Source organism: Vibrio sp. 10N.222.49.C12 (assembly GCF_041475025.1).
GTDB lineage: Bacteria > Pseudomonadota > Gammaproteobacteria > Enterobacterales > Vibrionaceae > Vibrio > Vibrio crassostreae_C.
The window spans coordinates 115,344-173,014 of record NZ_JBFRVF010000003.1; the positions used below are offsets into that span (position 1 = coordinate 115,344).

49 protein-coding genes and 1 other RNA gene (2 of these 50 cut by a window edge) are annotated in these 57,671 nt (G+C 45.6%); 37 read left to right on the plus strand and 13 right to left on the minus strand.

Going from position 1 to position 57,671, the window contains the following annotated elements:
• Positions 1-259, minus strand: the start of a protein-coding gene (locus AB4583_RS01800; RefSeq protein WP_372116160.1) for a multifunctional CCA addition/repair protein. The gene continues 1,058 nt to the left of window position 1, outside the view; 259 of the gene's 1,317 nt are visible here — the first part of the coding sequence; its start codon is at positions 257-259; its stop codon lies off the left edge, out of view.
• Positions 260-295: 36 nt separating this feature from the next.
• Between AB4583_RS01800 and AB4583_RS01805 the strand changes: the two genes are divergently transcribed.
• Together AB4583_RS01805 and AB4583_RS01810 are read left to right on the plus strand one after the other, a co-directional pair.
• Positions 296-1,966 (plus strand): AAA family ATPase, encoded by a 1,671-nt coding sequence (locus AB4583_RS01805; RefSeq protein ID WP_372116163.1) that lies wholly within the window; start codon positions 296-298, stop codon positions 1,964-1,966.
• Positions 1,966-2,958: a general secretion pathway protein GspB gene (locus AB4583_RS01810; RefSeq protein ID WP_372116166.1), complete on the plus strand. Its 993-nt coding sequence runs from the start codon at positions 1,966-1,968 to the stop codon at positions 2,956-2,958. Before AB4583_RS01805 ends, AB4583_RS01810 begins: the two co-directional genes overlap by 1 nt.
• Positions 2,959-3,063: 105 nt before the next feature.
• Here AB4583_RS01810 and AB4583_RS01815 read toward each other — a convergent pair whose 3' ends face one another.
• The 3 genes from AB4583_RS01815 to AB4583_RS01825 form a co-directional block, all read right to left on the minus strand.
• Positions 3,064-3,675: a TIGR04211 family SH3 domain-containing protein gene (locus tag AB4583_RS01815; RefSeq protein WP_017061417.1), complete on the minus strand. Its 612-nt coding sequence runs from the start codon at positions 3,673-3,675 to the stop codon at positions 3,064-3,066.
• A gap of 205 nt (positions 3,676-3,880) precedes the next feature.
• Complete coding sequence (locus tag AB4583_RS01820) at positions 3,881-5,143, minus strand: inorganic phosphate transporter (RefSeq protein WP_017069480.1); 1,263 nt, start codon at positions 5,141-5,143, stop codon at positions 3,881-3,883.
• A 128-nt stretch (positions 5,144-5,271) separates the two neighbouring features.
• Positions 5,272-5,952, minus strand: coding sequence for a TIGR00153 family protein (locus AB4583_RS01825; RefSeq protein ID WP_010434644.1), 681 nt, complete (start codon positions 5,950-5,952; stop codon positions 5,272-5,274).
• Positions 5,953-6,159: 207 nt separating this feature from the next.
• On the opposite strand from AB4583_RS01825, the gene AB4583_RS01830 reads away from it, so the two are divergent.
• Entirely contained in the window at positions 6,160-7,677 is a 1,518-nt protein-coding gene (locus AB4583_RS01830; RefSeq protein ID WP_372073187.1) for a CYTH domain-containing protein, read from the plus strand.
• A gap of 51 nt (positions 7,678-7,728) precedes the next feature.
• Here the strand turns inward: AB4583_RS01830 and AB4583_RS01835 are convergent, their stop codons facing one another.
• Positions 7,729-8,478: a potassium channel family protein gene (locus AB4583_RS01835; protein WP_017069483.1), complete on the minus strand. Its 750-nt coding sequence runs from the start codon at positions 8,476-8,478 to the stop codon at positions 7,729-7,731.
• A gap of 97 nt (positions 8,479-8,575) precedes the next feature.
• Here AB4583_RS01835 and AB4583_RS01840 point away from each other — a divergent pair, with 97 nt between their 5' ends.
• The 3 genes from AB4583_RS01840 to hldE all read left to right on the plus strand — a co-directional run bounded on the left by AB4583_RS01840 (position 8,576) and on the right by hldE (position 14,459).
• Positions 8,576-9,832 (plus strand): methyl-accepting chemotaxis protein, encoded by a 1,257-nt coding sequence (locus AB4583_RS01840; RefSeq protein WP_048658011.1) that lies wholly within the window; start codon positions 8,576-8,578, stop codon positions 9,830-9,832.
• A gap of 225 nt (positions 9,833-10,057) precedes the next feature.
• A complete protein-coding gene (glnE, locus tag AB4583_RS01845; RefSeq protein ID WP_372116169.1) occupies positions 10,058-12,907 on the plus strand; it encodes a bifunctional [glutamate--ammonia ligase]-adenylyl-L-tyrosine phosphorylase/[glutamate--ammonia-ligase] adenylyltransferase in 2,850 nt (949 codons plus the stop codon).
• 121 nt (positions 12,908-13,028) lie between these two features.
• Positions 13,029-14,459, plus strand: coding sequence for a bifunctional D-glycero-beta-D-manno-heptose-7-phosphate kinase/D-glycero-beta-D-manno-heptose 1-phosphate adenylyltransferase HldE (gene hldE / locus AB4583_RS01850; protein ID WP_017069485.1), 1,431 nt, complete (start codon positions 13,029-13,031; stop codon positions 14,457-14,459).
• A gap of 114 nt (positions 14,460-14,573) precedes the next feature.
• Here hldE and tolC read toward each other — a convergent pair whose 3' ends face one another.
• Positions 14,574-15,899, minus strand: a complete 1,326-nt coding sequence (gene tolC, locus AB4583_RS01855; protein ID WP_017061424.1) for an outer membrane channel protein TolC — start codon at positions 15,897-15,899, stop codon at positions 14,574-14,576.
• A 227-nt stretch (positions 15,900-16,126) separates the two neighbouring features.
• On the opposite strand from tolC, the gene nudF reads away from it, so the two are divergent.
• The 6 genes from nudF (at position 16,127) to parC (ending at position 23,088) form a co-directional block, all read left to right on the plus strand.
• Positions 16,127-16,756, plus strand: coding sequence for an ADP-ribose diphosphatase (gene nudF / locus AB4583_RS01860; RefSeq protein WP_372116173.1), 630 nt, complete (start codon positions 16,127-16,129; stop codon positions 16,754-16,756).
• A 4-nt stretch (positions 16,757-16,760) separates the two neighbouring features.
• Complete coding sequence (locus AB4583_RS01865) at positions 16,761-17,201, plus strand: DUF1249 family protein (RefSeq protein WP_008222561.1); 441 nt, start codon at positions 16,761-16,763, stop codon at positions 17,199-17,201.
• Positions 17,202-17,260: 59 nt separating this feature from the next.
• The gene (gene cpdA / locus AB4583_RS01870; RefSeq protein ID WP_017061426.1) at positions 17,261-18,085 is read left to right on the plus strand and encodes a 3',5'-cyclic-AMP phosphodiesterase; all 825 of its coding nucleotides are present in this window, start codon (positions 17,261-17,263) and stop codon (positions 18,083-18,085) included.
• A 15-nt stretch (positions 18,086-18,100) separates the two neighbouring features.
• Complete coding sequence (gene yqiA, locus AB4583_RS01875; protein WP_372116176.1) at positions 18,101-18,706, plus strand: esterase YqiA; 606 nt, start codon at positions 18,101-18,103, stop codon at positions 18,704-18,706.
• Positions 18,707-18,945: 239 nt separating this feature from the next.
• A complete protein-coding gene (parE, locus tag AB4583_RS01880; protein ID WP_017061428.1) occupies positions 18,946-20,826 on the plus strand; it encodes a DNA topoisomerase IV subunit B in 1,881 nt (626 codons plus the stop codon).
• Between the two features lie 3 nt (positions 20,827-20,829).
• Positions 20,830-23,088, plus strand: a complete 2,259-nt coding sequence (parC, locus tag AB4583_RS01885) for a DNA topoisomerase IV subunit A (protein WP_372116178.1) — start codon at positions 20,830-20,832, stop codon at positions 23,086-23,088.
• Between the two features lie 102 nt (positions 23,089-23,190).
• On the opposite strand, the gene degS is transcribed toward parC, so the two are convergent.
• The 3 genes from degS to zapG all read right to left on the minus strand — a co-directional run bounded on the left by degS (position 23,191) and on the right by zapG (position 26,351).
• Entirely contained in the window at positions 23,191-24,255 is a 1,065-nt protein-coding gene (degS, locus tag AB4583_RS01890) for an outer membrane-stress sensor serine endopeptidase DegS (protein ID WP_017061430.1), read from the minus strand.
• Positions 24,256-24,413: 158 nt separating this feature from the next.
• The gene (locus AB4583_RS01895) at positions 24,414-25,769 is read right to left on the minus strand and encodes a Do family serine endopeptidase (protein WP_372116201.1); all 1,356 of its coding nucleotides are present in this window, start codon (positions 25,767-25,769) and stop codon (positions 24,414-24,416) included.
• Positions 25,770-25,895: 126 nt separating this feature from the next.
• Positions 25,896-26,351, minus strand: coding sequence for a Z-ring associated protein ZapG (zapG, locus tag AB4583_RS01900; protein WP_017061432.1), 456 nt, complete (start codon positions 26,349-26,351; stop codon positions 25,896-25,898).
• A gap of 219 nt (positions 26,352-26,570) precedes the next feature.
• Here zapG and zapE point away from each other — a divergent pair, with 219 nt between their 5' ends.
• The 8 genes from zapE to sspB all read left to right on the plus strand — a co-directional run bounded on the left by zapE (position 26,571) and on the right by sspB (position 32,910).
• A complete protein-coding gene (gene zapE / locus AB4583_RS01905; protein WP_017061433.1) occupies positions 26,571-27,674 on the plus strand; it encodes a cell division protein ZapE in 1,104 nt (367 codons plus the stop codon).
• 247 nt (positions 27,675-27,921) lie between these two features.
• A complete protein-coding gene (gene rplM, locus AB4583_RS01910) occupies positions 27,922-28,350 on the plus strand; it encodes a 50S ribosomal protein L13 (protein ID WP_010434689.1) in 429 nt (142 codons plus the stop codon).
• Positions 28,351-28,363: 13 nt separating this feature from the next.
• On the plus strand, positions 28,364-28,756 hold the full coding sequence (rpsI, locus tag AB4583_RS01915) for a 30S ribosomal protein S9 (RefSeq protein ID WP_004740758.1): 393 nt from the start codon (positions 28,364-28,366) through the stop codon (positions 28,754-28,756).
• A 330-nt stretch (positions 28,757-29,086) separates the two neighbouring features.
• Positions 29,087-29,677, plus strand: a complete 591-nt coding sequence (gene petA, locus AB4583_RS01920) for a ubiquinol-cytochrome c reductase iron-sulfur subunit (RefSeq protein ID WP_017061434.1) — start codon at positions 29,087-29,089, stop codon at positions 29,675-29,677.
• The gene (locus AB4583_RS01925) at positions 29,677-30,942 is read left to right on the plus strand and encodes a cytochrome bc complex cytochrome b subunit (protein WP_017061435.1); all 1,266 of its coding nucleotides are present in this window, start codon (positions 29,677-29,679) and stop codon (positions 30,940-30,942) included. The genes petA and AB4583_RS01925 overlap by 1 nt, the downstream gene beginning before the upstream one ends.
• On the plus strand, positions 30,939-31,676 hold the full coding sequence (locus tag AB4583_RS01930) for a cytochrome c1 (protein ID WP_372051239.1): 738 nt from the start codon (positions 30,939-30,941) through the stop codon (positions 31,674-31,676). Before AB4583_RS01925 ends, AB4583_RS01930 begins: the two co-directional genes overlap by 4 nt.
• A 97-nt stretch (positions 31,677-31,773) precedes the next feature.
• A complete protein-coding gene (sspA, locus tag AB4583_RS01935; protein ID WP_009848943.1) occupies positions 31,774-32,409 on the plus strand; it encodes a stringent starvation protein SspA in 636 nt (211 codons plus the stop codon).
• A 6-nt stretch (positions 32,410-32,415) separates the two neighbouring features.
• A complete protein-coding gene (gene sspB / locus AB4583_RS01940; RefSeq protein ID WP_017072808.1) occupies positions 32,416-32,910 on the plus strand; it encodes a ClpXP protease specificity-enhancing factor in 495 nt (164 codons plus the stop codon).
• Between the two features lie 254 nt (positions 32,911-33,164).
• Here the strand turns inward: sspB and AB4583_RS01945 are convergent, their stop codons facing one another.
• Genes AB4583_RS01945 through AB4583_RS01960 form a run of 4 tightly spaced genes read right to left on the minus strand, consistent with a single transcriptional unit; the run spans position 33,165 to position 36,582 of the window.
• Positions 33,165-33,770, minus strand: coding sequence for a BON domain-containing protein (locus AB4583_RS01945; RefSeq protein ID WP_017062905.1), 606 nt, complete (start codon positions 33,768-33,770; stop codon positions 33,165-33,167).
• 16 nt (positions 33,771-33,786) lie between these two features.
• A complete protein-coding gene (locus AB4583_RS01950) occupies positions 33,787-34,377 on the minus strand; it encodes a phosphoheptose isomerase (RefSeq protein ID WP_004729817.1) in 591 nt (196 codons plus the stop codon).
• Between the two features lie 2 nt (positions 34,378-34,379).
• Positions 34,380-34,778, minus strand: coding sequence for a YraN family protein (locus AB4583_RS01955; RefSeq protein ID WP_017059277.1), 399 nt, complete (start codon positions 34,776-34,778; stop codon positions 34,380-34,382).
• Complete coding sequence (locus tag AB4583_RS01960; protein WP_372116180.1) at positions 34,765-36,582, minus strand: penicillin-binding protein activator; 1,818 nt, start codon at positions 36,580-36,582, stop codon at positions 34,765-34,767. The genes AB4583_RS01955 and AB4583_RS01960 overlap by 14 nt, the downstream gene beginning before the upstream one ends.
• Positions 36,583-36,643: 61 nt before the next feature.
• Between AB4583_RS01960 and rsmI the strand changes: the two genes are divergently transcribed.
• The 17 genes from rsmI to secA all read left to right on the plus strand — a co-directional run.
• Positions 36,644-37,510: a 16S rRNA (cytidine(1402)-2'-O)-methyltransferase gene (rsmI, locus tag AB4583_RS01965; protein ID WP_019824587.1), complete on the plus strand. Its 867-nt coding sequence runs from the start codon at positions 36,644-36,646 to the stop codon at positions 37,508-37,510.
• A 176-nt stretch (positions 37,511-37,686) separates the two neighbouring features.
• Positions 37,687-38,126: RNase P RNA component class A (gene rnpB, locus AB4583_RS01970), an RNA gene on the plus strand.
• A 228-nt stretch (positions 38,127-38,354) separates the two neighbouring features.
• Positions 38,355-39,305 (plus strand): 16S rRNA (cytosine(1402)-N(4))-methyltransferase RsmH, encoded by a 951-nt coding sequence (gene rsmH, locus AB4583_RS01975; protein ID WP_017066240.1) that lies wholly within the window; start codon positions 38,355-38,357, stop codon positions 39,303-39,305.
• Between the two features lie 3 nt (positions 39,306-39,308).
• Entirely contained in the window at positions 39,309-39,626 is a 318-nt protein-coding gene (gene ftsL / locus AB4583_RS01980; RefSeq protein WP_017062901.1) for a cell division protein FtsL, read from the plus strand.
• Positions 39,623-41,380, plus strand: a complete 1,758-nt coding sequence (locus AB4583_RS01985; protein ID WP_372116183.1) for a penicillin-binding transpeptidase domain-containing protein — start codon at positions 39,623-39,625, stop codon at positions 41,378-41,380. Before ftsL ends, AB4583_RS01985 begins: the two co-directional genes overlap by 4 nt.
• An 18-nt stretch (positions 41,381-41,398) precedes the next feature.
• Positions 41,399-42,883 carry a UDP-N-acetylmuramoyl-L-alanyl-D-glutamate--2,6-diaminopimelate ligase gene (gene murE, locus AB4583_RS01990; protein ID WP_372116186.1) on the plus strand — a complete coding sequence of 495 codons (1,485 nt, stop codon included), beginning with the start codon at positions 41,399-41,401 and terminating at the stop codon, positions 42,881-42,883.
• Entirely contained in the window at positions 42,883-44,256 is a 1,374-nt protein-coding gene (murF, locus tag AB4583_RS01995) for a UDP-N-acetylmuramoyl-tripeptide--D-alanyl-D-alanine ligase (RefSeq protein ID WP_372116189.1), read from the plus strand. Before murE ends, murF begins: the two co-directional genes overlap by 1 nt.
• Positions 44,253-45,335 (plus strand): phospho-N-acetylmuramoyl-pentapeptide-transferase, encoded by a 1,083-nt coding sequence (gene mraY, locus AB4583_RS02000; RefSeq protein WP_017059284.1) that lies wholly within the window; start codon positions 44,253-44,255, stop codon positions 45,333-45,335. The genes murF and mraY overlap by 4 nt, the downstream gene beginning before the upstream one ends.
• A gap of 57 nt (positions 45,336-45,392) precedes the next feature.
• The gene (gene murD, locus AB4583_RS02005; protein ID WP_372116192.1) at positions 45,393-46,709 is read left to right on the plus strand and encodes a UDP-N-acetylmuramoyl-L-alanine--D-glutamate ligase; all 1,317 of its coding nucleotides are present in this window, start codon (positions 45,393-45,395) and stop codon (positions 46,707-46,709) included.
• 22 nt (positions 46,710-46,731) lie between these two features.
• Complete coding sequence (gene ftsW, locus AB4583_RS02010; RefSeq protein ID WP_372116195.1) at positions 46,732-47,928, plus strand: cell division protein FtsW; 1,197 nt, start codon at positions 46,732-46,734, stop codon at positions 47,926-47,928.
• Between the two features lie 12 nt (positions 47,929-47,940).
• On the plus strand, positions 47,941-49,002 hold the full coding sequence (gene murG / locus AB4583_RS02015) for an undecaprenyldiphospho-muramoylpentapeptide beta-N-acetylglucosaminyltransferase (RefSeq protein ID WP_017062898.1): 1,062 nt from the start codon (positions 47,941-47,943) through the stop codon (positions 49,000-49,002).
• 13 nt (positions 49,003-49,015) lie between these two features.
• A complete protein-coding gene (gene murC / locus AB4583_RS02020; RefSeq protein ID WP_372116198.1) occupies positions 49,016-50,476 on the plus strand; it encodes a UDP-N-acetylmuramate--L-alanine ligase in 1,461 nt (486 codons plus the stop codon).
• Between the two features lie 278 nt (positions 50,477-50,754).
• Positions 50,755-51,447 carry a cell division protein FtsQ/DivIB gene (locus AB4583_RS02025; RefSeq protein WP_017059290.1) on the plus strand — a complete coding sequence of 231 codons (693 nt, stop codon included), beginning with the start codon at positions 50,755-50,757 and terminating at the stop codon, positions 51,445-51,447.
• On the plus strand, positions 51,440-52,708 hold the full coding sequence (gene ftsA / locus AB4583_RS02030) for a cell division protein FtsA (RefSeq protein ID WP_010434747.1): 1,269 nt from the start codon (positions 51,440-51,442) through the stop codon (positions 52,706-52,708). Before AB4583_RS02025 ends, ftsA begins: the two co-directional genes overlap by 8 nt.
• 31 nt (positions 52,709-52,739) lie before the next feature.
• Entirely contained in the window at positions 52,740-53,969 is a 1,230-nt protein-coding gene (gene ftsZ / locus AB4583_RS02035) for a cell division protein FtsZ (protein ID WP_017059291.1), read from the plus strand.
• Positions 53,970-54,065: 96 nt separating this feature from the next.
• The gene (lpxC, locus tag AB4583_RS02040) at positions 54,066-54,983 is read left to right on the plus strand and encodes a UDP-3-O-acyl-N-acetylglucosamine deacetylase (RefSeq protein WP_010434751.1); all 918 of its coding nucleotides are present in this window, start codon (positions 54,066-54,068) and stop codon (positions 54,981-54,983) included.
• 390 nt (positions 54,984-55,373) lie between these two features.
• Positions 55,374-57,671, plus strand: partial view of a preprotein translocase subunit SecA gene (gene secA, locus AB4583_RS02045; protein WP_017059292.1) — the 5' portion only. It continues 429 nt past the right edge of the window; the window shows 2,298 of its 2,727 coding nt (coding positions 1-2,298); it begins with the start codon at positions 55,374-55,376; its stop codon lies beyond the right edge, outside the window.

Below are 57,671 nucleotides of genomic sequence, written 5' to 3' on the forward strand. Positions count from 1 at the left end.
CGTGCTCTTCTTTGGTTTTTGGGTGCAAGAATACCGGGAAATCTTTTCCCACAGCAGTAAAGCCAAGGTTTTCCATCTCTTGAGGGGTACTCCCTACCACGACCCAATCTCTATCATAACTATCAATATTGAGCAGCTTATCGCGCACTGCTCCACCGACTAGATAGCGTTGTAGCCCGTTGTCTTTTGGTAGGCTATCGTAAATTTGCAACTTATCACCTCGAAATGTTTTATCACTGCTGGACTTTACTGCAAGCAATGGTACTTTCCATTAATCGTAATTATAGGGCAGCACATGTATAAGGAATATTTTGGCTTCGTTGAGATGCCATTTTCGATTGTACCAAATTCTCGCTACTTGTTTTTGAGTCAGCGCCATCAAGAAGCGATGCAGAACCTACAAGCCGGTTTAGGCGAGGGTGGGGGCTTTGCGATGCTTACTGGTGAGGTTGGTACAGGGAAAACAACGGTCGCTAAGGCGATGTTGTCTTCATTGGATAGTCATACTCAGGCTGGCCTTATACTTAACCCTACGTTTTCAAATACGGATTTACTAGAAGCTATCTGCGATGAGTTTGAGGTCGAGTACCCAGAACAAGCATCGTTGAAACAGCTCAGTCAGGCTATTCATTATTTTCTACTTGATAGCCATGCCGAAGGCATTCAAACCCTATTGGTGATCGATGAAGCCCAACACCTCGCTGCCGATGTGTTGGAGCAGTTACGCCTTCTAACAAACTTGGAAACCGACAATCGTAAGCTGTTAAAAGTACTGTTGGTCGGCCAGCCGGAATTACAACAGCACTTACAAACCACGCAGCTACGTCAGCTAGCACAGCGCATTACTGGTCGTTATCACTTACTGCCTCTTAATACCGAAGAAACGGGCAAGTACATCGCGTTTCGTTTGGAGACGGCGGGTGGAGAGCAGATGTTGTTTTCGAACCGTTCTATCAAGCTGATTGCTCAATATACGCATGGTATTCCAAGGCTCATTAACTTGGTGTGTGATAAAGCACTGCAGTTGGCTTTTCATGACGGTGAGCAGCTACCGAGCAATGAAACGGTTAACCGAGCGTGTCAGCAGGTTATGTCCTTTCAGGCCGATGTGTATCACGTCGAGAAAGCTCTAACTTCTCGTGTCGCGCCTAAGTTATTCCAATACGCAGGGATTGCGACGTTAAGCGTTGGTCTTGCAATAGCGACCTTTAACTTCGCTCCAAGCTATATCAATGCTTGGTTGCCTACGGATGCATCAAATGAAGCAAAGACGGAAGTGTTAGCACGTACTCAGCATTCTTTGGTATCAGATGTTCCTAAGTTGGTTGCTGAGCCAAAACCTGCCAAGTTTGAATTGCCACAACACATTCAACAACATTTGATGCAGGGGACCAATCGTTCTCTCGCTATCAAAGACTTGTATACGCTGTGGGGATATCAATCTTCACTGCGTGATGGATTGTGCTTAAGTGAGCCACAAAGTGTTTTTGTGTGTGAGCAGCAGCAGGCCAGTTTGGATACCTTGTTAGAACTTGGTGTTCCTGTGGTACTTAATCTCGACATAGACCAAAACCCAGTGTTTGCTGTGCTGTATGGCGTGTCTAAGGATTCTGTCGAGTTGCTGGTTAATGAAAAGCTGTTGGTGATGCCGAAGCAATCCTTAGAGCAAATCTGGCAAGGCGATTACGTCGCTATTTGGAAGCAGCCGCTGCGAGAGACCCTTAAAGAGGGCTATCAAGGTGAAGCGGTTGCTTTGCTTGATCTACTGCTTTCTGAAGTATTAGGAGAGGTTGTTTCCGGTAGTGATGTATTTGATTATGAGTTAAAAATGAAAATCGAAGCATTTCAAACGTGGCAAGGTATGTCTGTTGATGGCATTGCAGGTAAGCGCACCTTAGCAAGATTGCAGAGATTAGCTCAACTCGATTCGCCTAAGCTGATGTCACTAGAAGGGGGCGAAAGCTAATGTCACGTATTATGCACGAACTTAAACAGCCGTCTCACAAGCCATCTTCTATTAATCAGCACTCTCTTAGCAAACCAAGCTTCAAAGGCTACCAGAATCATCATGTTCCTAATTCTGCAAAAGGGATGAGCAACAAGCGAGGTTCATCGTTAGCGATGGGGCTACTCTTAATCTTGGTTCCTTCTTTGTTGGTGGGTGGCGTCTTGGCTTATCAATCGTATATCCAACAACAAGAAGCCGTGAACCAAGCTGCCAATGTCGCTCTGCCAGAATTTAAAACTGAATCAGACATTGAGCCTGAAATTGCGGATGCTGATATAGCAAGCATGGATGCCGTGTCTGAGGAAGAAGATGCCTTGTTCACCGTTCGCCCTGCACCGGCGAGCCAACCGTTGAAAGCATTGCCACGCCAAGAGATGTATGCACAGATTGATTCTGGCGCTAATCGTGCAAACACCGCTGGTGGCTCAGCAGTGATCTTCGCTAATGCTGATAACAACACTCAAATGACAGCCAGTTCTGAATCGTCATCCGTTCAGTCAGGCGCGAGTGATGAAACGACTGCTCTGCAATCAAGCACTGATCAGCAATCAAATAGTGACTTACAATCGGACAGTGATCTGCTGCAAGGGCTAGACCTCAGTGAGTTGCCACCTGATTTGGCATTGAAGCTTGAATCCATTATGGGGGAGCAACAAAGCACTCCTGAGCCGATGGACTCTAGACCCGCAGGGCAAAGAGGCTCTCAGGTTATTGAGTTGGAAACGCACACCAATAGCTTATCAGGCGTCCTTCCTAAGTTAGACCTACAAACTCATATGTACTCGAGCAGCGAGACCAAACGTTGGGTAAAAGTGAACGGCCAAGAAGTGGCGCAAGGAGATTGGATTGGACAAGACATTCAATTACTAGAGATTAAGCCACAATCAGTGATCATAGAGTTCAATCAACAGAAGATAGAAATCCCGGCTCTGTACGAGTGGAAAGGTTAGCGAGCTCTAAAGGTATCTAGATAACAGACAAATAAAAAGGAGCACCTCGGTGCTCCTTTTTGATCTTCGATACTGAATTTACTGTACCTAATACAAGCGTTACGTCTACGCCCAACCGTTTGGTGATTTTCTGCGACGAGGCATGATGTGTGGCAGAACAAGGCCTAGAACTAGACCAATACCCGCAACACCACCACCGTACATGAAGTACTTCAATAGTAGGTCGTCTTTTTGAGTGTCTAGCTTAGCGCGCAGTTCACGGTTCTCTGTTTGAGAACTCGTTAGCTGTTGGCTAATTTCACTGTAGTTCTGTTCTAGTTCAGCAATCTGCTTGTTACGAGAATCTAGAGAGCTTGCTAGGCCAGCTTTTTCGCTGTCAGCACTCTGACGAGCATTCGCTAGCTTGCCTTTAACTTCCGTCAGCTCTTTCTCTAGCTTAGGCATACGCAGTGCCATGCTTTCTTGAGTGCTTACAAACTTGCTTTCAACCCAACCTTTACGGCCACGGTTGTCTTGAATTTGGGTGTAACCCGTACTCTTGTTAGTTTGTAGGAATGTAATCTTTTCACCAGCATCAACACTACCGATGATACGGAATGTGTTGTTTGGGCCAGAATGCATATAAGTAAATAGTTTGTCAGCAATATAACGGTCTTGTGCAAAGGCAGCTGGAGCCGCAAGCATTGCGAACAAAACTAAGCTAATCAGTTTTTTCACAGTAAATCCCTTAACGATTCAAATTGGGTAGGCGTATGAGTCAGCCTCAATCAGCAAATAATATTTAGTTTCTTTATGCGGTGCAACAAAGAAGGGAGGCAAAGCCTCCCTTTCTGTGCGTTTGAGTCAATAATGACATGGCATTTACATATCGTTACTGAAGCTCACACTGTTCTGACGCTAGTATTCACTAACGCAGTTGCGATTACATAGTAAACGCAGCTTGAATTCCGTAGAAGAACACAACAGCAAGTAGAGCACCTGCAGGTAGTGTCACAATCCAAGAAGCCACGATATTACGTACAACGCCTAAGTTTAGTGCTGCGATACCACGAGCAAAACCAACACCTAAAACAGCACCAACGAGTGTTTGTGTAGTAGAGATTGGAAGGCCAGTACCTGAAGCTAGTACAACCGTACATGCAGTTGCAAGTTGTGCAGCAAAGCCACGGCTTGGTGTTAGTTCTGTAATACCAGTACCAACGGTTGCCATTACTTTATGACCCATTGTTGCAAGACCAACAACGATACCGAATCCACCTAGAGGAAGAATCCACCATGCGATAGTACTCTTACCTGTGATTTCACCCATGTGCTCAACGGTTGATACAACAGCAGACAGTGGACCAATCGCGTTCGCAACGTCGTTTGAACCGTGTGCAAATGCCATCGCACAAGCTGTGATAACCATGAGTACAGAGAAGATGCCTTCAACACCTGCAAAGCCGTGGTCTTCTTCGCGGTTAGCGAATTTCTTCTGGATGTATAGGTAACCGCCGATCATTACAAGCGCAGAAACGCCAGCAGCCCAAACCCATGCTTCAGTGTTGCTTAGGTGAAGACCAACGTGCTTAAGGCCTTTCTTGATGGTTACAAGTGCAATTACCATTGTTGTAATGAACATGTATACCGGTACAAAGCGTTTCGCGTTAAATAGCGGGTTCTCTGTATCAAAAATCAGTCGTTGAGCACTTACAAATATGACGTAAGCGAAGAAACCGGAAATAACCGGTGTGACAATCCAACTGCCCACAATGCCTTGAACGCTGCTCCAGTCTACCGCTTCAGTACCTACAGACACACAAGCGAAGCCGATGATTGCACCGATGATTGAGTGAGTCGTAGAAACCGGCCAGCCCATGTAAGAAGCGAGAAGTAGCCATGTACCCGCAGCAAGAAGTGCTGACATCATGCCGTACACAAGTACATCTGGTTGATGAGCGAATAGAGACGTTTCGATAACACCTTTACGGATCGTGTCTGTTACTTCGCCGCCCGCAAGGTAAGCACCTGCGAATTCAAAGATCATTGCGATAATGATCGCTTGTTTAACGGTTAAAGCTTTAGAGCCTACTGAGGTGCCCATTGCGTTCGCAACGTCATTTGCACCAATACCAATAGCCATCAAGAAACCGAAAGCTGCTGCAACAATAATCAGGACAGTGCCGTAGTTAGCAAGGATATCCATCGTAATACCTAGTTGTTTGATAACAAGCGGAACAAATTTAGACGCAAAAAACCGCTCAGCGAGAGGAATACTCAGCGCATAAGTGGTTTGTTCAAAAAATGCTCTTCGTTATATGGTTAACGTATGATTTAAGATCGAGAAAGCATTACTTCAAGACGAGCGCCTACACGCTGTGCTTGATCTGCAATACCACCAACCCATTCAAGAATTTTGTATAAGAACATGATATCAACTGGATTCAGATCGCCTTCAATTGCCATTAGTTGTTGGCGTAGTTCGATCTGCATCGCATCCGTGTCATCTTCAATTACATCTAATTGATGAATCATTTCGGCAACGAGTGTTACTTCACGGCCTTTAAAGCCAGTCTCAAGTAATTCGTCTAATTCATTGATTACGTTTTGTGCTTGGTTCGCTGCATCTAGACAACGTTTAACGTAAGCGATGAAGTTTTCTTGCATAGGAGCAGGAATGACAAGTTGACGACCATATACACGGCCAGCAATGTCTTTCGCTAGGTTTGCGAGTTTGTCTTGTTGAGTTAATAGCTCCAACATATCGGTGCGATCAACTGGCATAAACAAACCACGAGGAAGTTTAAGGCGAATTTCACGTTTTAGTACGTCAGCTTCTTTCTCAAGGTGAGAAATTTGAGCTCGAATTTCTGATGCTTTTTCCCAGTCACCTTTTGAAGAAACTTCAAAGAAATTAACTAGGTGAGAACAACATTCGTTCACGCATACTACGTGACGCTGCAAAGGTTTAATTGGGGACTTTGCAAATAACCCCATAATTGTATTTACTGGCATGGTCATCCAACCTAATAAATAATAACCTTAAAACAACATACACCATATTCATGGTGAAATGTTAAGCGATGGCTACAAAGTCGCGCATGTTAACCTAATCAATCTCTCATTAAAACTGTTTTAGATCATCATAAGGGCGATATTTCTGACTTGCCGACTTTTCAAATTGGCAATATCCTGTCCCTATCTTCACAGAAAGGTATAACTATGGAAACCGAGATAGAACTGAAGTTTTTTGTTTCTCCTGAATTTTCAGAGACTTTACGCAATAAAATTGCTGAAACTAAAGTACTTCAGCACAGTTGTCGTGAGCTAGGTAACATCTACTTTGACACCGCTGACAACTGGCTACGTAAGCACGATACAGGCTTACGCATTCGACGCTTTGATGACGTATTTGTACAAACCGTAAAGACTGCTGGTCGTGTGGTTGCTGGCCTGCATCAAAGGCCTGAATACAATGCAGAACACGACAGCAACGAACCTAAGTTAGCCCTGCACCCAGAGGATATCTGGCCAGCAGGTAAAGACATCGAAACGTTGCAAGCTGAGCTGACTCCTCTGTTCTCTACCAACTTCACGCGTGAGCAGTGGTTGATTGGTATGCCTGATGGTAGCCAAGTCGAGGTCGCATTCGATCAAGGCTTTGTTGAATCAGGCGACCTGCAAGAACCGATTTGCGAAGTCGAATTGGAACTTAAATCCGGTCAAACGGATGCGCTATTTACATTGTCTCGCCAATTCTGCGAACAAGGTGGCATGCGTTTGGGTAACCTAAGTAAAGCAGCTAAGGGTTACCGCCTTGCTCAAGGTTATCAAGGAGATGAAGTCACTCCTTTGACCTTAGTTGATACTGACAAAAGTGATACCGTTGAATCGTGTTTCATTCAATCTTTAGAGCATGCTCTCGCTCATTGGCACTATCACGAGCAGATTTTCACTGAGCGTCAATCGATTGAAGCGCTACATGAGATCAGTCATTCACTGAGCTTTATCCGCCAGACTTTCACCATTTATGGTGGCATTGTCCCTAGACGTGCGAGTGCTATTTTACGTCAAGAGTTGAAGTGGCTTGAGCAAGAGCTCGACTGGCTGAAAAGCTATGATCACTTCGAAGACTTGCTGGAAGATAAAGGCCATGTACTACGTAAACTCGATGCGCGTAAGTTCTTAGTCGCTGAGCTTAAAGAGATGCAAGAGCAACTGCCAGATCGTGAAGATCTGCTTACCTTGCTGAGCTCTGCTCGTTACACCGGTTTATTGTTAGATTTGAGCCGTTGGATCTTGTCTCGTGGCTGGCAGCCTTTCTTAGATGAGAAAGCGCGTGAGCAAATGGGTCGTGGTATCGAATGGTTTTCCGTGCAGCAACTCGATCGCACATGGGCAGACTTGATGGAAGCTTTCCCGCCAGAGCGAGTGATGACCAGCCAAGCGTATATTGAGCAGCAATACCGTTTGATGCGAAACCTATATTCTGGTGTGGGTTTCGCGAGTTTGTATGATGACGCTGAGCGAAACAGTTTCCGTTTACCTTGGGCCGATATGGTGCAAGGCATTGATGACTTGCTGGCACTTAAAACATTAGAGCCTTTGACTGAGAAGCTGGAAGGCGATGAGAAGCTTCAGCTAGAGCGTTGGTTAGCTCGTCAAGAAGTGTCCATTCTGCATGCGATGGAACAGACACGCCAAATCAGTGTTGAGGTTGAGCCATACTGGCAAGACTAAACTCGATACCTGTATCAATAGAAGTATGAATTTGAAAATAGGGCTCCGGCCCTATTTTTTTGTTTGTTGCTCAAGTTTTTCGAGTCGCTCTAAGATTTTCTGTTGCTGCTCGATGATCTTCTCAAGGTGTTTCTCTTTGTTTTCCGCTCGTTGATTCTCATGATGAGTTGGGGAGGTGATCAAAGAAGTAATCAAGCCTGAAATCATACCAAACACACCGACACCACAGATGATCACCATTGAAGCCACTAACTGACCGGAAGTTGTCACTGGGTAATGGTCGCCATAACCCACAGTACTGATGGTCACAAACGCCCACCATAAAGCATCATTACCTGTAGTGATGTTGGCGTTCGGATCTTTGTGTTCCAATAGCAGGATCGTGCCAGCACCGATAGTCAGTAAGATCACCAAAAGCAGAATGATGGAAGCGAAAGTGGTCTCTTTCCTATTACGAAATAACTCTCTGAAAATACGTTTACTTGAACGCAGAACTAAGATGACTCGCAGAATTTGAAAAATACGGGCGAAACGAAGAGGCTCGATCATTGGGATACTTGCTAAGAAATCGATCCAGTGTACTTTTAGAAATTCTTTTTTGTTTTGTGATCTAAATAGATCAATTGTGAGCTGAAAAAGAAAAACACTACAGATTATAAAATCGAGGCCGATAAGGACTTGTTTCGATTCTTTATCGATCGGTACGAACAATAAGCCTGAGATCACAAATAACGCTAAGAAAGAGAGAATCAGTGACAATAAGCTCATCGGCTTGGTGGCGTCTTTGGTATTATTCAACATTCATACGAGGCTCAAAATAAATCGCGAACTTTGACTGACATAGCCACCTCGCGGATATAGAAGCCATCAATATATAAGAATTAATGGAGAACTGACAATGACTAAACTGTCATTCAAGCCGTGGGAAAGGATAATCTCTGACGTTCGTCTCGTTCCAAAAATGGTCATGTTGATGATATTCAGCACTATCTTGATCATTTCGAAGCAGCTATGGGACGCAAGTACGTTTTACGATTCATTGCTTGCTGTAACCAACAATGCGCAAGTCGCACAACAGCATTACGAGACTTACCTAGTTCAAGTGGCTTGGCAAACAGCCTTGATGATCATTGTGTTTGTGGTTCTTCTGTTAGCAGCGGCGCGCGTTATGCTGCGCCAGACTCAATACCTTAATGACGCCATTAAAACCATGGCAGATAAGAACTTATCAGTGCCGATTCAAATGGATTGTAAAGATGAATACGGCGATGTGGCACGCGAACTTGAAAAAACTCGCGTCCAACTGAACGACATGATCAAAACTCAGGTGGCCTCTTCTGATGAGCTGTTTGCTCTGACGGAAGTGATGACCATCAGCATGTCTGAAACCAAAGAGTCAGCTCAAGAAGAGTTCAACGAGATCGATCAACTGGCAACAGCAATGAGTGAGATGACGTCGACGGTGCAAACTGTCGCTGAGCATGCACAAAGCGCTTCGTCATTGACTGAACAGGCATCAGGCCAAGCTCTTACTGGTCAGAAGTTCGTTCAAGGATCAGTGTCTAAGATGAGTGAGCTATCTTCAGATATCGCAGCATCTGCAGCAGCGGTAAACCAAGTAGAAGAACGCGTTGACTCAATTGGCAGTGTGGTTGGTACTATCCAAGGCATTTCAGAACAGACAAACCTACTAGCATTGAACGCTGCAATTGAAGCGGCACGTGCCGGTGAAGCGGGTCGTGGTTTTGCGGTTGTTGCTGATGAGGTTCGTAACCTTGCACAGCGCACTCAGCAAGCGACGGTAGAGATTCAAGACATGATCAGTCATCTACAAAGCAGCGCTAACTCTGCGGTAGAACTGATGGAGAAGAGTGTTGTTGAAGCGGCTGAAGGTGTTGATCTGGTGACTAACGCGGGAAGTGAGCTTGACGGCATTGTAAGCCAAGTCAATCAAATCAATGATATGAACTTCCAGATCGCGACCGCTGCAGGCCAACAGAGCAGTGTTGCTGAAGAGATGAGCGTCAACCTGACCAATGTACGCGAGCTTGTTGAAGCTTCAGTTGTGGTAGTTGGTGAACTGCTCGAGACCTCTCAGCTTATGGAAAGTAACGCGCAAGAACTCGACGGTAAGATTAAGCAATTTAAGGTTTAGTCCTCAGCACCCAATCTTCATCCGTCAAAGGCTAATTCCCAGAGACTGTTTCTCGGTTGTAAGCTCAACCAGATAAGTTAATCGATAAAACGCCCACATTGCTAATGTGGGCGTTTTTTATTGGCGTAACTTTGGTATAACTTATCTTTAGTTATGAAAACTCGTTATTGAAGAACTGAATCGATAAACCGATTGTTCGGCGCGCAGCTTATACAAGGAAGAAACATGCCATTGCCTTCTCAACTCATCACTCACTCCCAGTCTGCTTTTGAGCAATTATTAGAGCATCAAAGTGAAGCCATCAATACTTGGTCTGAGCCACTGACTGAAGATCTTAAACGTGTACTCGGTTTAAGCTGTTTTATTGGTGATTGCCTGCAGCGTGATACGGTTTTATGTGGTGACTTACCTAATATGTTGGCATGCGAAGAACGCGCTGAAGGATACCGAGAACGCTTGGCTGAATTACTTTCTAGTTGCACCGATGAAATGAGCGGTCAGCGCGTGCTGCGTCAATTCCGAAATCGAGAAATGACCTACATTGCTTGGCGTGATTTTATGGGTTCGTGGGAGCTAGAGCAGAGCCTAAATCATCTATCGATGTTGGCTGAGGCGATGATCTTCGAAACCTACCAATGGCAGTACGATATTTGTTGTAAAGAGTGTGGCACACCTTGTAATGAACAAGGCGAAGCACAGCCGATGTTGATCATTGGTATGGGCAAGCTAGGGGGCGGTGAGCTTAACTTCTCTTCCGATATCGATCTGATCTTCACCTACCCAGAGAATGGTGAAACCCAAGGTGCAAGACGCAGCATTGCCAATGCGCAGTTCTTTACACGTCTCGGGCAACGTATTATTAAGGCGCTTGATCAGCAAACCTTCGATGGATTCTGTTATCGAGTAGACATGCGCCTGCGTCCATTCGGTGAGAGTGGTCCACTGGTCATGAGTTACGCTGCGCTAGAAGATTACTATCAAGAACAAGGTCGCGATTGGGAACGCTACGCTATGGTCAAAGCGCGTGTGATGGGCAGTGAGATGTACCCTGAGTATCAAGAGCTTCGCCAAATGCTACGCCCGTTTGTGTTCCGCCGTTATATTGATTTTAGTGCGATTCAATCTCTGCGCCGAATGAAGTCTATGATCAGCAGCGAAGTGCGTCGTCGTGGTCTCTCGAACAACATCAAGCTTGGCTCTGGTGGTATTCGTGAAGTTGAGTTTATCGCACAAGTCTTCCAATTGATTCGTGGTGGACGCGAGCCTAGCTTACGCGGTCGAGGGTTACTCGAAACCTTAAGTGCGATTGAATCCCTTCATCTGCTAGAGTCTGAAGAGGTGGGGCACCTACGTGAAGCTTATCTGTTTTTGCGTCGCCTTGAGAACCTGTTGCAAGCCATGGCTGATAAGCAAACTCAAACCTTACCTGACGGTGAATTCGAACAACTGCAGCTTGCGGTTGCCATGCAATTTTCCGATTGGGATAGCTTGATTGTGGCAACTCGCGCCCATATGGCGAATGTACATACCGTGTTCGAAGACCTAATTGGCGTTGATGAAGATGACGCTAATCCGATCGCGAGCCACTTTAGCGAGTTGTGGGATATGGCCCATAAACCCGATGTAATTGAGCACGTGTTGGAACACGACATTGCGGTCGCGAGCCCGCCTGATGCGGCGAAAACGATCATTCAGTTTAAAGCTGATTTGGCTAAAAAGACTCTTGGCCCTCGTGGGCGGGAAGTCCTCAATCGACTGATGCCGAAAGTGTTTCAAGCGCTGTACACCGCTAAGGATGCCGAGTTTGGTTTGTCGCGAGTACTGCATCTGCTGCATAAAATCGTTACGCGTACCACTTACCTTGAACTACTAGATGAACACCCTGCCGCGTTGACTCAGCTAGTTCGCCTGTGTACGGCAAGCCCGATGATTTCGGAGCAGTTGGGTCGTTATCCAATTCTGTTAGATGAACTTATCGACCCTCAGCAACTCTACAATCCCGTGCCTTTAGAGTCTTACAAGACCGAGTTGCGTGATTATCTAGCCCGTATCCCTGAAGATGATATGGAGCAACAGATGGAAGGTCTGCGTCAGTTTAAGCAGACCTGTATATTGAGAATTGCAGCCGCGGATATTGCGGGTGCTCTACCTGTCATGAAGGTCAGTGATCACCTGACCTACTTAGCAGAAGCCATTGTGGAGGCGGGGGTCAATCAAGCTTGGTTACAAGTATCCGCCAAGTTTGGTGAACCGACCCATGTTAAAGATCGCGAAGGTCGCGGTTTTGCTGTCGTTGGTTATGGCAAAGTCGGTGGTTGGGAGCTTGGTTATAACTCCGATCTTGATATCGTGTTCATGCACGACTGCCCGGTACACATCTATACTGATGGAAAGAAAGAGATCGATGGACGCCAATTCTACTTAAGATTAGCGCAGCGTATTATTCATATTTTCTCGACCAGAACTGCTTCTGGCATTTTGTACGAAGTCGATACTCGCCTACGCCCTTCTGGTGCATCTGGTCTATTGGTGAGTCCAACCGATGCCTTTGACGAGTATCAGCACAATGACGCGTGGACATGGGAGCACCAGGCCCTCACTCGTGCTCGTATGATTTACGGTGATGACTTATTGGTATCTGCGTTTAACAAAACTAGGCATGAGGTTTTGTGCTTGCCACGAGATGAGGCAACACTCAAAAAGTCAGTTGTGGATATGCGTGAAAAAATGCGTGGCCATTTAGGCGGTAAAAAAGCCGAACGATTCATGCTTAAACAAGATGCGGGCGGTATTACTGATATTGAGTTCTTGGCGCAATACTTAGTGCTGAGATACAGCAACGAGAAACCTAAGCTTACTCGTTGGTGTGACAATGTGAGAATCTTTGAAAGCTTGTTGTCGCAAGGGATAATGGACGAGCAACAAGGTATGGCATTGACCAATGCGTACACCACATTAAGGGATGAAATCCACCACCGTAATCTACTTAACCTTGATGCGGATGTGGCGATTGAAAAGTTCGAAATGGAAAGAGAACATGTTGTTCAGGCATGGAAGCAGTGGATGGAAGCATAATTCAGTCATAGCGTAGCGAGTGCTATGTTTATCTTGATAGGCTTTTACTCATTTATCTGTAGTTTAGCCACTGTAATCAGTGTGCTAGACTCTAGCCAGATTCGATTTTTGGAGCTCAACAATGAAACCAATTCTACCTGACTACAGCCAATCAGGTGTTCTTATTGTCGGTGACGTAATGCTTGACCGTTACTGGTATGGCCCAACTGGCCGTATTTCACCAGAAGCACCAGTCCCCGTTGTGAAAGTAGAAAATAACGAAGAGCGTCCTGGTGGTGCTGCCAACGTAGCAATGAACATTGCCTCTCTTGGTGGGCATGCTCATGTTGTTGGTTTGACTGGTAAAGATGAGCCTGCTGAGGTGTTGAAAAGCACTTTAGGTGCTCTGAAGGTTAAGTGTGATTTCGTTGAGTTAGAAGACTATCCAACCATCACCAAACTACGAGTGATGAGCCGTGGTCAGCAGTTGATTCGCTTGGATTTTGAAGACAAATTCGAAAACACCAACCCAGAGCTTATTCTGTCTCGCATGGAGCAAGCCCTACCAAATGTACGTTCGGTTATCTTGTCAGATTACGCGAAAGGTGCATTAGAGCATGTACAGAGCTTCATTCAAAAAGCACGCGCAGCCAATGTTCCTGTATTCATCGATCCCAAAGGCGCGGATTTAGAGCGCTACCGTGGTGCGACATTACTTACACCAAACATGGCAGAGTTTGAGCTGGTTGCAGGTAAAGTGAAATCAGAAGAAGATCTTATCGAGAAGGGTATTGCCTTGATCGAGAAGTATGACTTTGAAGCTCTATTGGTGACTCGCAGTGAAAATGGTATGACTTTATTACGTAAAGGTCAGGCACCATTCCACTTGCCAACCCAAGCGAAAGAAGTGTACGACGTAACTGGTGCTGGTGATACGGTTATCTCAGTACTGGCTGCGTCTGTTGCAGCTGGTAAGCCACTGGATGAGGCGTGTGCACTGGCGAACGCTGCTGCGGGTGTGGTAGTAGGTAAGCTTGGTACATCTACACTGTCTACGATTGAGTTAGCGGAAGCGATTCACGGTAGTCAAGACACAGACTACGGTGTTATCTCTGAAGCGGCACTGGTTGAAGCGGTGAAGCGTGCTCGTGCGAAAGGCGAGAAAGTGGTGATGACCAATGGCTGCTTTGATATTCTACATGCTGGTCATGTTTCTTACATGAATCACGCGGCTGAGTTGGGCGATCGTTTGATCGTTGCGGTGAATACTGACGAATCAGTGAAACGCTTGAAAGGCCCTGGTCGCCCTGTGAACCCAACTGATCGTCGTATGGCGGTATTGGCTGGCTTAGGTGCAGTTGATTGGGTTGTGCCATTCTCTGAAGATACCCCTCAACGTTTAATCTCTGAGGTACTGCCAAGCATTCTTGTGAAAGGTGGTGATTACAAGCCTGAAGAGATTGCTGGTGGTGCGGAAGTGATTGCTGCTGGTGGTGAAGTGAAAGTACTTAACTTTGAAGATGGTTGCTCTACCACTGAAATCATTAAAGCGATTAAAGGTGGTCGAGGCTAGTTTTTAGTTTTTGGCGTTAAGCTTTTAGTTAGGCAGTAAATCTCGCTTTAATCGATAATAAAAATGCCGCTCAATGAGCGGCATTTTTGTAACGGTAACTTGAGTAATTAAGAGTTACTTACTTGCTACTTTTAGACCTGCGTTTACATCAACAATGTCTTGTTCGCTTAGCGTACCAACTGCTTGACGAAGCTGAAGTACACTTAGGATGTAGTTGTAACGAGCATCTGAAAGGTTTTTGTTCGCATCATATAGACGACGAGTCGAATCTAGTACGTCAACGATAGTACGAGTACCTACATCAAAACCAGCTTCTGTTGCTTCTAGAGCAGACTGAGCAGAAACTACAGACTGTTCGTAAGCGCGTAGAGCACCGATCGAAGCGCTGATGTTGTTGTTGAATGCACGTACGTCTTTTACAACGCTACGGTAAGTTGCTTCTAGATCTTCACTTGCTGCAACGTAGTTGTATTCAGCCTGTTTAGTCAATGAAGTTGTGTTACCACCCGTGTATAGAGGTACAACTAAGTTCAAACCAATGTTTAGGTTGTCTTGGTCGTAATCTTGGGTGCTGTTTGATTGATCTGAAACAGCGTAGCTACCATCTAGGGTTAAGCTTGGTAGGTGACCAGAGCTTGCTAGAGAGATGTTGTCTTTTGCTACGTCTTGAGAGATACGTGCAGCCAATAAGCTAAGGTTCTTTTGTTCTGCTTGTTCAACAAGTGCAACTGCAGACTCAGAAGATTTGCTTGCTGAGAAACGATCAGTATCTAGGATGCTTAGGTTAGAGTGTTCCTGACCTGTAATCTCACGAAGACCTTCGTAGCTATTCGTTAGGTCGTTCTCTGCAAGAACTTCATCAGCCAAAACACCATCGTACTGAGCTTGCGCATCATGTACATCGGTGATTGCTGAAAGACCTACTTCAAAACGTTGCTTAGTTTGCTCTAGTTGACGAGCAACCGCTGCTTTCTCTGCACGAACAAATTCTAGGTTATCTTGAGCGCGAAGCACTTCGAAGTATGCTGTCGCAACACGAAGGATCAAGGCTTGTTGTTCTGCCGCGTAAGCTGAATCAGATTGACGAGCGGTTTTCTCTGCCGTATCTAGTGTGATCCATGAAGAACGCTGGTAAAGCTCTTGGCTGAAGCCGATAGCAGCTCCCCAAGTGTTGTTATCAATGCTTGAATTACCAACACCTGATGTATCTCGATCACCACGATTAATGTCGTAGTTCGCAGTCAAATTGATTTGCGGTAACAAAGAGCTACGGCTTGACGTTACTGCTTCAAAAGCGGCATCGCGCTGCGCTGCTGAACGAAGAAGTTGTGGATCGTTCTGTTTTGCTTGGTCGTAAACTTCAGCTAGCGTATCAGCAAAAGCTGACGAACTCAGGCTGCCAATTGCTGCACTGATAAATAGTGGAAGCAGTTTTTTCATTTTCCTATTCCTGCCTTTTATGGAATTTTCTTTAGAAGAGTTTAACCCAGTTTGGTGGTAATTTACTCGAAACTTTGCACTTTTTTACAGTTAACAGTCCACTTGTGCAATATTTATTTTTTAAAGCTTAACTTTAATTATAAATTTTATATAAAAAGTTGAACCTTATCCTTGGTAGTTAACTCGGACAATGAGTAAACTATAAAGATCACTTAGTGAGGTACCAAATGCAACAGTATGACAATCAACGACATGAGTTTACTCCGCAAGATGTGGAAATAGTCTCAAAAGAGACGCTGTTTCGTGGTTTTTTCAAAATGGTCAAGTACACATTTAAACATAGACTATTTGAGGGAGGCTGGAGCCAACCAATAGAGCGTGAGATGTTTGAGCGTGGACATGCTGCCGCTTTGCTACCTTATGATCCTGTGCGTGATGAAGTGGTGATCGTCGAACAGATCCGTGTCGGAGCCCTAGAGCATGAGAACCCATGGCAATACGAAATTGTTGCTGGGATCATTGATACGGACGAATCGCCACAAGACGTCGCTCGTCGTGAAGCAATGGAAGAAGCCGGAGTCGAAGTCGGATCTGTATTGCCTATTACTTCGTATTATCCTTCATCTGGTGGTTGCTCTGAAAAGCTCGACGTCTTTGTTGGCTGTGTTGATGCAATGACAGCCAAAGGGGTACACGGATTGGACTACGAAGGTGAAGACATTCGTGTACAAGTGATGAGTCGCGAAGCTGCTTATCAGTTGGTAAAAGATAGTGTATTTGAAAATGGAGCCACGATCATTGCGCTACAGTGGCTACAATTGAACTACCAAGAATTACAGTCAGAGTGGATAGATTAACGTCATGCCAAATATCGCGGTCAAAAAACCGTATCATGTTGATCTTGCTGAATTGATGCGAGTTTACGAGACTAACTATGCCAAACTGAACGCTTTGTTACCGGTTGGGCATGAGGTTGGTGACGTTCGCTGTTACCAAGCCGTTAATATGGTGTATCAATTGACAGTGAATGAGGTCACAAAATACACCACATTAATAGATATATGTCAGAGTGATGCGATGCCAGTGTTTCCTTTGCCAAAAATGTCTGTCAGGCTATATCACGACGCTCGAGTTGCAGAAGTGTGCGCTAGCGGGGATTTTTCGCGAGTCAAAGCGAAATATGACTACCCCAACACTAAGCTTCTGCAAAAGGACGAGAAATTTCAATTGAATAAATTTCTTGGGGAATGGTTAACGTTTTGTTTAAAAACGGGTATCAGCCGAACCCCAATTGCCTTTTAATTGAGCCTATTTATCAACACTTTTAAAGTCTAAACAGTAACGTATCTGGATTTGTTATTTTGGAATTATCACACACTTCAAAATTTGATGAGAGCACTATTAAGCTTGTGCAGCTAACGGACACGCATTTATTTGCGCCGAGCAATGGCAGCTTATTAAGCATCAACACTCAAGATAGCTTTCGTGCTGTAGTCGATGGCATTGTTAGTCAGGGCTTTGACTATCAAGCGATTTTAGCAACCGGTGATATATCTCAAGATCACAGTGCTGAGTCGTACCAGAAATTTGAGTCAGGGATTCAGCCTTTGGAAAAGCCATGCTATTGGCTGCCAGGGAACCATGACTTTAAGCCTAATATGGGCAGTGTTTTACCATCACCACAAATACAGTGTGTTGAGCATGTCTTGCTAGGCGATAACTGGCAGATGGTGATGCTAGACTCGCAGGTGGTTGGTGTGCCTCATGGTCGCCTCAGCGATCAACAGCTTGACCTATTAGAACAGAAGCTGACGGAGTTCCCTGAACGTAATACCTTGGTTCTATTGCACCACCATCCATTGTTGGTTGGCAGCGCATGGTTAGATCAACATAACCTAAAAGACGCCGATCAATTTTGGGATGTGGTTCAACAGCACACCAATGTTAAAGCCGTACTGTGTGGTCACGTTCATCAAGACATGAACCGAGATCATCATGGTGTACAAGTCATGGCAACACCGTCGACTTGTGTGCAATTCAAACCTAACTCAGATGACTTCGCGGTTGATACTTTGTCTCCGGGCTGGAGAGAGATTGAATTACATCAAGACGGTACCGTTAGCACGCAAGTTCGTCGTCTGCCTCATGGGCAGTTCTTGCCTGATTTTAAGGCTGCTGGTTACTAATGAAGGCGGTTATTGATGCCAGGCTCTAATCAACAAGCTAATAAGCCATCGCTGCTTCTCTATATTCACGGATTTAACAGCTCATCACGTTCTCATAAAGCGAATGTGATGGCAGATTACTGTGCGGAGCATCGCGCTGATATTAAAGTCGTAACCCCTCAACTGCCGAGTTTCCCTCAACAAGCGGCACTTCATTTACAGCAGCTGGTGGAGCAATACAAAGAGCAATATCAAATAGCGTTGGTCGGTAGCTCGCTGGGTGGCTATCTTTCAACATGGCTGAATAGCCACTATGGTTTTAAAGCGGTGGTTGTAAACCCAGCAGTGAAGCCGTATGAGCTTCTTGCTGACTATTTAGGTGAACAAGTAAACCCATACACAGATGAACGATATGTACTGGAAACAAAACATATTGATGAACTGAAGGCGTTAGAGGTTTCGGCTATCGCTAAGCCGAGCGACTTCTGGTTACTTCAGCAAACGGAAGACGAAGTTCTGGATTACCGACAAGCGGTAGATAAGTACCAAGGTGCAACACAGACAGTAGAAGAGGGCGGGGATCATAGCTTTGTTGATTTTGAACGCTACCCACAACAAATCATCACCTTTCTAAATCTTTAATCTGTTCCACCAACCAAGTGATTTTCTCTTGTTTGCCTGTTATTTCATCTATCAATGGTGAAATATCATAGTTTGATGTCTTAGTTTTTGAACTAGCTTGACATCATTACTCAGCTTCCAGACTATATTCCCCAATACTTCGCTCGTTCGCTCTACTATGACGGTTCATAGTAATGATTCTGCTTTAGTGAAACTGGAGCCAGCGAACTGACGCAAACTTTTTGAGTAAACTCCGTATTATGACTGAACAATATAATGCAAAAGACCTCGAGGTACTTGAAGGTCTCGACCCTGTGCGACACCGCCCGGGAATGTATACCGAGACAGAAAGACCTAACCACCTTGCCCAAGAAGTCATTGATAACTCGGTCGATGAAGCACTAGCGGGACACGCTAAGAAGATCAAAGTGGTACTTCATGCAGACCAATCGTTAGAAGTTACCGATGACGGCCGTGGTATGCCTGTCGATATCCACCCTGAAAAAGGGATCTCAGGTGTTGAGCTGATTTTAACTAAGCTCCACTCTGGCGGTAAATTCTCGAATAACAACTATAAGTTCTCTGGTGGTCTGCACGGTGTAGGTATCTCGGTTGTAAACGCGCTGTCAAAACGTGTTGAAGTGACCGTACGCCGAGAAGGTCAGGTTCACGAGATCGCACTTGAAGGCGGTCATGCAGTAACAGAGCTTACTGTGACGGGCACTTGTGGTCATCGTAACAGTGGTACATCAGTACATTTCTGGCCTGATCCTAAGTACTTCGATAGCCCTAAATTCTCGACACTTCGTCTGATTAACAACCTACGTGCAAAAGCAGTGCTTTGCCCAGGTTTAGAAATTACCTTTATCGACAAAGTCGGTGGTGAAGAGCATAAATGGTTCTATGAAGATGGTCTAAAAGACTACCTTGCCGAAGGCGTGAAAGGTTACACCTTGCTGCCTGAAGAACCGTATGTTGGCGAATTCGTTGCTGAAACAGAAATGGCAAACTGGGCGATCATCTGGCAGCCAGAAGGCGGCGACATGATCACCGAAAGTTACGTGAACTTAGTACCGACTAAACAAGGTGGTACACACGTAAACGGTCTTCGCCAAGGTCTTCTTGATGCAATGCGTGAGTTCTGTGAATTCCGTAATTTGCTGCCGCGTGGCGTTAAGCTAACGGGCGACGATATCTTCGATCGCTGTTCGTACGTACTGTCGGTGAAGATGCAAGATCCGCAGTTTGCTGGTCAAACAAAAGAGCGCTTGTCTTCACGTCAAACTGCTGCGTTTGTGTCTGGTGTGGTAAAAGATGCGTTTAGCCTGTGGTTGAACGAAAAGCCACAACTGGCAGAACAGCTAGCAGAAGCTTGTATTGCGAATGCCCACCGCCGTATGCGCGCAAGCAAAAAGGTTGTGCGTAAGAAAATCGCTTCAGGCCCAGCACTGCCGGGTAAGCTAACTGACTGTTCAGTTCAAGACTTAAGCCGTACCGAAATCTTCTTCGTGGAAGGGGACTCGGCGGGTGGTTCTGCTAAACAAGCACGTGATCGTGAGTTCCAAGCAGTTATGCCACTTCGCGGTAAGATCCTAAATACATGGGAAGTGTCAGCCGACCAAGTATTGGCTTCGCAAGAAGTGCACGACATCTCGGTGGCTCTAGGCATCGACCCGGACAACGATGATTTATCCGGCCTGCGTTACGGTAAGATCTGTATCCTTGCCGATGCGGACTCGGATGGTCTTCATATCGCGACACTGCTGTGTGCTTTGTTTACTCGCCATTTCCATGCATTAGTTGAAGCGGGTCATATCTATGTGGCAATGCCTCCTCTGTATCGTATCGATTGCGGTAAAGAAGTGTTCTACGCACTCGATGACGCAGAGAAAGACGGTGTGCTTGAGCGACTATCGCAGAAGAAAGCCAAGATCAACGTGCAACGATTCAAAGGTCTGGGTGAAATGAACCCACTTCAGTTGCGTGAAACCACCATGGATCCAAACACTCGTCGCCTTGTGCAGTTAACGATTGATGACAGCGAAGCAACCAACGAGATGATGGACATGCTGCTTGGTAAGAAACGTGCAGATGATCGCCGTACATGGCTACAGACTAACGGTGATATGGCCGAGGTATAATGGATGTCTAACGAAATTACATATGATGGCGTTGAACAGCTGCCAATGCGCAAGTTCACCGAAGATGCCTACTTAAATTACTCAATGTACGTGATCATGGATCGTGCATTGCCGTATATCGGTGATGGCTTGAAGCCAGTACAGCGTCGTATTATCTACGCGATGTCTGAGCTAGGCTTATCGGCTGCATCGAAATACAAAAAATCAGCACGTACCGTTGGTGACGTATTAGGTAAGTATCACCCACATGGTGACTCTGCTTGTTACGAAGCGATGGTATTGATGGCGCAGCCTTTCTCTTACCGCTACCCATTGGTAGATGGTCAAGGTAACTGGGGTGCTCCTGATGATCCGAAATCGTTCGCTGCGATGCGTTATACCGAAGCCAAATTATCTAAGTTTGCTGAGGTTCTTCTAGGTGAACTAGGTCAAGGCACTGTTGACTGGCAACCAAACTTTGATGGCACGATGAAAGAGCCTCAAATGTTGCCTGCTCGCCTACCTCACATCCTACTTAACGGTATTACAGGTATCGCGGTAGGTATGGCGACCGATATTCCACCACACAACGTGCGTGAAGTCGCTAATGCAGCCATTCACCTAATTGATACGCCTAAGTCTGAGCTTTCAGACGTGATGGGTTTCATTCAAGGTCCAGATTACCCGACTGAAGCTGAGATTATCTCCCCGAAATCGGACATCGAAAAGATCTACCGTACTGGACGTGGCAGCATCAAGATGCGCGCGGTTTGGCACAAGGAAGGCTCTGATATTGTTATCACGGCTTTACCTCATCAAGTGTCAGGTGCGAAGTTACTTGAGCAAATCGCTAACCAGATGCGCGCTAAGAAGCTGCCAATGGTTGACGACTTGCGAGATGAATCGGATCACGAGAACCCAACGCGTATCGTTGTCGTTCCTCGTTCGAATCGTATCGACTGTGACCAATTGATGAGTCACCTGTTCGCGTCGACGGATCTAGAGAAAAACTTCCGCGTTAACTTGAACATGATTGGTTTAGATAATCGTCCTCAAGTTAAAGGCTTAGTTCAAATCCTGAAAGAGTGGATCGAGTTCCGTCGCACAACGGTTCGCCGTCGTTTGCAGTACCGTTTAGATAAAGTACTGGCACGCTTGCACATCTTAGAAGGTTTGCTTGCTGCTTATCTTAATATCGATGAAGTGATTGAGATCATTCGTACAGAAGACGAACCATGTCCTGTCCTAATGAGCCGTTTCAACATTTCTGAAATTCAAGCCAATGCGATTCTTGATATTAAACTTCGTAACTTAGCTAAGTTAGAAGAGTTTAAAATCCGAGCGGAACAAGAAGAGCTTGAAGCTGAACGTGAGAAGCTTGAAAAGCTACTCGGTTCAGAGCGTCGCTTGAATACGCTGATCAAGAAAGAAATCCAAGCAGATGCGGATAAATACGGCGATGATCGTCGTTCACCTCTGATTGAGCGCGCTGAAGCGAAAGCGCTAACAGAGCGCGACTTAGTACCAAGCGAACCAATCACGGTTGTGTTGTCTGAGAAAGGTTGGATTCGTCATGCCAAGGGGCATGAAGTTGACGCTGAAGGTTTGAACTACAAATCGGGTGATAAATTCTTAGCGAGTTCTAAGGGTAAGAGTAACCAGCAAGCGGTGTTCCTCGGCAGTGATGGTCGAAGCTACTCCCTTGAGTCACATTCATTACCGTCGGCGCGAAGCCAAGGTGAGCCAATTACAGGCCGCTTGAACGTCAGCCCAGGTACTTCTATTCGCCAAGTGGTGATGGGAGAGAATGAACAATTATGGTTAGTCGGTTCTGATGCAGGTTATGGTTTTGTTTGTAAGGGTAGCGATCTGCTGTCCAAGAACAAGAGCGGTAAAGCCTTGGTTAACTTGCCACAAGCTTCTGAAGTGATGATGCCAAGCCCTATTGCTGACTTGGACAGTAATCAGATTCTGGCGATTACTAACCAAGGTCGTATGTTGTTGTTCCCGATTAAAGATCTCCCTCAGCTGAGCAAAGGTAAAGGCAACAAGATCATCAACATCCCTTCTGCGAAAGCAAAAGAGCGTGAAGAGTTTGTCTCACATCTTATGGCTATCCCAGAGAATGCGACGCTGACTATCTACGCCGGTAAACGTAAGCTTGGTTTGAAACCTGCGGATCTTGAAAACTTCCGTGGTGAACGTGGTCGTCGTGGTGGTCTACTGCCTAGAGGACTACAGCGAGTGACTCGCATCGATATCGAAGAGCAAAGTGAATCGTAGAGATACTTGAAACAATCTTTAGATAAAAGAAAACCCAGCCTATGAGCTGGGTTTTTTGTACTTGTGTATTAGCAGCTTGAATCATTGCTTACAGAGTTTGCTCTACAGGCGAGTATCTTCGGCGATGGTCACCTTTAAGGTTTTGCTTTCACCTTGGCGCAATATACCCACATCGATAACTGTACCAGGTCGCAGGTCGGTAACGATGTCCATTACACTCTGGCGACCATTTACTTGGTTATCGTTGATACTGACAATAATGTCTTGAGCTTCAAAACCCGCATCGGCAGCCGGACCATTAGGGTCTATCCCCAACACAACGATCCCGCCGATATTCTTAGTACCCAACATGCGTGAGGTGACTGAGTTGATGTCTTGTCCATCGATACCAATATAGCCACGAATCACACGACCATCGGCGATGATCTTTTCCATGATTTTATTAGCAAGCGGATAGGGGATAGCGAATGAGATCCCATAGGTTTCCATGTCGGTAGCTTGCTGGAAAGAGGCGGTATTGATACCGACTAGCTCACCTTGTGAGTTCACCAGTGCGCCACCTGAGTTACCTTCATTGATTGCCGCATCGGTCTGGATAAAGGCTTGATGGCCATCGGCACTGATCGAAGAACGGCCGGTTGCAGAGATGATACCAAAGGTTGTTGTTTGACCTAGGTTGTATGGGTTACCGATAGCCAGTACAACATCACCGACATTGGCTTTGTAATTAGGATTAAGTGGGATCACCGGTAGATTATCACCGCTGACTCTAAGTATCGCGATATCGGTGCGTTTGTCTGAACCGACAAGTTGCGCAGCTGCTACTCGGCCATCTTGAAGTGCCACAACTATTTGGTCTGCTTGAGCCACCACATGGAAGTTGGTAATGATGTAGCCTTTCTCGCTAACAATCACCCCAGAGCCCAAACCTTGTGTGAGCAGTTTGTTTCGATCGCTTTCAGCGTATTTACGGCTATAAATGTTAACCACTGCAGGCGCCGCGCGGCGAACTGCTTGGTTAAATGAAATCTGAAGAGAGCCAATATTATCGACTTTAGGGCTAGTGACGTCAGCGACAATCGCTGGTCTTAAGCTCGGGAAGGCGAGAAGAATAAGCGCCGCTGAAACGAGTCCAAGGGAAATAGAACGAAATAGAAAGGACAGCATGTTTCCCTCTTCAACAAGTAAGGTGTGAAGCCTCCATCAATGGATGACTGATTTGATTACAAGTGAAGCATAGCATTTTGATTGATCTAAAGAAAAGGGAGACTGAGTAAGTTTAAAGCAAACTTACTGAGCCTCCCTGTAATTGCGCTGACGTAAGACTATCGAATCACAAGATAGATAGTTCGGTCGCCTCGCTGGATATTAAGCGCCAGTACACCAGGTTGTTTTTCAAGAATCTCTCTAAACCCAGCAAGGTTCTTAACGGGCTGGCGGTTTACTCCGATGATGATGTCATCTTTCAGGAGTTGATAGGCTTCGGCTGGTGAACCTTGAGCAACATTCGATACCTTGACGCCCGCTGCAGAGTCACTCTCTGTTGTGTTGGTTAACTCAGCACCAGCTAGTCCTTCATGGAGCTTCTCAGCTTGTGTTTTATTATTGGTGGATTCACCAAGCGTCACATCAAAGGTTTTGCTCTTACCGTCACGAACCACACCCAGTTCAATCTGCTTACCAGCGCCGAGTGTTGCGACCTTAGCTCTTAACTCGCTGAAGGTATCAATGCGTTTGCCATTAATAGAGACAATAATATCGCCCGCTTTCAGTCCTGCTTTATCGGCTGCGCTGTCAGGGACGATTTGGCTAACAAAGGCGCCCTTGCTTGATTCATAACCTAGTGCTTCTGCCAATTCAGAGGTCACTTCTCCGCCTTGAACGCCAAGCATGCCGCGTTTTACTTCACCGAAGTCGAGAATTTGTTCTGTCAGGTTTGTCATCATATTAGAAGGGATTGCAAAGCCGATACCGACATTACCTCCGTTAGGGCCAAGAATGGCGGTGTTGATACCAATTAGCTCACCGTTAAGGTTCACTAGCGCACCACCAGAGTTGCCGCTGTTGATTGCTGCATCGGTTTGAATGAAGTTTTCAAAGTTTTCTAGATTCAGGCCGCTACGGCCGAGTGCAGAAACAATACCGGATGTCACGGTTTGCCCAAGTCCGAATGGGTTACCGATCGCGACACTAAAATCACCAACTCTTAGTTTGTCTGAGTCTGCGACTTTTATCTGGGTCAGGTTTTTGGCTTCTTCTAATTTTAGCAGTGCGATATCAGACATCTGGTCGCCACCGATTAGCTCAGCATCGTACTCTCGACCATCATGCAGTTTTACTTTGATATCGTCCGCACCATTAATGACATGGTAATTGGTCACGATATGACCTTTCTCGGCGTCAATGATGACACCAGAGCCTAATCCGCGGAAGGGACGCTCTCGTGTTTGTTCTGGACCAAAAAAGAATTGAAATTGTTCAGGGATTTGCTGACGTTGTACCTGTTTGCCTTCTACGGCAATACTAACCACAGCGGGGGTCACTTGTTCAAGCATAGGAGCAAGGCTCGGTAATTGTTCATTACCCACACTTAATGGCAGTGCGGCTGTTGCTTTAATGGGGGTGATGATTGAACTTAAGCTTAAAGTTAGCACTGATAAAGCAAGCAAAGGTTTTTTCATCATAAACTCCTCTCTAGTTAAGGTCTTAACCCTCTTATACGTTTAATAAGTATGATAAGTTTCAAATGACCTGAGTGAAAGTTATGACTCAAAAACCTTTGTAAAGTTCACAGAAGTGTTAAATGTTTACGATGCTTTTGCTGTAACAACATCGGGCGCATTCATGATTTCTTTCTTCTGCTCTGTAAATAAACCGGTTGCGCCATTAGCGTAATCTTTCGGTTGTTCCTCAAGTGTCGCCTCTTTTACTGAAGGCTTCTCTTGTGGCTTGTCCGAATGGGCAGCGGCTGTTTTCACAAACGGGTTATCTTGCTCTGGCAGGTTAGGAATCAGCTCTGAGCTTGTTTTTTCCATGTGTTGGTACAGTTTTGTGTAGTCTTTACCTAATGTGTCCAACATTTCTGCTGATTTCGCAAAGTGATCAGCCAGCTCTTGTCGCTGCTGCTCAAGGGCAAACTTTGCGCTATCCAATTCTTTCTGTACGTTCTTTTGTTTTTTGTATTCAGGTGTCATGAGACGAGAAATAGCGACCCCTAAAATAACTCCGACTAGTAAACCGGCAACGGCATACATCCAAGGCATAACAGCTCCTTATTATTGTTTTTTAACATGTTTGTTACTGCTTAGTTACACGTGATACGGCTCCATGGTACTATGAGAAAGCCGCAGTATAAAGAGAAATGCGTGTGCGCTAGTTAGCAGTTTGATGCTGCACTATTCACCACATCACGTTATTCCTCGTACTGTTTGGGCTCATTTTTAGTTGTTGTCTGATATTGCTTTCATTGTGGAAATGTCGTCATGAATCCCATTAAAAAATACGAACAAGATATAAAAGAACATGGATTTCAAAGAGATCCAGCACAAGAGCAAGCCGTAAAATCTTTAGATGAACTCTTTCATCAATTTCAAGATTACATGAATACGCCCATTCCTCAACTGACTCGCTTCCAGAAATTACTAGGCAAAAAGCCAGAACTGCCACAACCACCGAAAGGTCTCTATTTTTGGGGTGGCGTAGGGCGAGGAAAAACGTACCTAATGGATACGTTCTATGATGCCTTACCGACCACTAAAAAAATGCGTGTTCACTTTCACCGCTTTATGTATCGAGTTCATGATGAGCTAAAGGCGCTAGGTAATGTGAGTGATCCATTGCCTTTAGTCGCAGACAAGTTGAAGGAAGAAGCGGACATTATCTGTTTCGACGAATTCTTTGTTTCAGACATCACCGATGCGATGATCCTAGGAACCTTGTTCCAAGAGTTATTCGCTCGAAACGCTATCTTGGTTGCGACCTCTAATATTCCACCTGCGGATCTGTATCGCAACGGGTTACAGCGAGCGCGTTTCTTACCTGCCATCAAGCTCATTCAAGACAACTGTCATATCCTTAATGTCGATAGTGGTATTGACTATCGTCTACGTACCTTAGAACAGGCTGAGATTTACCATTACCCGCTAGATAGCCAAGCGAATATTAATCTCGAAAAGTATTACGCTCAGCTCGTTGGTGAAGATAAAGAGAAGCTTAAGCAGATAGAGGTTAACCACCGTCAATTAGATGTAGTCGAAGCGAGTGATGGCGTACTGCATGGTACCTTTGCTCAGCTTTGTCAGTCGGCTCGTAGCCAGAACGACTATATTGAGTTGTCTCGGGTTTATCACACAGTTCTATTGGCGGATGTATTGCAAATGGGCGCGACTTCAGATGACGCTGCGAGGCGCTTCATTGCATTAGTTGATGAGTTCTACGAGCGCAATGTGAAGCTGATTATTTCAGCGGAAGTGGAGCTAGAAAAGCTATACACCCATGGTCAGCTAGAGTTTGAATTTAAACGTTGTCAGTCGCGTTTAATTGAAATGCAGAGCCATGAATATTTGGCAAAAGAACACTTAAGTTAGCTTTGATTATCTCGAATAAGAAATAGAATTAAAAAAATCGTGATTTTGTTCAAAAAGAGGTGATTTTTTCTTCGCTCTTCTCTATAATCCTGCGACCTACCGTTACTGCGGGCCTCTAGCGATGAGTAAAATCACGTTATGCCAAGAGTTTTCCAACACTCGAAGGGGTGATGAATGGTAACTCTTAGACAGTGGGAATACGCGAGTATTCCTTAAGTGTAAATTTTTTAAATAGGTAATTATTAGCATGAAAACTTTCGTTGCTAAACCAGAAACTGTAAAACGCGACTGGTATGTTGTAGACGCTGAAGGCAAAACTCTTGGCCGTCTAGCAAGTGAAATCGCTTCTCGCCTACGCGGCAAGCACAAAGCAGAATACACTCCTCACGTAGACACTGGTGATTACATCATCGTTGTTAACGCTGAGAAAGTTGCTGTAACTGGTAACAAAGCTAAGGGTAAGGTTTACTACCGTCACTCAGAGTTCCCAGGTGGTCTTAAAACTATCACTTTTGAAAAGCTAATTGCTAAGAAACCAGAAATGGTTCTAGAACTAGCAGTTAAAGGTATGCTTCCACGTGGTCCTCTAGGCCGCGCGATGTACCGTAAGCTTAAAGTGTACGCTGGTACTGAGCACAACCATGTTGCTCAACAGCCACAAGTACTAGACATCTAAGGGGATTATGAAAATGGCAGAGAATCAATACTACGGCACTGGTCGTCGCAAAAGCTCAGCAGCTCGTGTTTTCATCAAACCAGGCTCTGGTGAGATCGTAATCAACAAGCGTAGCCTTGATGTTTACTTCGGTCGTCCAACTTCTCGTATGGTTGTTAAGCAACCTCTTGAGCTAGTTGAACTAACTGAGAAACTTGACCTTTACATCACTGTTTCTGGTGGTGGTATTTCTGGTCAAGCTGGCGCAATCCGCCACGGTATCACTCGCGCTCTTATGGAGTACGATGAAACTCTACGCCCTGCTCTACGTGCAGCTGGCTACGTTACTCGTGACGCTCGTTGCGTTGAACGTAAGAAAGTTGGTCTACGTAAAGCACGTCGTAAACCTCAATTCTCTAAGCGTTAATTTTTCTTTACGAAAAAGTACACGCCCCCAGTTTTACGACTGGAATTGTGGTTCAAAGCTCGGCTATATGCCGGGCTTTTTGTTTTTATACCCCCTCTAAACGCTTTCCCTTCCTCGTTTTATTTCCAAATTCTTATATTTTGAAAGCTTTTGTAACCCAATGTGCGCTTTGCCTCATGATTGTTACAAAAAGGTAGCTTTATCTTGTCAAAAAGTAGGGTTTTATTTATCATTTGCCGTCAATAAATAGAACTAAATACATATTTTGTTAGCCATGCTCTTTAATCGGAATTATTTCAATCCACAAGGAGCAAATGGGAGAATGTTTGGATGAGCAACGCGCCTTTAAATAACGGTCGCAGGCGTTTCTTAACCGCAACAACAGCCGTTGTTGGTGGTTTAGGAGCAGCTGCTGTAGCCGTGCCTTTTATTAAATCATGGAATCCGAGTGCCAAGGCGAAAGCTGCGGGCGCGCCGGTGGAAGTGGAAGTCAGTAAGTTAGAGCCGGGACAAATGGTTCGTGTCGAGTGGCAAGGTAAACCTGTATGGGTTGTACGCCGTGCTGAGTCGGTACTAGAAAACCTAAAATCGATCGGTGGTCAACTTCGTGACCCTCAATCTGAAGCTGAACAACAACCAGAATACGCACAGAACGAGTTCCGTTCAATTAAGCCGGAATTCTTCGTTGCTGTTGGTTTCTGTACGCACTTAGGTTGTTCTCCAACTTACCTGCCGGATTCTTTTGCAGAACAAGTTCAGGGTGTTAAGTCTGGTTTCTTCTGTCCTTGTCATGGTTCAAAGTTTGATATGGCAGGTCGAGTATTCCAAGGCGTACCAGCTCCATTGAATCTTGTTGTACCAAAGCATATGTATTTGAGTGACACTAAGATCATGATCGGTGTGGACGAGGGAGACGCGTAATGCAAGGATTGCTTGATTGGGTAGAGAAACGTCTACCCGCGATGAATGCGTATAAAAAGCATTTATCTGAATACCCAATGCCTAAGAACTTTAACTTTTGGTACCTTTTCGGTTCTTTGGCAATGTTGGTATTGGTTAACCAAATCCTTACGGGTATTTGGCTAACAATGAACTACGTACCGTCAGGTGAGGGTGCATTTGCTTCTGTTGAATACATCATGCGTGATGTGGAATACGGTTGGCTACTACGTTACATGCACTCAACAGGTGCTTCGGCATTCTTCGTTGTTATCTACCTGCACATGTTCCGTGGCCTAATCTATGGTTCTTACCAAAAGCCTCGTGAGCTACTTTGGATCTTCGGTATGTTGATCTTCTTAGTGCTTATGGCTGAGGCTTTCATGGGTTACCTACTACCATGGGGTCAAATGTCTTACTGGGGTGCTCAGGTAATCATTTCTCTGTTTGGTGCGATCCCTGTTATCGGTGATGACCTAACGCTTTGGATCCGTGGTGACTACATCATCTCTGGTGCAACGCTGAACCGTTTCTTCGCACTGCACGTTATCGCTCTACCAATTGTACTTCTGCTGCTTATCGTACTTCACGTACTAGCACTGCACGAAGTGGGTTCGAACAACCCAGACGGTATTGAGACGAAACTTCCTAAAGGCACAATGGGCGACGACTACAAAACGCAGTTCCCATTCCACAAGGATTACACTAAGAAATACGACATCATTGACTCTATTCCTTTCCACCCATACGGGACCGTGAAAGATATGGTTGGTGTGGCCGGTTTCCTATTCTTCTTCTGTTATGTGCTGTTCTTTAACCCAGAGATGGGTGGATTCTTCCTTGAGCCGCCAAACTTTGAAGCTGCTAACCCACTGAAAACACCAGAGCACATCGCTCCGGTATGGTACTTCACGCCGTTTTACGCAATTCTGCGTGCTGTTCCTGATAAGTTGCTAGGTGTTGTAGCAATGGGCGCATCTATTGTTGTGCTATTCCTACTACCATGGTTCGACCGTTGTAAAGTGCGTTCTTACCGTTACCGTAGCAAACTGCATTTGATTAACATCATCCAATTCACAATAAGCTTTATTGCGCTTGGTGTACTTGGTGCGCTTCCAGCAACGCCAACATACACGCTACTGGCTCAAATCTTTAGCTTAGGTTACTTCATGTTCTTCGTTCTACTGTGGTTCTACAGTAAAAATGAAGCGACGAAACCATTACCAGAAAGGGTGACATTCAAATGAAAAAGTGGATTGTAATTTTATTTGCTATGTTGCCGTCACTGGTGATGGCAGCGGGTGCAAACGTACCATTAGACAAAGCGAACAATGATTTAACAGACAAAGCTTCATTGCAAAATGGCGCTAAGATGTTCATGAACTACTGTTTCGCTTGTCACTCAACGCAGTACCAGCGCTATGAACGTGTTGCGAATGATTTAGAGATCCCCGTTGATCTTATGAAGGAAAATCTGATTTTCGACTCTGAAGCGAAAATCGGTGACTTGATGGTTAATGCTATGCCTTCTGATCAAGCGGCAAGTTGGTTTGGTGCTCCGCCACCAGACCTAACATTGGTTGCTCGTGTTCGTGGCGCAGACTGGCTGTACACTTACCTTCGTACTTTCTATGAAGATCCGTCTCGTCCATTTGGCGTGAACAACATTGTTTTCCCAAGCGTTGGTATGCCGCACGTTCTTGAAGAACTGCAAGGTATCCCAACACCAATCTACGATACTCATATGGTAGATGGCGAGGAAGTGACGGTTGTTGTTGGCACTGAGACTGACGGCTCTGGCGAATTAAGTGCTGGTGAATACGACGAAGCAGTTCGTGACCTTGTTAACTTTTTGGTTTACTCGGGCGACCCAGTTCAACTTGAGCGTCACGCTATGGGTTGGTGGGTAATGGCCTTCTTAGTAATCTTCACTATCATCGTGATTTTGCTGAAGAAAGAGTATTGGCGTGATGTGCACTAATTGTGCTATAATATCGTGCTAATTCCCAAATTATGTTAATGTTCAATGGAGGCTTTAGGCCTCCATTGTTTTTATTTAAAGTGTACTGGAGGGCTCCATGGCTGTAGCTGCCAATAAACGTTCTGTAATGACTCTTTTCTCAAGTGCTTCTGATATGTATAGCCATCAGGTGCGCATCGTTCTTGCTGAAAAAGGCGTAAGTGTTGAAGTTGAGTTGGTTGATGAAAAAAATCTACCAGCAGAGCTTGTTGAACTGAACCCGTACAAATCAGTACCTACTCTTGTTGATCGTGAGCTTGCTCTATATGACTCGAAGATCATCATGGAATACCTAGATGAGCGTTTCCCTCACCCACCGTTGATGCCTGTATACCCGGTTGCTCGTGGTAACAGCCGTCTAATGATGTACCGCATTGAGCGTAACTGGTATTCAGTTGCAGAGAAGATCGTTAAAGGCAACGCTGAAGAATCTGAAGCAGCTCGCGTTAAACTGCGCAACGACCTACTGACTCTTGCTCCTATCTTCGCTGAGTATGAATACTTCATGAGCGAAGAGTTTAGCCTAATTGATTGTTACCTAGCTCCGCTATTATGGCGTTTACCTGAGCTTGGTATCGAACTAATTGGTCCTGGTTCTAAAGAGCTTAAGATTTACATGAACCGCGTATTCGAACGTGATTCATTCCTAGCTTCTCTAACTGAAGCTGAGCGTGAGATGCGACTCGTTCGCTAAGCGTTTATGGATATTTCTAATATGACTCCACGCCGACCATACATGCTTCGTGCATTTTATGAGTGGCTGGTTGATAACGAACTAACTCCACACCTTGTTGTTGAAGCAACATTACCGGGTGTGCGAGTTCCAGAAGAGTTTGTTCAAGATGGTCAGATCATTCTGAACATCGCGCCTCGTGCGGTTGGACAACTTGAACTGGGTAACGAAGCTGTGACGTTTAGTGCTCGCTTTAGTGGTCGTCCACACTCTGTGATCGTTCCGCTTTACGCAGTACAAGCGATTTATGCTCGTGAAAATGGTGCTGGTACCATGTTTGAACCTGAAGAGGCTTACATGGAAGCGTTTGAAGAAGGGATTGAAGAAAGTCCTTTTGAAGAACCAGAAAAAGGCCCATCTTTGAGCGTAGCAACGGCAGACGTAGATGCTGAAGAGCCAGACTCAGATCCTGAGCCACCTCGTCCAGCGAAAGGTCGCCCAAGCCTTCGTGTTATCAAATAACGTTAGTTATACCAATCACAGTAAGTAAGTGATCAGAAATAGCGCAGGAAAAAAGCTTGAGAGCAAGGCGGAATTTTTTGATAAGTAGTTATTCTACAATCAAAAATTCTAACGCAGTTATCGAAATTTTTAACAAGCTGGAATGATAGATTATTTACTACGATTGGTATTAGATAACGAACAAAATAAAAAAGCAGCGACTCGTCGCTGCTTTTTCTTTTCTGCTATATCGCATTTAGTTGACTGGCTTACGGCTAGTTAACAGCCGTCTCTTCTTCACCGTATTCAAACGCTCGAATAACCTGTTTTACGCCAGATATGTTACGCGCAACTTCTGTCGCGATATCGGCATGCTCTCTAGTCACGAGTCCAAGTAGGAATACTTCTGAATCCTCAGTAATCACTTTTACTTTGATGCCGTTAAGCTCAGCATTCGCAAGCAGAGCTGATTTCACCTTAGTGGTAATCCAGCTGTCTTTACTGATAGCACTTACAGACAAAGGTTCTTTCACTCGAACTTGATTGTGGATGCTCTCAACGCCAGCCACTTCTTTGGCTTGGTTTTCAAAAGCGCGACGTTCTGAATCTGTGGTTGCTTGCCCCATCAACACCACTGAACCTCGGTATGAGCTTGCGGTGACACGTACATTGCCACGGAATGGTTGTTTATTGGTAATCGCTGCAACTTCAAATTCGATGTTGTTGTCGTTCCAAATCTCTTTGGTTGTTCGCGTATCTGTGACTAGGTTTGCAGTAGTTGCAGCACCAGCAATGAAAATGCCAGCACAACCAGACAGAGACAGTGTAAGTAGCGAAACATTAATCAGCTTAAACAGCCTCATAGAGGTTAATGATTTCATTGTGATGCTCCGTATATCACTCTTCGTGGGCAGGGAAGAGTACTTGATCGATTAGGTCACATAGGCAGTGCAGTGTCACCATGTGTACTTCATGAATACGCGCTGTACGGTGTGAAGGGATACGAATCTCTACATCGTGTTCACCAAGCAAACCTGCCATCTCACCACCATCTTTACCGGTAAAGGCGATAATTGTCATGTCGCGAGTTACCGCCGCTTCCATTGCCTTGATGATGTTCTTGCTGTTACCACTAGTCGAGATAGCCAACAGAATATCGCCAGTTTGACCAAACGCACGTACCTGCTTAGAGAAGATCTCTTCATAGTGGTAGTCGTTAGCCACAGCCGTTAGCGTGGTGTTATCTGCTGTGAGTGCCATCGCTGGAAGGCTAGGGCGCTCTGTTTCAAATCGGTTGAGTAGGCACGATACAAATTGCTGAGCATTCGACGCCGAACCACCATTACCACAACAAAGAATTTTGTTTCCGTTAAGCAAGGTCGCAACCATTGCTTGAGCGGCATGCGTGATTGCGTCAGGCAGAGCTTCTGCAGCCGCAATTTGGATTTGAATACTTTCTGTGAAACTTTCTTTAATGCTGTCTAGCATGTTTATCCTTGGGTAATCGCGTTTTGAATCCAGTCGATAGTGTCATTCGGCCCTTCAATGGCAACAATATCAAACCTGAAATCTGTAGAGTGCACCGACAAGCCTTGCTGCATAAGCCAAACATTGGCTGTTTTGAGCAGTTTCTGTGACTTCTTGGCAGTCACCATTTCAGCGGCATGTCCGTAGCGGGTTTGCTTGCGGTATTTTACCTCAGCAAACACAACCGTATTGTTATGGCGCATTATAAGATCAATCTCGCCACATTTTGCTATGAAGTTTTCTTCTATTAACGATAAACCGTGGTTAATCAGATAAGATTTTGCCACGGCCTCGTATTTATCACCCACTTGTTTGTGGGTGATGGTTGGTTTGGATAGGAACTTTCGGCTAAAAAGCCCCATGCTCTGCCCAGCTGATTTCACGTTGAACCACACAGTTGTTATCGATGGTTAGCACACCCGTTTCACCTGGAATGCTGTAACCTTGCACGGCTTTCATCTGTGGCAGTGCATCCATTAGATAGTATGCATCCATTCCTAGTGCTTGCAGACGCTTTTGGCCGTTTGAGTGCGCAGGCCATAGGTCGTTGAGCTCTTTATTAAGCTCGTTTTTATTCTCAACTAATAGTGGGATATCGCTGTAGAACACACCGGTTAGGTCTTCATACTGCTTATCACCGCTGTTGCTGCGTGAGTTTGAGAACAGAGCGGGCTGGCTAGCATCAGGGTTAATTGCAACTTCAATGAAGGGTTTGATTAGCGTTAGCTCTGAGTTCTTAGCCACAATGTAGACAGAATCGATATCACGACGGCTGCGTGGCTCGGTTTCTAGGTCTAGGTTCAGTAACCCGTCCATTTGAGCGATACGCTGTTGGCTCTCTTGCAGGCCGAATACCTGATTCACATTACGTTGCAGTTGGCGTTTGTCAGAGAATAAGCTGATAGCCACATCGTTGCTGCTGTATTTTTTCCACTCTTCTTTAAACGCTTGCTCAACACGCTCACCTAAACGTCCTCTTGGCGCAAGGATAAGCGGATACTTGTAGCCTTGAGCAAATAGGTGTTTCGCTGCCTGAGCAACTTCTTGTTCAGGCGATAGAGCGAGATAGCAAATATTGGTATCAGGTTCTAGTTGCGTTGGAATGTTCAGAGCTAAAGCTGGAATCGAATTCTCGTGGTTTTTCTGCGCTTGCTGAAGCTTAGTAATGTTGCTCTTGATCAGCGGACCCACAATGAAATCAACGTTGTTCTCTTCCAGTGTCGCTTTAATCTCAGCAGCACTTTGCACGTTGGTATCCATTACTGTCAGCGTTGCATCTTCTTCGCGTTCTTTGTCGTTCATCATCGCAAAGATGAAACCGTCACGCACAAGTTGTGCCTGCTTGCCGTACTTACCGGTTAGAGGCAGTAATAGTGCAGTGCTGGTTGGCTTGCTGATCTCTAGCGCCAAGATGTCAGTGATCGCCTGAGGTGTATATGTTGCTGCTGGGTGCAGAGAATTCTCTGCTAGCCAATCAGACAGGGTTTCCTGCAGGTTTGGAAGGTTTGAATTCAGCGTCTTCATGTAAATCGCCAGCTGTAACCAACCTGCAAGAACGTCTTCTGTAGGCGACGTCTTAAGCTCTAGAATCTCATATTGAGAGTAGCTATTTAGGTTTTGCCAAATACGGTCGGCAGTTTGCTGTTGAAGCTCGTCGTCAGCCTCTAGGTACTCTGAATAGAGCACTAACTCACGGCTTGCCTCGAAATACTCACTCTTCATCTCTGAGATGTTCGCGCGTAGCTCGTGATAATCTTTCCACTGCTCGTTCGGAAGCTTCCACCAAGGCTGGAAGTTTAGTTGGCTATAAGCTTGATCTGGCTGTGAGTTATTCACCAGCAGCTGAGCGCGCGCTAATTGCCATTCCGCTTGTTGCGTTTCGCTCAGCTCTTGTTTTGCTAAGCGTTTAATCAGCAGAGTTGCTTGATCGGTTTTTCCAACTTGCACAGAAGCCTTAAGCGCCATGATTAACCAGTCGTTTTGTAGACTTCCTTTGCTACTATCCGCCTGCATCATGTAACTTTCAGTTGATTGCGCTGGATCTAGTGTAATATCAACGCTCGTTGGTGCTTGAGGACCTGAAGAACAAGCCGCCAATGTAATTGCTAATGCAATTGGAGTTAGTAAGCGTGGTACACTGAGTCTCTTATGGTTCATCGTTGCCATGAGTTCTTTAAATTCCGTATAAATTTGTATCTATATTAATCGTTGAAGTGATGGTAAACAAATGACAGATAACAAAACCTTGCTCACAGAGAGCCCAACTCTCTACATTGTGCCAACCCCAATCGGAAATTTGGGAGATATCACTCAAAGAGCAATTGAAATTTTATCAAGTGTCGATGTTATTGCAGCCGAAGACACACGCCACACGGGTAAGCTGCTTGCTCACTTCAATATATCAACCAGAACGTTCGCTTTACATGATCATAATGAACAAACTAAAGCGCAAGTTCTAGTCGAAAGGTTATTAGAAGGTCAGTCTATCGCATTAGTCTCTGATGCGGGTACACCTTTAATCAGTGACCCAGGTTACCATCTTGTCTCACAATGTCGTCAAGCGGGTGTGAGAGTTGTGCCACTTCCTGGTGCTTGTGCAGTGATTACGGCATTGAGTGCGTCTGGTTTACCGTCTGATCGTTTCAGCTTTGAAGGCTTTTTGCCGCCAAAGAGCAAAGGTCGTAAAGATAAGTTCTTAGAGATCGCAAAGGCAGAGCGCACCTGTATCTTCTATGAATCACCACACCGTATTTCAGACTCTTTGCAAGACATGCTTGAGATTCTTGGCCCTGACCGTGAGGTTGTATTGGCGCGTGAGCTAACTAAAACCTTCGAAACCATCCAAGGGCTGCCACTGGGTGAACTTATTGAGTGGATTGAAGAAGACGCGAACCGTAAACGCGGTGAGATGGTGTTACTGATTCACGGCCACCGTGAAGAAGCGAGCACAGAATTGCCAGACGAAGCGACTCGCACACTAGGCATTCTAACCAAAGAGCTGCCTCTTAAAAAAGCGGCGGCAATGACGGCAGAAATCTACAATCTGAAAAAGAACGCTTTATACAAATGGGGCCTAGAGCATCTAGACAACTAGAAACCTCTTTATAGAGTAGCTAACCTGTATTGAAAAGCTTGTGAGGGATGATGGTATTGCCGTCATTCCTCTTTTTTTGTTTGAATTGTGTGAAATTCACGCAGTTGCTTAGAGGTTTGCACCATATTTGTGATCTCGCTAGACACTGCACCCTAATCTCTATACAATCCGCCCTCGGAGTTGAACGGGTAATCGCTGCTTTGCTGATGTCCTTCGGGAGACTGACGTTGAGGTCCTTCGGGAAACTGACGTTGAAGTCCTTCGGGAGACTGGCAGAGGGGAGGAACGTCCGGGCTCCATAGAGCAGGGTGCCAGATAACGTCTGGGGGGCGCGAGCCCACGACAAGTGCAGCAGAGAGAAGACCGCCGATGGCCTCATTTCTTCGGAAGGGGCACAGGTAAGGCTGAAAGGGTGCGGTAAGAGCGCACCGTGCGACTGGCAACAGTTCGTAGCAAGGTAAACTCCACCCGGAGCAAGATCAAATAGGCCCTCACATTGCGTTGCTCGCGTATGGGGGCGGGTAGATTGCTTGAGCCTGTGAGCGATTGCAGGCCTAGACGAATGGTTACCGCCGCGCAAGCGGAACAGAACCCGGCGTATGTGTCAACTCCACCTATATAAAGAACCCATCATTACTTAACGGTAGTGATGGGTTTTTTGCTTTATATTGACGTAAATTATTTAGATTTCCTTAGAATCCTTCATCCTGATATGAGCTTGGGTCAAAAATTCCCAAAGCCTATACACAATATGGTGGAGATACGGCGTGAAATCAGTACACTAAAACGTTAATAGAACAAATTATTGCCGAACTAATGGCTCAATCCACTCACTGAGAAGACTATGACAGAAGCATTCAAACATATTTCAGTATTGCTTAACGAATCTATTGACGGACTTGCGATCAAACCTGACGGTACCTACATCGATGGTACTTTTGGCCGTGGTGGTCACAGCCGTACAATCCTGTCTAAACTGGGCGAGAATGGACGACTCTTTAGTATTGACCGCGATCCACAAGCGATTGCAGAAGCGCAAAAGATTGATGACCCTCGTTTTACGATTATTCACGGCCCGTTCTCAGGTATGGCTGAATATGCGGAGCGTTATGACTTAGTCGGTCAAGTGGATGGTGTGTTACTGGATCTAGGTGTTTCTTCACCACAGCTAGATGACGCTGAGCGTGGCTTTAGCTTCATGAAAGACGGTCCGCTTGATATGCGTATGGACCCAACAACCGGTATTCCTGTCTCTCAGTGGTTAGTTGAAGCCGATCTTGATGACATCACATGGGTTATCCGTGAGTTCGGTGAAGACAAACACGCTCGTCGTATCGCGAAAGGCATCATCGCTTATCAAGAGAATGAAGAGAACGAACCTCTAACGCGCACTGGTCAGTTGGCTAAGCTTATCTCGGATGTAGCTCCAAAAAGCTTCAAAGAGAAAAAGCACCCAGCAACACGTGCTTTCCAAGCCTTCCGTATCTACATCAACAGTGAACTTGAAGAGATCGATACAGCCCTGAAAGGCGCAGCAAGCATTCTTGCTCCTGAAGGCCGTTTGTCTGTTATTAGCTTTCATTCTCTTGAAGACCGCATGGTGAAGCGCTTTATCCGTAAAGAGAGCCAAGGTCCGCAAGTACCACATGGCCTGCCACTAACAGAAGAGCAGATCAAAGCGCTAGGCAGTGCTGATCTTAAGCCTGTTGGTAAAGCGATCAAGCCTTCTAAAGATGAAGTGGATGAGAATACTCGTTCGCGTAGCTCAGTATTACGAATCGCAGAAAAGCTATAGTCAATGAAGACCTCCAAACCTAACTTAGCCAAGATAATATTTTTTGATTTGATCTCCGTGGGTAAAGTCCCATTGGTGCTGCTTATCTGTATCTTCGCGAGCGCGATGGGGGTCGTTCTCACGACACACATGTCACGTCAGGCAATCACGCAAAAAGACATGGCATTGAGTGAGCGTGAACAGCTTGATAATGAATGGCGAAATTTAATGCTTGAAGAGACGGCTCTGGCTGAACATAGCCGCGTTCAAGCATCGGCAAAACGAGAGCTAGATATGAAACGTCCAGACTCCGACAAAGAAGTTGTGATCACACTGAAATGACCGGAAAAAAGGAAAAAGCCCCCGCGAAAGCCGTTAAGAAACCAACGAAAGAGCGAGTGAAGAGCGAAAAGGACTCGGATCCAATTCTGATTAAATGGCGTTTCAACGTCGTTATTGCTTTTGTGTTGGTTGCCTTTTCTGTACTAGTAGGTCGTGTGGCTTACATCCAAGTCATTGAACCAGATAACTTAATTCGTCAGGGCGACCTTCGTTCTGTACGTGTTAAGGCTATTCCTTCTGCCCGCGGTATTATTTCAGACCGCAATGGCGAACCACTTGCCGTCAGTGTGCCTGTTGAGGCGGTATGGGCTGACCCGAAAACCATCTTCGATAAAAATGGCATGGCCCAAATTGATCGTTGGTATGCGCTAGCTGATGTACTTGGCTTAGATCGACAATCGATGATCAACAAGATCTCCAGCGACAAATCTCGTCGTTTTATCTACCTACAAAGACAAGTTAGCCCAGCAATGGCGAAATACATCCGCGACTTAAAGCTGGTGGGTATTGGTCTTAAAGCAGAATCACGTCGTTATTACCCAGCCGGTGAAGTCAGCGCGCATCTTATTGGTGTGACCGGAATTGATGGACACGGCCTAGAAGGTGTCGAGCGCAGCTACGATAAGTGGCTCACGGGTGAAGCAGGTAAACGTACAATCCGTAAAGACCGTTACGGGCGAGTAGTTGAAAACATTGCACTAGAAGAGCGTGAAGAAGGTAAACCACTCGAATTGACCATCGATCAGCGCTTACAAGCCATCGCTTATCGAGCGATTAAACAGGCGGTAGCCGATCACAAGGCGACGTCTGGATCTGCCATCTTATTAGACGTAAAAACGGGTGCGGTTTTGGCCATGGTTAACGCACCGTCTTACAACCCAAACAATCGTGCTGATTTACAAAGCTTTAAGATGCGTAACCGCGTGATCACCGATGCTTTTGAGCCAGGTTCGACGGTTAAGCCGTTTGTTGTTCTTGCCGCTCTCGAAAATGGTACCGCGGATGCTGATACTGTAATTGATACGGGTAACGGCATCATGCAAATCGGTGGTAGCCGTGTACGTGATACTTCCAAAGTTGGTAAGGCAGACTTGGCGTTAATCCTTAAGAAGTCGAGTAACATCGGTGTGGCGAAGTTAGCACTGGATATGCCACTTGAAGCGCTACTGGGCATGTACAGTTCTGTTGGTCTTGGCGAGATGTCTGGGCTGAATCTAGTCGGTGAGACCGCGGGTATTTTCCCGAACCGTCGACGCTGGTCTAAGTTTGAAATCGCTACCTTATCCTTTGGTTATGGTCTAGCGATTACTCCGCTGCAATTGGCTCATGCCTATGCGACGTTAGCGAATCACGGTGTTTACGAACCTATCCATATCGTTAAAAGCAACGACCAAAATTTCTCAAAACAGATCATCAAGCGCGAAAATGCTGAGTTGGTTTTGAACATGCTAGAAGGCGTAACCCAAAAGGGCGGTACAGCGACAAGAGCTGCCGTGCCGGGTTACCGAGTAGCAGCAAAAACAGGTACATCTAGAAAAGCGATTTCCGGTGGTTATGGAGACGAGTACTTCGCCTATACCGCAGGTGTTGCTCCAGTGAGTGACCCAAGAGTCTCTTTGGTTGTGATGATCAATGAACCTCAAGGTGACCTCTACTATGGTGGCTCGGTCGCAGCCCCTGTTTTTTCTGAAATCATGAAGGGCGCACTGCAAATTCTGAATGTCCCTGCTGATGAAAACAAGTTTCAAGAATAGAGCCAATCAGGATTCAATATGAGTAATAGCCTCACGCTGTCATCTTTACTTTCTCCTTGGGGTGACTTTAGTTCACCTGAGCTGGATGCGATTGCCGTTGAACAGTTGGAGTTGGATAGTCGTGCCATCAAAGACGGCGATATTTTTGTTGCTGTAGTTGGGCATGCTGTTGATGGCCGTCGTTTCATTGACAAAGCGGTCTCACAGGGAGCCAATGCCGTTATCGCACAAGCTGATGCTGAAAAGGCCCATGGTCTGATTGAGTGGTTGGATGCTGTTCCGGTTGTTTACATTAAAGACCTTAACTTGGTGTTATCTGAGTTGGCCGGTCGTGTTTACTCGTCTCAGGCGACTAAGCTGATTGGTGTTACCGGCACCAATGGCAAAACCACTATCACCCAATTGATTGCTCAGTGGCTAGATTTAGTCGGCCAACGCTCTGCGGTAATGGGCACCACGGGTAACGGTTTTCTAGACAACCTTAAAACGGCGGCGAATACGACCGGTAGTGCGATTGAAATACAACGTACGCTGAGTGAGTTGGCTGAAGAAAACGCTGTTTATACCGCGATGGAAATCTCGTCTCATGGTTTGGTTCAAGGCCGAGTTAAGGCATTGGATTTTGAGGCTGGTGTATTTACTAACTTGAGCCGTGACCACTTGGATTACCACGGCACGATGCAAGAGTACGCTCTGGCTAAGAAGAGCTTGTTTACTCAGCATAAGTGTAAGCACGCTGTGATTAATGTTGATGATGAAGTCGGTAAAGCTTGGATGGCTGATCTGTCCAATGCAGTAGCTGTGTCATTGCTTCCGTTATCGGGCTACCAGCAGTCAGTATGGGCATCGGATGTTGCTTATGCAGAGACGGGTATCAAACTCGCTTTTGATGGTAGCTGGGGGCAGGGACAACTGTCTGTTCCTTTAATTGGCCAGTTCAACGCATCAAATGTATTGGTTGCTTTCGCGACCCTACTTGTACTAGGCATCGACAAGCAAACCTTGATCGACACAGCACCTCAATTGCAACCTGTTATTGGTCGCATGGAATTGTTCCAAGTACCAAACAAAGCAAAAGTGGTTGTCGACTACGCGCATACACCTGACGCATTAGAGAAAGCATTGGCAGCACTACGTGTACATTGCTCTGGAAAGCTATGGGTAATCTTTGGCTGCGGTGGTGATCGAGATACAGGCAAGCGCCCTATGATGGCGGTTACCGCAGAGCAGTTCGCCGATAACATTATTATTTCAGATGACAACCCTCGCAGTGAAGACCCGGCATTGATTGTTAAAGACATGCTGGCAGGTTTAAGTGAGCCTGAAGTCGCCTTTGTTGAACACGATCGCTTTCAGGCGGTTAAGTTTGCTCTAGAGCAGGCGGGTAATAACGACATTATTCTTCTGGCTGGTAAAGGCCATGAGGATTACCAAGTATTAAAAGACAAAACGATCCACTATTCGGATCGAGAGTCAGCACTACAACTTTTAGGTATTTCATAATGATTGATGTATCACTCGAGCAGATCTGCTCCGTGCTCAGTGGTCAGCTGATAGAGGCTGGCAAATCGAGCAATAGTTTGATCAATGCGGTTTCTACCGATACTCGCACCGTTGAAGAAGGTGCACTGTTTGTTGCTCTCGTAGGTGAACGTTTTGATGCGCATGATTTTTGTGGTCAGGCTGTTGAGGCCAATGCGAGTGCGTTATTAGTTCAACGAAAACTTGACCTAAATATTACTCAAGTTGTTGTTGAAGACACTAAACTTGCTTTAGGTCAGCTAAGTGCTTGGATCCACAAACAATGTAACGTGCCAACCATGGCGATAACAGGAAGCTGTGGCAAAACGACCGTCAAAGAGATGGTCGCGAGTATTCTACAACAACGTGGCAAAGTGCTGTTTACAGCGGGTAACTTCAATAATGATATTGGAGTACCACTAACCTTGCTGCGCAGTGAACCCAATGACGACTATGCCGTGATAGAACTGGGCGCGAACCACATTGGTGAAATTGCCTATACCACGCAGCTTGTGAAACCACAGGTGGCCTTAGTGAATAACGTTGCTGCCGCGCATCTAGAGGGCTTTGGCTCAATTGATGGTGTTAAACAAGCGAAAGGCGAAATTTTTCAGGGGCTTGCTGCTGGTGATACTGCTATTGTTAACCTAGAGAGCAATGGTGGTGACTTCTGGAAAGATGTGCTTGCAGACAAAAACGTACTGACCTTTTCTGAAAGTGATGACACGGCGGATTACTTTTCGACGAATATTCGCATCAACGAGCAGGGTGAAGCTTGCTTTGATATGCAGACCCCGCAAGGCGCTATCGATGTCGAACTTGGCATTATTGGTCAGCACAATGTAGCCAACGCATTAGCCGCAGCAGCACTGAGCATTCAATTCGGTGCCACGCTTGCAGAAATTAAAAGCGGTTTAGCGAATCTTATCTCAGTTAAAGGCCGAGTTGAGGTTCAACAATTAAGTCAGAATATCAAGCTGATAGATGACAGTTACAACGCCAGTGTACCGGCAATGAAGGCTGCAGCTAAATTGTTGTCGAGCTTCAAAGGTCAGCGTTGGTTGATTTTAGGCAATATGGCTGAGTTAGGCGATGAAAGCCTTGCACTTCACCGTCAAGTCGGTGAATATGCTGCCCCATTCGCTTTTGAGCATGTACTCACTTACGGTGATGATACCAAGGTGATTAGTGAAGTGTGTAACGGCACTCACTTTGCAACGCATGAAGCGATGATCGCGCACATAGAGCAGCACTTGAGCTTGCCAGAAAACGCGCCACATACCTTGTTGGTAAAAGGCGCCAATAGTGCAGGAATGAGTAAAATAGCCGCTGCTTTAAAGGAGAACTTTTCATGATAATTTGGCTTGCAGAGCTACTACAGCCACACTTTTCTTTTTTCCGTTTGTTCGAATACTTATCGTTTCGTGCAATCGCGAGCATTTTGACGGCTTTATGTCTGTCGCTGTGGATGGGACCTCGTTTAATTGAGCGTCTGCAAATGCTGCAAATTGGCCAAGTTGTTCGTAATGACGGCCCAGAATCTCACTTCAGTAAGCGTGGTACACCAACCATGGGTGGTGTGATGATCCTTGCTGCGATCATCATTACGGTCTTACTTTGGGCTGACTTATCAAACCCTTACGTTTGGGCCGTACTTGTCGTGCTAGGCGGTTACGGTGCAGTTGGTTTTGTTGATGATTATCGTAAAGTCGTTCGTAAGAACACTGATGGCTTGATTGCGCGTTGGAAGTACTTCTGGCAATCGGCTATTGCATTGGTTGTGGCGTTTGCTCTGTATGCTCATGGGCAAGACACTGCTGCGACACAATTAGTGGTGCCTTTCTTTAAAGATGTGATGCCACAACTTGGTTTACTGTACATTGTTCTAACTTACTTTGTTATTGTGGGTACCAGTAACGCGGTAAACCTAACTGATGGCCTAGATGGCTTGGCGATTATGCCAACGGTTATGGTTGCTGCGGGTTTTGCTGTTATCGCTTGGGCGACAGGTAACGTTAACTTTGCAGCATACCTACACATTCCATACATCCCATACACCTCTGAACTGGTGGTGGTATGTACTGCTATCGTTGGTGCAGGCCTTGGCTTCCTATGGTTTAACACTTACCCAGCACAAGTATTCATGGGCGATGTTGGCTCTCTAGCACTGGGTGGTGCGTTAGGTGTGATTGCGGTACTCGTTCGTCAAGAGTTGGTACTAGTGATCATGGGTGGTGTGTTTGTAATGGAGACTCTGTCAGTGATTCTGCAGGTGGGCTCTTACAAATTGCGTGGTCAGCGTATTTTCCGCATGGCACCGATTCACCACCACTATGAACTTAAAGGTTGGCCAGAGCCGCGTGTTATCGTGCGTTTTTGGATAATCTCAATGGTATTAGTACTGGTTGGCCTAGCGACACTGAAAGTTCGTTAATCCTGTATGAGCCTCTGAATAGGGGCTCTTTAAAACTATTAAGAGCATCTTGTTTAAATGGAACGTTGGCAAAATATTCAAAATGTAGTGGTTGTGGGGCTCGGTATTACCGGGCTCTCTGTCGTTAAACATCTCGTAAAATATCAGCCCCATACTTGCGTAAAGGTAATTGATACGCGAGAGCTACCACCAGGAAAGGAATCTTTGCCTGAGTCGGTTGAGCTGCATTCTGGAAGCTGGAATAGCCAATGGCTAGCTGAGGCTGATCTGGTGGTTGCTAACCCAGGCATTGCTTTAGCGACACCTGAAATTCAAGATGTGCTTCAAGCGGGTACGCCTGTCGTTGGCGACATCGAGCTGTTTGGTTGGGCTGTAGATAAGCCTGTTGTGGCGATTACTGGTTCAAACGGTAAGAGTACCGTGACTGATCTGACTGGTGTGCTTGCTAAGGCTGCTGGGCTTAATGTTGGCGTTGGCGGCAATATTGGCATTCCTGCCCTAGACCTTCTAGAACTTGATGCGGATTTATATGTCCTTGAACTTTCAAGTTTTCAGTTAGAAACTACATCGAATTTAAAACTTGCCGCTGCGGCATTCTTAAATCTGTCTGAAGATCATATGGATCGCTATCAAGGCATGGCTGATTACCGTGAGGCCAAGTTAAGAATCTTTAATAACGCGCAGTGTGCGACTGTTAATCGTGAAGACAAAGAGACTTACCCTGACCAGACAATGCCATTGTTGACTTTTGGCCTAGATAACCAAGAGTTTGGTGTATCAACGATTGATAGTACTGAGTGGTTGGTCGATCACGGTAAACCTGTCCTTGCTACCCAAGATTTAACATTGGTTGGACGTCACAATGTGGCGAATGCGTTAGTCTCACTTGCACTATTGAAGCAAGTTGGTATCGACTACAGCAAAAGTCTTGATGCTTTGAAGGCCTATAACGGTTTGACGCATCGTTGCCAAGTCGTGGCTGACAAGCGCGAAATCAAATGGGTTAATGACTCCAAAGCAACGAATGTAGCCAGCACATTGGCAGCCCTGACTGGGTTGGAGTATCAAGGTACGTTATATCTTTTGGTTGGCGGCGTTGGTAAAGGTGCTGACTTTAGTGAGCTTGAACCAGTATTGGCGCAACTTGAGCGTGTTCAGCTGTGTTGTTTCGGTGAAGATGCAGATCAATTCATGCCTCTGCACCCATCGGCACAAAAGTTCGATACCATGCAGCAGATAATCGAATCTATCTCGCCACAGCTGGTGGCTGGAGATATGGTGATGCTGTCTCCGGCGTGCGCAAGCTTCGATCAATTTAATAATTTCATGGCAAGAGGTGATGCGTTCACTGAGCTTGCTCATGAGTATGCTTAACGTGTTGAAGGACTAACATTCAGTGCAAAGAGTCAAAGAGATTAATCAATCCATCTGGCAGTGGCTAAACCGTGCTACTCCCGAGGCGCTTTACGATCGTCAATTGGTGTGGATTGCTCTTGGGCTAATGCTGACAGGTTTGGTGATGGTGACGTCTGCTTCGTTCCCCATCAGTGCTCGTTTAACCGATCAGCCGTTTCACTTTATGTTCCGTCATGCCATCTTCCTTGTATTGGCGTTAGGTGTCTCTAGCGTCATATTGCAAATCCCGATGCAACGCTGGTTTCAATACAGTATGTATCTACTGGGCTTGTCCTTCTTCTTGCTGATTGTGGTATTAGCCGTCGGTAAGTCGGTTAACGGCGCATCGCGTTGGATCCCATTAGGGCTATTTAACTTACAACCCGCTGAAGTCGCCAAGTTATCGCTGTTTATCTTTATGGCGGGCTACTTGGTTCGGAAGCAAGATGAAGTGAGAAAAACCTTCTTCGGTGGTTTTGGTAAACCGATCATGGTATTCGGCGCTTTTGCCGTGCTGCTGCTAGGCCAGCCCGATTTAGGTACAGTAGTTGTAATGCTGGTGACCCTGTTCGGCATGCTATTCATTGCTGGTGCCAAGCTTTCACAGTTTATCGCCTTGATGGTGGCAGGTATTGCCGCGGTCGTCGGTTTGATTGTTATAGAACCTTATCGTGTTCGACGTGTTACCTCATTCTGGGAACCTTGGAACGACCCGTTCGGCAGTGGTTACCAGTTAACTCAGTCATTGATGGCGTTTGGCCGTGGTGATTGGATGGGGCAAGGGCTTGGTAACTCGATTCAAAAACTCGAATACTTACCAGAAGCGCATACCGATTTTGTATTTGCTGTGTTGGCTGAAGAGCTTGGCTTTGTCGGTGTTACCTTAGTATTAATGTTGATCTTCAGCTTGGTGTTAAAAGCCATTCTGATAGGTAAAAAAGCCTTTGAACACGATCAAGTGTTCAGCGGCTATCTGGCTTTTGGTATTGGTATTTGGTTTGCGTTTCAGACGCTTGTTAACGTAGGTGCTGCATCTGGCATCGTTCCGACCAAAGGTCTAACCCTACCGCTAATCAGTTATGGTGGTTCGAGTTTAATTGTTATGTCTGTGGCGGTATCAATGCTGCTGCGCATTGACCACGAATGCCGAATGCAACAAAAAGAACAAGCTGATAGTCAAAACAAATTAGTAGAATAAGAATCTAACGTGATGAAACAAAACAAAAAACTTTTAGTGATGGCTGGTGGTACTGGCGGTCACGTTTTCCCAGGGTTAGCAGTAGCGAAAAAGCTTCAGCAACAAGGTTGGGAAATTCGCTGGTTAGGCACAGCAGACAGAATGGAAGCGGATTTAGTGCCAAAGCATGGCATTGAAATCGACTTCATCAAAGTGAAAGGCCTGCGTGGTCAAGGCATTAGCAAGTTAATTAAAGCGCCGTTCCAGATTATTAATGCCATACTTCAAGCAAGGCAACACATCAAAGCATGGCAGCCTGATGTGGTACTTGGTATGGGTGGCTACGTGAGTGGCCCGGGTGGTATCGCGGCATGGTTGTCTGGCATTCCAGTGGTTCTCCATGAACAAAATGCAGTGGCAGGTTTAACCAACCAATGGCTGTCTAAGATTGCTAAAAAGGTTTTCCAAGCTTTCCCTGGTGCTTTCCCTACCGCAGAAGTGGTGGGTAACCCAGTACGCGAAGATGTGGTTGCCTTAGCTGAACCCGAGCAACGCATGGCTGAGCGTGATGGTGACATCCGCATCTTGGTTATGGGCGGCAGTCAGGGCGCAAAAATCCTAAACGATACCTTGCCAGTAACGATGGCGCAGCTTGGTGAAGGCTTCACTGTGATGCACCAAGCGGGTAAGAACAATCAACAACAAGTTATTGAGCAATACAAATCACATTCTGTTGGTAATGTTCAAGTGACTGAATTTATTGATGATGTGGCGCAAGCTTATGAGTGGGCAGATCTATTAGTGTGTCGCTCAGGTGCATTAACCGTATCAGAAGTGTCTGCGGCAGGTGTCGGTTCTATCTTCGTTCCGTTTATGCACAAAGACAGACAACAAGCGTTGAATGCCGACCATTTAGTTGAATGTGGCGCAGCGTTAATGATTGAACAGCCTCAACTAACGGCTGATAAGCTAGCGAACACTATCGCGCAGCTTGATAGAAATGAATTAAAAATGATGGCAACAAAAGCTCGTCAAGCCGCCAAGCTTGATGCTGATGTGACCGTCGCTGAAGCGATTAAAGCTTTAGCAAAATAATGAGATTGAATTGATGACGATTGAACATACCCAAGACTTAGCGCAAATCCGTGCAATGGTGCCAGAGATGCGCCGTGTTAAATATATCCACTTCATTGGTATTGGTGGTGCCGGAATGAGCGGGATTGCTGAAGTCTTGCTAAATGAAGGCTACCAGATCACGGGTTCTGATATTGCTCAAAACCCAGTGACTGATCGTTTAGTTAGCAAGGGTGCAACCGTTTATATCGGTCACCAAGCGAGTAACGTTGCCGACGCAAGTGTGGTGGTTGTTTCAACCGCTATCAACGAAGAAAACCCAGAAATTATTGCAGCTCGTGAAGCGCGCACACCGATCGTTCGTCGTGCAGAAATGCTGGCTGAGCTGATGCGTTTTCGTCACGGTATTGCTGTGGCAGGTACGCACGGTAAAACAACCACGACTGCGCTAGTGACACAGATTTACTCGGAAGCTGGCCTAGATCCAACCTTCGTAAACGGTGGTTTGGTGAAAAGTGCAGGCACAAACGCACGTTTAGGTTCAAGCCGTATCCTTATCGCTGAAGCCGATGAAAGTGATGCGTCATTCTTACATCTGCAACCTATGGTTAGTATCGTAACTAACATTGAAGCGGATCATATGGATACCTACGGCGGCGATTTTGAAACGCTAAAGCAGACGTTTATTGATTTTTTACACAACCTACCATTCTACGGTCAGGCTGTGATGTGTGTTGATGATCCAGTAGTGCGTGAGCTTATTCCTCAGGTGAGCCGCCAAGTGATTACTTACGGTTTCTCTGAAGATGCGGATATTCGTATTGAAAACTACGTACAAGAAGGTCAACAAGGCAAGTTTACGGTTGTACGTGAAGGTAAAGCTAACTTAGATATCACGTTGAACATTCCAGGTCGCCACAACGCATTGAATGCATCGGCTGCGATTGCTGTTGCAACAGAAGATGACATCAGCGATGAAGCGATTCTCAAAGCGATGGCGGGAACGGAAGGCACGGGTCGCCGTTTCGATCACCTAGGTGAGTATGAAACAGGTAAAGGCGTTGCAATGCTGGTCGATGATTACGGTCATCACCCAACCGAAGTTGATGTGACGATTCAAGCTGCTCGTAGTGGCTGGACTGATAAACGTCTTGTTATGATCTTCCAACCGCACCGTTATAGCCGTACTCGCGATCTGTATGATGATTTCGCGAACGTTCTTGAGCAGGTTGATGTCCTAATTCTGTTAGATGTTTATTCTGCAGGTGAGAAACCTATTGCAGGGGCTGACGGACGTTCATTAAGTCGAACTATTCGTGGGCGTGGTAAGATAGACCCAATCTTTGTTGCCGATATCAACGCACTGCCATCGGCTTTAGCCAACGTAATTCAAGGCGGTGACCTTGTTTTAACGCAGGGTGCAGGCGATGTTGGTCGAGTAGCGAAGCAGTTGGAATCGTTACAGTTAGACATTAATAAAATGCAGAACGCGTAACAGAATACTGTCTACAGACTGTGGTCAATCGCTCACTTCTTGCGATTGACCTAAAATTGACCAAAAATCTTATTATCAACGTTTGATAGTTTGATTTTGCTCAGTATAATTCATAGGTTAAAGTAAGTGCTTTTACCTCTATTACGAAGATAGGGAATAGAATTGCGAACCAACGACAGGGAATGCGGGCTTTGGTAGAAAGTACTTTTAGCGAAAACCGCCACCTATTCAGTTTACCGTCGCTCAAGAAACACGCCTTAGGCGGGTCTTTTTTTGTCATGGTATTGCTATTCATTGGGTTTCTTTTCTATACCACACTAACTTGGATGTGGGACGATCAGCGATTGCCTCTCTCCAAAATAGTACTTCAAGGCGACTTAACTTACGTAACCGCTGGTGATGTTCAACATGCCTTTAGCGAGCTAGAGCACATTGGAACCTTCATGTCGCAAGACATCGGTGTGTTGCAAGACAGTTTAGAAGCGTTACCTTGGGTTTCAGTGGTCTCCATTCGTAAGCAGTGGCCAGACACAATAAAAGTATTTTTGACTGAGTACCATGCGGCAGCAATCTGGAACGGTAACATGCTGCTGAATGACGATGGTCAGGTGTTTAATGGTGATATCGGCCTGTTGAAGGGCGATAGAGTTAAGCTTTACGGCCCAGACGGCACCAGCCAAGAAGTGATAGAAAAGTGGCGACAGATAACCCCTTTGATTAACAGTCTAGGGTTAACCGTTACCTCTCTCGTTCTCAATGAGCGTCGCGCTTGGCAAATAATCCTAGATAACGGTATCCGTTTAGAACTAGGTAAAGATTCTTTAGATGAGCGTGTTGAACGCTTCATTTCGCTTTACAACGAACTTGGTAGTAAAGCGAATCAAGTGAGCTACATCGACCTCAGGTATGATACGGGAGCCGCTGTAGGCTGGTTTCCAGAGCAAGAGTTAGAAGAGAGCACAGATGACTAAGACCGCAGATGACAACATAATCGTTGGTCTTGATATAGGCACTGCGACCATATCAGCTCTGGTTGGTGAAATATTGCCTGATGGTCAAATCAATATCATTGGTTCTGGGCAAAGCCCATCCAGAGGTATGGATAAAGGTGGTGTAAACGACCTAGAGTCGGTAGTTAAGTCGGTTCAGCGAGCTATTGATCAAGCAGAGTTGATGGCGGAATGCCAAATCAGCAATGTATTTATCTCGCTATCGGGTAAACATATCGCAAGCCGAATTGAAAAAGGCATGGGCACTATCTCTGATGAAGAGGTGTCTCAAGACGATATGGATCGAGCGATCCATACCGCGAAATCAATTAAAATAGGTGATGAGCAGAGAATTCTGCACGTGATCCCACAAGAATTTACCATTGATTATCAAGAAGGGATTAAGAACCCACTTGGCTTATCTGGTGTTCGAATGGAAGTCAGTGTTCACCTAATTTCTTGCCATAGCGACATGGCGAGAAACATTATTAAAGCTGTTGAACGATGTGGTCTCACAGTAGAACAAATCGTGTTTTCAGGACTTGCCTCAAGCAATGCGGTAATTACTGAAGACGAGAGAGAGCTTGGAGTATGTGTTGTCGATATCGGTGCGGGTACAATGGATATTTCCATTTGGACTGGCGGCGCACTTCGACACACAGAAGTCTTTTCCTACGCAGGAAATGCAGTAACCAGTGATATTGCCTTCGCTTTCGGCACGCCAGTGAGCGATGCTGAAGAGATAAAAGTAAACCATGGTTGCGCTCTGAGTGAACTCGTAAGCAAGGATGACTCTGTTAACGTCCCAAGTGTTGGTGGTCGCCCATCGAGAAGTTTGCAACGACAAACTTTGTCGGAAGTGATTGAACCACGTTACACTGAACTTATGGGTCTCGTTAACCAAACTATTGATACGGTTCAATTACAGCTACGAGATGAAGGTATTAAACACCACCTTGCAGCTGGCGTCGTTCTCACTGGTGGAGCGGCACAAATTGACGGATTGGTAGAGTGTGCGGAACGTGTTTTCCGCAATCAAGTTCGAGTTGGTAAGCCGTTAGAAGTTAGTGGCTTAACTGACTATGTTAAAGAGCCGTATCATTCTACGGCGGTTGGTTTACTTCATTACGCAAGAGATTGTCAGATCAGTGATGAAGGTGATTACAGCGAACCTAAGCGTTCAGCACCTTCTATGTCTGGTTTATTTGGCAAATTGCGTAATTGGATACAAAAAGAGTTTTAACCTGAGTTGCAGGAAAAAACGGAGATAACACATGTTTGAACCGATGATGGAAATGTCTGACGATGCAGTAATTAAAGTCGTTGGAGTTGGTGGCGGTGGCGGTAACGCTGTTGAGCACATGGTACGTGAATCAATCGAAGGCGTAGAATTCATCAGTGTTAACACTGATGCACAAGCACTTCGTAAAACAAGCGTGAGCAGCGTGATCCAAATTGGTGGTGATATCACTAAAGGTTTGGGCGCTGGTGCAAACCCACAAGTAGGCCGTGATGCAGCTCTCGAAGATCGAGAAAGAATTAAAGAAGTTCTAACTGGCGCCGATATGGTATTTATCGCAGCTGGTATGGGCGGTGGTACTGGTACAGGTGCTGCTCCAGTTATTGCTGAAGTTGCGAAAGAGTTGGGTGTGCTGACGGTTGCTGTTGTAACTAAGCCATTTAGCTTTGAAGGCAAAAAGCGTTTAGCGTTTGCTGAGCAAGGTATTGAAGAGCTTTCTAAACATGTGGACTCATTAATTACGATTCCAAATGAAAAGCTACTTAAAGTACTTGGCCGCGGCGTAACTCTGCTAGAAGCTTTCGCAAGTGCAAATGATGTACTTAAAAACGCTGTACAAGGTATCGCTGAGCTAATTACTCGCCCTGGTATGATTAACGTCGATTTCGCGGATGTTCGCACCGTAATGTCTGAGATGGGTCATGCAATGATGGGTAGCGGTATCGCAAAAGGTGAAGACCGTGCTGAAGAAGCTGCTGAAACAGCAATTTCTAGCCCACTACTAGAAGACATCGACCTAGCTGGCGCGCGTGGCGTTCTTGTGAACATCACTGCAGGCCTAGATATGCGTCTAGATGAGTTCGAAACAGTAGGTAATACAGTTAAGGCATTCGCATCTGATAATGCAACAGTTGTGATTGGTACTTCTCTAGACCCTGATATGACAGATGAAATCCGCGTAACTGTTGTTGCAACAGGTATCGGCACAGAGAAAAAACCAGACATTACATTAGTTGCTGGTGGTAAAGCTAAGGTTGCACCAACTCCTCAACCACAGGTAGCGGCTCAAACTGCACCAAAAGTGGAAGAGAAAGTGGCACAACCATTGCAAGAAAAAACTGAGGTTAAACCTCAAGTTAAGCCGCAACCAACAACGTCACCTGTTTCTTCAGGTACAGGCGCTAGCCAAAGTGCAGCACCTAAGGCTGAAAAAGAGAGTGGATACTTAGATATTCCAGCATTCTTACGACGTCAGGCTGATTAACAAATACCCAAAATTTGACTATCGTCGAATTAATGGTAAAATTCGCGGTCGGTAAATACTGACCGTGATTTGTAGCACTGATAACGAGGCAAGCAGATGATCAGACAACGTACTCTGAAAGAAATTGTGAAAACAACTGGTGTGGGTCTCCACTCTGGTCGTAAAGTCACACTTACTCTTCGCCCGGCAGCTGCAAATACAGGTATTGTTTATCGTCGTACAGATGTAAATCCACCTGTAGATTTCCCAGCTGATCCAGCGTCAGTTCGTGACACTATGCTATGTACAGCTCTTGTTAATGACGAAGGCGTACGTATCTCTACAGTGGAACACCTTAACGCAGCTTTAGCGGGTATGGGCATCGACAACATTATTGTTGAAGTAGATGCTCCTGAAATCCCAATTATGGATGGTAGCGCAAGCCCATTCGTATACTTGCTACAGCAAGCGGGTGTAGAAACACTGAATGCAGCGAAGCGTTTTATTCGTATCAAAAAGCCTATCCGTTTTGAAGATGGCGATAAGTGGGCAGAGTTTGTTCCATTTAACGGCTTCCGTATGGACTTTGAGATCGACTTTAACCACCCAGCAATTGAATCTGATGAGCAACGTTTGTTGTTTGATTTCTCTTCACAAGGTTTTGTGAAAGAAATCTCTCGCGCTCGTACTTTCGGCTTCATGCGCGACATTGAGTATCTACAATCTCAAAACCTAGTACTTGGTGGTAGCTTTGATAATGCTATCGTACTTGACGAATACCGAATTCTTAATGAAGAGGGTCTACGTTTTGACAATGAGTTCGTAACTCATAAAGTACTAGATGCGATTGGTGACTTGTACATGTGTGGACACGCTATTATTGGTGAGTTTCGTGCATACAAATCAGGTCACGGCCTAAACAACCAACTACTACGTGCAGTACTTGCTGACGCAGAAGCTTGGGAATGGGCAACATTCGAAGAAGAAGTAGGCTCTCCTGTTGCATTTGCTGAACCAGGAATGGTTCTAGCGTAATTGTTGTTTACAGCAATATAAGATTTCGAAAACCAGGTCATTGACCTGGTTTTTTTGTATCTATTTTCCAGATACAGTGTCGTCAACATCCGAAAGTTGTCTCCCAATGAGCTGCAGTCTGGCTAATCCATCAGCAATTAGAAAGAAAAGTTCCAAGCACATCAAACAAATGGGGTTATAAATGGTTGTTGGTGTGAAAATTACTTACACTAAAGGGCATTAATTTTAACTCAAGCCTTGAAAACTCTACTCTCAAGTACAATATCAAAGATACTAGATTTATCTCAGTATCCTTGGTTAGTAACTGAAGACTAGTTCATAGCTAGTAGAGACACTGACGGCATTTAAAATAGATCGCGGACGATCTGAGAACGAAGAGATTCCAAGCACATGATTACTAAGCTGCTGACAAAGGTAATTGGCAGTCGCAATGACAGAACACTGCGCCGCCTTAGAAAAATTGTAAAAGAAATTAATAACTTCGAACCAACGTTTGAAGCACTTTCAGACGAAGAACTAAAAGCAAAAACGGTTGAATTTCGTGAGCGCTTAGATAAAGGTGAATCGCTAGACCAACTTCTACCTGAAGCATTTGCTACGGTACGTGAAGCGTCTAAGCGTGTTTACGGCATGCGTCACTTTGACGTGCAAATGATTGGTGGCATGGTTCTAAATGCTGGCCAAATTGCAGAAATGCGTACTGGTGAAGGTAAGACTCTTACAGCAACCCTACCAGCTTATCTTAACGCCCTACCTAGCAAAGGTGTTCACGTAGTAACGGTGAACGACTACCTAGCGAAGCGTGATGCGGAAACAAACCGCCCATTATTTGAATTCCTCGGTATGACTGTTGGCGTAAACGTGCCAAACATGGCTCCACCAGAGAAGAAAGAAGCGTACCAAGCGGATATCCTATACGGAACAAACAACGAGTTTGGCTTCGATTACCTACGTGACAACATGGCTTTCCGTGCTGAAGATCGTGTTCAACGTGAGCGCTTCTTTGCTGTTGTCGATGAGGTTGACTCAATCTTAATCGATGAAGCTCGTACTCCACTTATTATCTCTGGCCCAGCTGAAGATAGTTCAGATCTTTACACGCGTATTAACACGTTGATCCCTAACCTTGAGCGCCAAGATAAAGAAGATTCTGAAGAGTACCGTGGTGAAGGTCACTACACCATGGACGAGAAATCGAAACAGGTTCACCTGACTGAAAACGGTCAAGAATTTGTAGAAGAGCTAATGGTCAAAAACGGCCTGATGGAAGAGGGTGACACGCTTTACTCTCCAACTAATATCAGCCTATTGCACCATGTTAATGCAGCGCTGCGTGCACACGTACTGTTTGAGAAAGACGTCGACTACATCGTTACTGAAGAAGGCGAAGTGGTTATCGTTGATGAACATACTGGTCGTACTATGCCAGGTCGTCGTTGGTCTGAAGGTTTACACCAAGCTGTTGAAGCTAAAGAAGGTGTGAAGATTCAGAATGAAAACCAGACGCTAGCATCGATTACATTCCAGAACTTCTTCCGTCTATACGAAAAACTGTCAGGTATGACAGGTACAGCCGATACAGAAGCTTTCGAATTTCAGTCTATCTACGGCCTAGAAACAGTGGTTATCCCAACCAACAAGCCTATGGTTCGTAACGATATGCCAGATGTGGTTTATCGTACCGAAGAAGACAAGTTCAATGCGATCATTGAAGACATCAAAGACCGTGTAGCTGCTGGTCAGCCATCATTGGTTGGTACGGTTTCTATCGAGAAGTCTGAACTACTGTCTAACGCACTGAAAAAAGCAAAAATTAAGCACAGCGTTCTAAATGCTAAATTCCACGAAATGGAAGCAGAGATCGTTGCACAAGCTGGTATGCCGAGTGCGGTAACTATCGCAACTAACATGGCTGGTCGTGGTACCGATATCGTATTAGGTGGTAGCTGGCAGGCACAAGTTGAGAAGCTAGAGAATCCAACCAAAGAGCAGATCGAGAAGATCAAAGCTGACTGGAGAGTAATCCACGATAAAGTGCTTGAGTCAGGTGGTCTGCACATCATTGGTACTGAGCGTCATGAATCTCGCCGTATCGACAACCAGCTACGTGGTCGTTCTGGTCGTCAAGGTGATGCGGGTTCTTCTCGTTTCTACCTATCAATGGAAGATTCTCTGCTACGTATCTTCACATCGGATCGTATGGCTGGTCTTATCCAAAGTGGTATGGACGAAGGCGAAGCGATCGAATCTAAGATGCTTTCTCGCTCAATTGAAAAAGCACAACGTAAAGTTGAAGGTCGTAACTTCGATATTCGTAAGCAGCTTCTTGAGTACGATGATGTAGCCAATGACCAACGTAAAGTGGTTTATGAGCTTCGTGATGAACTGATGAGCTCTGACGATATCAGCGAGATGATCGAACACAACCGTGAAGATGTATTGGCATCAGTGATTGATGAATACATCGCACCTCAGTCTCTTGAAGATATGTGGGATATCGCGGGTCTGCAAGATCGTCTGAAGAATGACTTCGATCTAGACTTTGATATTCAAGGTTGGTTAGACGAAGACGACAAGCTTTATGAAGAAGCATTGCGTGAGCGTATTCTTGCTATGGCGGTTGATTCGTACAAACAGAAAGAAGAAGTGGTTGGTGCTCAAGTACTGCGTAACTTCGAGAAATCTGTG

Excerpts from the sequence above, each read along its gene's own strand:
- AB4583_RS02025 (WP_017059290.1), top strand. The coding sequence starts at position 50,755 with ATGGTATTGCTATTCATTGGGTTTCTTTTCTATACCACACTAACTTGG.
- rplM (WP_010434689.1), top strand. The coding sequence starts at position 27,922 with ATGAAAACTTTCGTTGCTAAACCAGAAACTGTAAAACGCGACTGGTAT.
- zapG (WP_017061432.1), bottom strand. The coding sequence starts at position 26,351 with ATGCCTTGGATGTATGCCGTTGCCGGTTTACTAGTCGGAGTTATTTTA.
- AB4583_RS01805 (WP_372116163.1), top strand. The coding sequence starts at position 296 with ATGTATAAGGAATATTTTGGCTTCGTTGAGATGCCATTTTCGATTGTA.
- rsmH (WP_017066240.1), top strand. The coding sequence starts at position 38,355 with ATGACAGAAGCATTCAAACATATTTCAGTATTGCTTAACGAATCTATT.
- AB4583_RS01960 (WP_372116180.1), bottom strand. The coding sequence starts at position 36,582 with ATGGCAACGATGAACCATAAGAGACTCAGTGTACCACGCTTACTAACT.
- ftsA (WP_010434747.1), top strand. The coding sequence starts at position 51,440 with ATGACTAAGACCGCAGATGACAACATAATCGTTGGTCTTGATATAGGC.
- AB4583_RS01895 (WP_372116201.1), bottom strand. The coding sequence starts at position 25,769 with ATGAAAAAACCTTTGCTTGCTTTATCAGTGCTAACTTTAAGCTTAAGT.
- petA (WP_017061434.1), top strand. The coding sequence starts at position 29,087 with ATGAGCAACGCGCCTTTAAATAACGGTCGCAGGCGTTTCTTAACCGCA.
- parC (WP_372116178.1), top strand. The coding sequence starts at position 20,830 with ATGTCTAACGAAATTACATATGATGGCGTTGAACAGCTGCCAATGCGC.
- AB4583_RS01930 (WP_372051239.1), top strand. The coding sequence starts at position 30,939 with ATGAAAAAGTGGATTGTAATTTTATTTGCTATGTTGCCGTCACTGGTG.
- yqiA (WP_372116176.1), top strand. The coding sequence starts at position 18,101 with ATGCCAGGCTCTAATCAACAAGCTAATAAGCCATCGCTGCTTCTCTAT.
- murC (WP_372116198.1), top strand. The coding sequence starts at position 49,016 with ATGACGATTGAACATACCCAAGACTTAGCGCAAATCCGTGCAATGGTG.
- AB4583_RS01825 (WP_010434644.1), bottom strand. The coding sequence starts at position 5,952 with ATGCCAGTAAATACAATTATGGGGTTATTTGCAAAGTCCCCAATTAAA.
- degS (WP_017061430.1), bottom strand. The coding sequence starts at position 24,255 with ATGCTGTCCTTTCTATTTCGTTCTATTTCCCTTGGACTCGTTTCAGCG.
- mraY (WP_017059284.1), top strand. The coding sequence starts at position 44,253 with ATGATAATTTGGCTTGCAGAGCTACTACAGCCACACTTTTCTTTTTTC.
- rsmI (WP_019824587.1), top strand. The coding sequence starts at position 36,644 with ATGACAGATAACAAAACCTTGCTCACAGAGAGCCCAACTCTCTACATT.
- AB4583_RS01955 (WP_017059277.1), bottom strand. The coding sequence starts at position 34,778 with ATGGGGCTTTTTAGCCGAAAGTTCCTATCCAAACCAACCATCACCCAC.
- sspB (WP_017072808.1), top strand. The coding sequence starts at position 32,416 with ATGGATATTTCTAATATGACTCCACGCCGACCATACATGCTTCGTGCA.
- AB4583_RS01950 (WP_004729817.1), bottom strand. The coding sequence starts at position 34,377 with ATGCTAGACAGCATTAAAGAAAGTTTCACAGAAAGTATTCAAATCCAA.
- AB4583_RS01820 (WP_017069480.1), bottom strand. The coding sequence starts at position 5,143 with ATGGATATCCTTGCTAACTACGGCACTGTCCTGATTATTGTTGCAGCA.
- parE (WP_017061428.1), top strand. The coding sequence starts at position 18,946 with ATGACTGAACAATATAATGCAAAAGACCTCGAGGTACTTGAAGGTCTC.
- AB4583_RS01830 (WP_372073187.1), top strand. The coding sequence starts at position 6,160 with ATGGAAACCGAGATAGAACTGAAGTTTTTTGTTTCTCCTGAATTTTCA.
- ftsZ (WP_017059291.1), top strand. The coding sequence starts at position 52,740 with ATGTTTGAACCGATGATGGAAATGTCTGACGATGCAGTAATTAAAGTC.
- AB4583_RS01925 (WP_017061435.1), top strand. The coding sequence starts at position 29,677 with ATGCAAGGATTGCTTGATTGGGTAGAGAAACGTCTACCCGCGATGAAT.
- tolC (WP_017061424.1), bottom strand. The coding sequence starts at position 15,899 with ATGAAAAAACTGCTTCCACTATTTATCAGTGCAGCAATTGGCAGCCTG.
- nudF (WP_372116173.1), top strand. The coding sequence starts at position 16,127 with ATGCAACAGTATGACAATCAACGACATGAGTTTACTCCGCAAGATGTG.
- lpxC (WP_010434751.1), top strand. The coding sequence starts at position 54,066 with ATGATCAGACAACGTACTCTGAAAGAAATTGTGAAAACAACTGGTGTG.
- murF (WP_372116189.1), top strand. The coding sequence starts at position 42,883 with ATGATTGATGTATCACTCGAGCAGATCTGCTCCGTGCTCAGTGGTCAG.
- zapE (WP_017061433.1), top strand. The coding sequence starts at position 26,571 with ATGAATCCCATTAAAAAATACGAACAAGATATAAAAGAACATGGATTT.
- murD (WP_372116192.1), top strand. The coding sequence starts at position 45,393 with ATGGAACGTTGGCAAAATATTCAAAATGTAGTGGTTGTGGGGCTCGGT.
- AB4583_RS01865 (WP_008222561.1), top strand. The coding sequence starts at position 16,761 with ATGCCAAATATCGCGGTCAAAAAACCGTATCATGTTGATCTTGCTGAA.
- murG (WP_017062898.1), top strand. The coding sequence starts at position 47,941 with ATGAAACAAAACAAAAAACTTTTAGTGATGGCTGGTGGTACTGGCGGT.
- AB4583_RS01985 (WP_372116183.1), top strand. The coding sequence starts at position 39,623 with ATGACCGGAAAAAAGGAAAAAGCCCCCGCGAAAGCCGTTAAGAAACCA.
- AB4583_RS01835 (WP_017069483.1), bottom strand. The coding sequence starts at position 8,478 with ATGTTGAATAATACCAAAGACGCCACCAAGCCGATGAGCTTATTGTCA.
- murE (WP_372116186.1), top strand. The coding sequence starts at position 41,399 with ATGAGTAATAGCCTCACGCTGTCATCTTTACTTTCTCCTTGGGGTGAC.
- hldE (WP_017069485.1), top strand. The coding sequence starts at position 13,029 with ATGAAACCAATTCTACCTGACTACAGCCAATCAGGTGTTCTTATTGTC.
- AB4583_RS01840 (WP_048658011.1), top strand. The coding sequence starts at position 8,576 with ATGACTAAACTGTCATTCAAGCCGTGGGAAAGGATAATCTCTGACGTT.
- AB4583_RS01810 (WP_372116166.1), top strand. The coding sequence starts at position 1,966 with ATGTCACGTATTATGCACGAACTTAAACAGCCGTCTCACAAGCCATCT.
- AB4583_RS01945 (WP_017062905.1), bottom strand. The coding sequence starts at position 33,770 with ATGAAATCATTAACCTCTATGAGGCTGTTTAAGCTGATTAATGTTTCG.
- rpsI (WP_004740758.1), top strand. The coding sequence starts at position 28,364 with ATGGCAGAGAATCAATACTACGGCACTGGTCGTCGCAAAAGCTCAGCA.
- glnE (WP_372116169.1), top strand. The coding sequence starts at position 10,058 with ATGCCATTGCCTTCTCAACTCATCACTCACTCCCAGTCTGCTTTTGAG.
- ftsL (WP_017062901.1), top strand. The coding sequence starts at position 39,309 with ATGAAGACCTCCAAACCTAACTTAGCCAAGATAATATTTTTTGATTTG.
- sspA (WP_009848943.1), top strand. The coding sequence starts at position 31,774 with ATGGCTGTAGCTGCCAATAAACGTTCTGTAATGACTCTTTTCTCAAGT.